This is a genomic window from Acidovorax sp. Root275, from assembly GCF_001428965.1.
Lineage (GTDB): Bacteria > Pseudomonadota > Gammaproteobacteria > Burkholderiales > Burkholderiaceae_C > Acidovorax > Acidovorax radicis.
Map to the genome: position 1 here is coordinate 1,052,809 of NZ_LMJH01000001.1, position 55,070 is coordinate 1,107,878.

Genomic DNA, 55,070 nt, shown 5'->3' on the forward strand with positions numbered 1-55,070 from the left:
TGCGGTTGATGGGCTGGGCCATCAGGCACAGGTGCACCACATCGGGATGGCTGGCCAGGTGTTCGGTGACACGCCGCTCGAGGGCGCTGGCGGACGCAAAATCCAGCTCGGCATCCATGCGCAGGGCCAGCAGCCGGGGGGCAAGGGCGGGCAGATGCCACAGGTGGCGGTCGCGCAGGCTGCCATCCGGGTGCAGGCCCACCTCGATGATGCGGGGGTGCAGCCGCTGGTACAGGAAGTGGCTCAGGTTCATCAGCAGGCCCACCAGCACGCCCCAGTACATGCGCGGGGCCGTGGCCAGCGTCAGCGCGAAGGTCACGCCGCCGATCACGGCCTCCACCCGCGAAACCCGCCACAGGCGCAGCAGCGTGCCTGGTTTGATGAGGCTGGTCACGGCGGTCACCACCACGGCGGCCAGCACCGACTGCGGCACGTGGTACAGCGCCGGGGTCAGCCACAACAGCACCACCAGCACCAGGGCAATCGCAAACAGCGTGGCCCAGCCACTCTTGGCACCCGCATACAGGTTGATGGCCGAGCGTGAGAACGAGGCACTGGTCGCAAAGCTGCCGCACAGCCCGCTGCTGATCTTGGCCAAACCCTGCCCGATCAGATCCTGGTTTTCGTTCCAGCGCTCGCCGGACCGCTGGCTTTCTACCTTGGCGCTCGATGCGGTCTCCAGAAAACTCACCAGCGTGACGACCAGCACCGGCATCACCAGTGCGGAGAAGCTGGACCACGGCAGAGCACCGGGCCAATAAGGGGCAGGCAGGCCCGAGGGCACTGTGCCCACCACGGCCCCGCCAGCGCTGGCGTAGTCTAGCGCCCAGCTCAACGCGCCTGCCGCCCCAACCACTAAGATGGCCGCAGGAAAGTTCGGCCGCCAGCGGCGCGCTAGCATCAGCAGCGCTAGGCTGCCCAGGCCAAAGGCGGCCGCAGTCAGATCAAACAGTCCAGGCGAGGGCGTGGACAGCAATGCCCCCCAGTCTGAGCGCAACCCGGTGAGTGCAGCCAGTTGTGAGCCCAGGATCAACAGCGCTGCGGCCTGGGTGAACCCGCTGAGCACCGGAGACGTCACCAGATTGAGCAGCCAGCCAAAGCGCGCCAGCCCCATCACCAGCTGCAGCAACCCCGACAGGAGGGCGATCCATGCCGCCATGGCCACCCATTGCACGCTGCCAGGCTCGGCCAGCCCGGTGAGCGAGGCCCCAATCAGCAGGCTGGTGAGCGCGGTGGGGCCCACGCCCAGGCGTGTGGAGGCGCTGAACAGCACCGCCACCAGCGCGGGGATCAGCGAGGCATAGATGCCCGTCACCAAAGGCATGCCGGCCAGCGCCGCATAGGCAACCCCCTGCGGGACGAGCATCAGCCCCACCGTCATGCCAGCCCAGAATTCGCCTTTGATCAAGGTGCGGTCGGGCCGCGGCCAGGAAAGAAACGGAAGCCAACGGGTCAACGACACAGCGGGAAAAAACATGGGTACATTGTCGCGCCTGGGCCGCTGCTGCCAGATTCTCGAAATTGTCGGCATCGTCCTACAGGCGCCTAGGTCGCATCCGACCTAGCGCCTACCGGCCAGCGTTTACAGTCTCGCCATGTTTTTACCGCAAGGAGTTTCCGCATGAACAACCTGATGATTTCCCAGCGTCCTGCACACCGTATTGCAACCATCCTGGCCGTGAGCGCCCTGGCCCTGGGGCTGTCTGCCTGCGGCAAGAAGGAAGAGCCCACTGCGGGCCAGCGCCTGGACTCTGCCGTCGCAAAAACCGAGCAGGCCGCCGCCGAAGCCCGTGCCAAGGCAGAAAGCGCCATGCAGAACGCCGAAACCAAGGTGGAGCAGGGTGCTGCGAACGCCGAATCTTCGGTGAAGGAAGCCGCCAACAAGGGCATGGTTTTTCTGAGCGACGCAGAAATCACCGCGCAGATCAGCGCCAGCCTTGCCAAGGACCCCGACCTGAGCGCGGTGAAGATCAATGTCGATACGGCCAATGGCCGTGTCACCTTGAAGGGCCCCGCACCCTCCACCGTGGCCCGTGAGCGCGCCGAAGGCATCGCCAAGGCCGTGAATGGCGTGAGTTCTGTGAACAACCAGCTGGTGGTGAGCGCCAGCTGAAACGCGGGCTGACCTCTGCCCCAGCGCTGCAGTCCACACTGCAGACGCCACGCGCCGCCCGGGTTCACGCCCTGGCGGCGCGCTACCATGGCTGGCATGAAAGAGCATGACACCGACCTCGCCACCCGCATCGTCCACCACGACTACGTTCCGCCTGCAGGGTTCGTAGCACCTCAGCCGGGGGTCTACAAGGCCTCCACGGTCATCTTCCCCAACGTCGCGGCCATGCGCTCACGCGAATGGAAGGACAAAAGCGGCTACACCTACGGGCTGCATGGCACGCCCACCACCTTCATCCTGGAAGAGCGCCTGTGTGCGCTGGAGGGCGGCCTTCAGTGCCTGCTCGTGCCCAGCGGCCTGGCGGCCATTGCCAACGTGGCCCTGGCGTTGCTCAAGCCCGGGGATGAAGTGCTGATTCCCGACAACGCCTACGGTCCGGGCAAGGACCTCGCCAACGGCGAATTGGCGCGTTTTGGTATTACCCATGTGTTCTATGACCCGCTGGACCCGACCGACCTGGCGGTCCGCATCACGCCCGCCACCCGGCTGGTGTGGCTGGAGGCACCAGGTTCCGTCAGCATGGAGTTTCCGGACCTGTGCGAGCAGGTGCGCATCTGCCGCGCGCGGGGCGTGACCACGGCGCTGGACAACACCTGGGGCGCAGGGCTGGCGTTTGCGCCGTTTGACCTAACTGGTGACGGCAGCCTTGGGGTGGATATCTCGGCCCACGCGCTCACCAAATACCCGAGCGGCGGGGGCGATGTGCTCATGGGAAGTGTCGTGACGCGGGACCCGGGCCTGCACATGAAGATCAAGCTCACCCACATGCGGCTGGGCCTGGGCGTGGGCGTGAACGATGTGGAAGCCGTGTTGCGCTCGCTGCCCAGCATCGGCCTGCGCTACCGTGCCCATGACGAGGCGGCCCGCAGCCTGGCGCTGTGGCTGCAGCACCAGCCTGCCATCGCGCAGGTGTTGCACCCCGCGCTGGAGGGAGCGCCTGGCCACGCGCACTGGAAAGCGCTGTGCGGTGCAGCGCGTGCGGGGCAGGGCGCTGCGGCGGGGCTTTTCAGCGTGATGATCGATGCGCGCTATACGCAGCAGCAGGTGGATGCTTTCTGCGACAGCCTGCGCCTGTTCAAGCTGGGCTACAGCTGGGGCGGCCCCATGAGCCTGGTGGTGCCCTACAACATCGCTGGCATGCGCAGCCGCCCGCCCACCCATCTCAAACCAGGCACGCTGGTGCGGTTTTCGATTGGACTGGAAGCGGTGGAAGACCTGCGGCGGGATCTCCAGCAAGCCATGGAGCACGCCTTTCCGGTGGTGTGAGTCCTGTCTTTGGGGGCGGGGTGGTAGTTTCCGCAGTGGCGCAGGGCCCAGGGCTGGCTTAGTGTGAGGGATAGCGGTTTTGCCGCAGCCATTTCAACGTCCAGCCTGCATGAACGCCACACCCTCCAACCCCGTCCCTGAGTCTGCCGACCCGGCCAGGCCACCTGCACCGGATGCCCAGGCGGCCCAGCCCGTCACCCTGCGGCGGCTGGGGTTGGCCGATCCGTTCCGCTGGCTGGCCAAGGGCTTGCAGGATGTGCGCGCCGCCCCCGGCATTGCCGTGTTCTATGGCGTGTGCTTCTGGGGCATGGCGCTGGTGTTGGGCTGGGTGTTCCGCACACGGCCCGAATACACCATGTCGCTGGCCAGTGGTTGCCTGCTGCTCGGTCCTTTTCTGGCCATGGGGCTTTACGACACCAGTCGCAGGCGCGAGGCGGGGCTCCAGCCCGCGCTGAGCGAGTCGCTCACGTGCTGGGACAGCCACATGGGCAGCATGGGCATGCTGGTGCTCGTGCTGGTGGTGCTGGAGCTGCTGTGGGGGCGCGCGTCGCTGGTGGTGTTTGCCGTGTTTTTCAACACCGGCATGCCCTCCACCACGGGCGTGCTGCAAGCGATTTTCAACCCGCAGAACTGGAGCTTTGTGGCGGTGTACGCCTTGGTGGGCGGTATGTTTGCCGCGCTGGTGTTTTCCACCTCCGTGGTGTCCATCCCGATGATTCTGGACCGCGATACCGACGCCCTGACCGCCGGCATTACCAGCATGCGTGTGGTGCTGGAGAACCCCTTGGTCATGTTGCTCTGGGGAGCCCTCATCACCACCATCGTGGCGCTTTCGCTCTGGTTCTGGGGTGTCGGGCTGCTTCTGGCCGGCCCGGTGCTGGGCTTTGCCAGCTGGCATGCGTACCGCGCATCAGTAACCCCACCCAATACCATCTCGGCGGGAGCTTGAAAAAGGCCCATCCTGTTACAGTGAGTCTCTACTTCAGGAAGCAATTACCTTGGCAACACCCAACTACGGATACGAAAAACGCCAGCGCGAACTCGCCAAAAAGAAAAAAAAGGAAGAGAAGCTGAGATCCAAAACACAACAAAGGTCGGACGATCCGCAGGGTAACCAGCCCGCAGACGACCAGCCAGCGGGCGAAGCGGGGGCACCCGATCAGCCTGCAAGCGCCCCTGGCGGCTGACGCGTCCGCTGCGCTTCAGCGCAGCAGTTTTTTGAGTTCCGGCCACACATTGGCCAGCATCTGCGGATGCGCCTCGGCGCGCGGATGGATGCGGTCAGGCTGGAACAGGCGGGTCGGATCGGGCCCGTCGGCCACACCTTTCAGGAAGAAAGGCACCACGGCTACCTTCTGGGCCTTGGCCACCGTGGTAAACAGGCCCGCGAACCGGTTCGCATAGTCGGTGCCATAGTTGGGCGGCACCTGCATTCCCACCAACAGCACCTTGGCCCCCGCGTTCTGGGCTGCCTGGGTCATCCAGACCAGATTCTCCTCGGTATTCTTGAGCGGCAGCCCGCGCAGGGCATCGTTGCCCCCCAGTTCAATCACCACATGGCTCGGCTTGTGCTGCGCCAGCAGCGCCGCCAGACGCGCGCGGCCACCCGAGGTGGTTTCGCCGCTCACGCTGGCGTTGACCACGGTGGCCGTCAGTTTTTCCTGGGCCAGCTGTTTTTCGAGCAAGGCCACCCAGCCCGTGCCGCGCGCAAGGCCATATTCGGCGCTCAGAGAATCCCCCAGCACCAGAACCACCGGCTGCCGTGCCTGCGCAGCTGCCGTCTTCGGGGCCGCCTGGGCGAAGGCGTGCGGCGCCGAAAGCCCCACCACCAGGCCGACCGATGCGCTCAGGATAAAGTGGCGCCGTTGCTGCAGATATCGAATCAAAGTAAAGAGCCTTTCATGTCCGAATCCTTCCCATTGCCCAAGACACCGCCCGCCACACCCATCATTGCCGTGGAGCATGTCTTCAAGTCGGTGACGGATTCCACCGGAACCCTCGACATTCTGCGGGATATCGATTTCCGCCTGGCTGCCAGGGAAACTGCCGCCATCGTGGGCGCCTCGGGCTCGGGCAAGAGCACCTTGCTGTCCATCATCGCGGGGCTCGACACCCCCAGCCGTGGCACGGTGCGGCTTGATGGCCATGACCTCTTTGCCATTGACGAGGATGCCCGCGCGGCGCTGCGCGCCCAAAAGGTGGGCTTTGTGTTCCAGAGCTTTCAGCTCATGGGCAACCTCACGGCGCTGGAGAACGTGATGCTGCCGCTGGAGCTGGCCAACCGCCGCGATGCCCGCAAGGCCGCCGCCGACATGCTGGCCCGCGTGGGGCTGGGCCAGCGCCTTTCGCACTACCCCAAGGTGCTCTCGGGTGGCGAGCAACAGCGCGTGGCGCTGGCGCGGGCCTTTGTGGTCCAGCCGGCCGTGCTGCTGGCCGACGAGCCGACCGGCAGTCTCGACTTTGCCACCGGCGAGACCATCATGAAGCTCATGTTCGACCTGAACCGGGAACAGGGCACAACGCTGGTGCTGGTCACCCATGATCGCGCCATCGCCGAGCAGTGCGAGCGGCGCATCACCATCGAGGCCGGGCGGGTGGTGTAAGCGCCATTTGCAGCGCTGAGAGGGATGGGGAAAGCCAGGTTTTTGAGTGTTTTTGGCCTCTGGCGCTTATCCATCAAGCGCTAATAGCTATCAAATTGATAGTTTCCTGAAGCCAGTGCCCTGCGCCAGCGGATAATCCGTCCATGTCCAGCCCCAAAGTTCTCTTCGGCTTTCACGCCGTGGGCGTGCGTTTGAAGACCGCGCCGAAATCCATCATCGAGATTTACTACGAGGTCACGCGGCGCGATGCCCGCATGCGCCAGTTCCTCGACCGCGCCCGCGAAGCCGGTGCCCGCCTGATCGAAGCCGACAGCGTGCGCATCGCCAAGCTGGCTGGCAGCCATGGCCACCAGGGGGTGGCCGCGCGCGTGGAGCCCGTGGCCCAGGTCACCTCCCTCGACGAATTGCTGGAAAACCTTGAAGCCGCCGGTATCGAACAGCCTTTGCTGCTGGTGCTCGACGGCGTGACCGACCCGCACAACCTGGGCGCCTGCCTGCGCGTGGCCGATGGCGCGGGCGCGCATGCCGTGATTGCCCCCAAGGACCATGCCGTGGGCATCAATGCCACGGTGGCCAAGGTGGCCAGTGGCGCCGCCGAGACCATGCCGTACTTCATGGTCACCAACCTGGCGCGCACGCTGGGCGAATTGAAGGAGCGCAACATCTGGTGCATTGGCACCAGCGACGACGCGCCCAAGACCGTCTACCAGGTGGACTTGAAAGGCCCCGTCGCCCTGGTGCTGGGCGCCGAAGGCGACGGTATGCGCCAGCTCACGCGCAAGACCTGTGATGAGCTGGTCAGCATTCCCATGAAGGGCGCTGTGGAGAGCCTGAACGTGTCGGTGGCCAGCGGCGTGTGCCTGTACGAGGCGCTGCGCCAGCGCACCTGACACATCCTCAATTGCTGGGGCACTCCCATCTTTCTGGGGTGCCCGGTCATTGTTCTTTGCGCCGGGGGCGCAGGCGCACCGCCATCAGGAAAAGCAGCGCCGCCAGCACCACGGTTGCAGGCTGCGTGAGTGTGGGGATTGATTGCAAGGGCACCACGGCCAGGCCCTGGGTGGCGGTGTTGTCAGACAGGATGGCCTCGCCCACGGCAGCGGTGCTGGCCACAATCACCATCTGCCCGATGGTCACGGGCGTACCCGCCACGCGGCAGATCACGGTGGCGCCCGCCGGCACCATGTCCCCCGCCAACCAGGCCGCATTCGTGCGGTCCAGCACACAGCCTGTCTGGCTCAAGCCAGGGGGCAACCCGGAGTCGATTGCGCAGCGCGTGCCGCCCACGGCATCCAGAAGTCCGGCATTGGTGCAAGAAAACGTCCCGGAATAGGGCTGCCCGGAGATTGCTTGCAAAGGCATGCCCGACAGGCTGATGACCATATTCACCACCGCGATGGTGGTAGTGGCCGTGGCACTGTTGTTGCCGGTGTGTGCATCCCCCGGGGTGACCACCGTGGTGGTGATGGGCACTTGCCCCAGGGCGGGTGCCTGGTAGCGGAAGCTCAGCGACAGGATCTGCCCGTCGGCCAAGGTGGGGGGCAGGCCCAAAAGGGCCACGGCACAGGTTGCAGTGTCGAAGCCGGCCATGGTCACCCCGGGCGGAGCGCTCACCAGTTGCACGGCAGCGGGGCAGTTCAGCGCAGCCCCGATGGCGATCGCGGGGGTCCAGGGGGTCGCTGCGGTACCGCTCAGGTTGGCAAACGTTGCCAGGACCGTTATCGATTCGCCAGCCAGCGCCGTCAGGGGCGCGCTGGCGGTGGTTTGCAGATCCACCGGGCTGATCACCGTGGTGCCTGTGGCCGAATTGTTGGCGGGCACGTCGTCGGGCGCGGGGCCGGCTACCGTGGCGACGGCGGTCACGGTTCCTCCCGCCGGAGCGGCGTACGAGAACACCAGGGGCGCCGCAGGGTCGGCACCGAGCACCGACGCGCCACCCGCGAGCGTGGCCGGGAAGCCCGAGAACACGTAGCGGCCTTGGCCCAGCGTGTCCACGCACGATGCGGACGCGCCGGTGGGCAGATTGGCAAAGCTCACCACGGTGTCGGTACAGCTGCGGTCCAGGGTCAGGGTGTATTGCAGCCCCGTGGCCGTGTCCGCGCCTCGGTTCGCAAACGCCAGGCGCCCCTGCACCACGCTGCCCGGCCTGGCCGCAGCAGGCACAAAGATGGATGCGGCGGTGTCCCGCAGGAGCGGGTCAATCCAGAGCACGCCATTGCCGGCCGGGGATGTGATGTAGGTCCAGAGGTCCAGCCCCTTGGCATCGCCCCACCCGCCGGTGGCTGCACAGTCGGCGTTGGCATTGGCGCCGGGCGGCCACCAGCGGTACAGCTGTGGCGAAGCGCCATAGACCAGTGTTGAATCCGCTCCGCCCAGGGCCTGCGCAGGGTCTGAGGCGGGTGGCGGGGAGCCGGGGCAGAGGGTTCCGTTCACCTGACCCACCAGGGTGCCACTCTGGGTGACATAACCCCGGTCATCAAAATAGACGGTGGTATTGCCAGCCTGCGGCCCGTTGAGCTTGGTGATGGTGGGGCCTCCGCCAAAGGTCGCCGTGGCGGTGCTGGTGCCATTGCCGTTGTTCTCGGTATCGATCATGGGCAGGTGAATCTCGCCAGCACGCGCAAATGCCCGGTAGGCGTAGGGCGTGGCGCTGGCGGGAAAGGGGGTGCCCGCGGCATCGTTGCCATCCCACGGCACATCCTGTGTGCCCGTGGCGGCGATACCCGTGATGATCGCGTTGACCGTATTGGAGGGGCTGAAATCCACACCGTCGCGGCTCACGACGATCTGGAAGGTGGAGGCACCGGTGATCGAAAGCCGGAACGTGCCGCCCGCACCCGGCAGGGTGCGTGAACCCACGCCGGGCAGGCGCCCGGTGAATGTGGCGGCCGACAGCGAAGGTGGCTGGGGCGTGAGCGGAATGCGCAGCGCTGTGAGCACCTTGTCCACCTCGGCCGAGTGGGGGGCTGCGGGGGCGATGCTGCTGAAGAAAATCGGAAACTCCGGCCGCTGGGCCGACAGGCCCGCCGCCAGGTTCGTCACAAACGAGTCGCTGCCGCGCACGCCCTTGTACAGGGGCTGCCCGTTGTCCAGAAACCCCAGCCGGTTGGCATACAGCGCAAAGCCATTGGGATCGAGCCCCTCCAGTGCCTGCGAGTAGCGGTAACCGTCGAGCGTCACGTAGTCGTGGCGCGAATAGACCGGGCGGTTGTTCACCCCCGTGAAGCCCACCCAGGCGTAGGTGAACAGGCGGCCATTGAGGTCGCTGAGGCTGCTGGCGGACGCACGTACCGTGACGTCCCATGCAGCGGCAGTGCTGCTGCTGACGCGGGGGTTGAAAACGTCGCCATTGAGGTTGGTGGGGCCACTGCTGGCGGGCATGAACTGCACGCCGTAGACCCCGGACGATGGAACGCGGTAGGCGCAGGGTGCGAACCCATTGGTGACAGTGGCGCTGCCATCGGCGCTGTGGGGCCCGGCCAGCTCCTGAGTGCGCGTGTTCAGCTGACCCAGGCTGCCACCACCAAAACTACCCGAGGGCGGGCTGCTGGACGCACACGAAAAATCCGCCACGGCTGGCAATGTCTCATCACCCGGCGTGCCGAAATCCTGCGGGTTGTACACCAGGATGTCGCCCCCGGTGGTGCGGTTGCTGGAGCCCAGCAGCACATATTCGCCCGCCTCGGCGTAGACATACAGAAAGGTGCGGCGCTGGACCTTGCCCACGTAGCGGTTGCCTGGCTGCAGGTCCAGATTGGCGCGGCATCCCCGGTTGAGCGTGTTGGCGCAGGTGCCGCCGCTGGTAGGGTAGGTGGACGGATACAGCGTACGGCTGCCCTCCGCCCAGGCCTGTGGAGCCGCGCCCAGCCCCACAAATGCGCTCAATGCCATGACGACGCCAAGGGTACTGTGGCGGCGATACGCGGGTAGTCCGTCGGACATGCGTGGGTCTCCCTGGTTCATTGTCTGGATGGTCGAAGTGCCAACCCCTGTGCGATTCGCGGGGCTGGGTGGCTGTGCCGCACAGTCCCTAAGCCGCTGCTCAAAATTTTTCCCGGCATCGTGCCGAGGTGTATGCAGTATGAGTGGGCGCTTTAGATACACCGCATGAGTCTGCGGCCAGTCAAGCAGTCTGTTCCTTCGCACGCATGATCAACGCTTGATACCTCAAAGGGGCATGCTGCCAGTCTCTGGCTTTGCATGCATATTTTGCTGATGTTGGGCGGCAAGCCACAAGTGCGGTTGATAGCGGTAGTCGCTCGGCGTTGAACCGTATTGCTTTTTGAACAAGCGCGCTGTTTTGCTTCAGGCATCGCTGTGGCACAACCAGAACCGATTCGTGAAAGGCTTCCCCAAGGTCGCGCCCATTTGTAACGCTACCGGGTAACGGGTGTAGGCCAATAGCCCGAATAACGGGCGCAGCGGGCATAAGTCTGGGAAATCGCACCGCTGGGCAGCGAAGCGCAGTACTGTGGTCCGACTAAGTAACTACTTGGTTGATCAAGGACTTTGAAGTCACCACAGAAGGTTTAACACCATGCCATCCGACAGCACTGCCACCCTCACCAATTCAGGGTACGCCACATGCGATGCTGCCCTCCTTCAGTCCAAATCCGGTCGAAAAAATCCCGCCTTGCTGTTGTGCCTGGGACTTGTTTCGCTGCTTTCAATGGCGTGCAGCAATGTCGCATGGGCTGCGACAGCGCCGCCGCTTGGAACTGCCGCAAATTTCGGAATTGTCTCCAGTACGCTCTCCGGCACTGGCGCTCCGACGGTTGTCACAGGCTCGGTGTGTTACTCGACCGCCTCTGGGACATTGCCTGCCTTCAGCGGCATTACAAAGACCCCGTGCACGACAGAGATCAGCGACCAAAACACCGCATTGGCGGATTTGGATGCGCAGCTGGGTACATGCATCTCTCTTGGCTCGTCAGTGGATCTGAGTGCGGCCGTTGTCGGCGGAGGTACGCCTGGCGTCATCCCGCCTGGTTGCTATTCCAGTACGGGCGCCATGAGCATTGGGTCAACACTGACCCTCAATGGTGGCGGTGTCTACGTCTTCAGACCCGGAGCGGGTGCGGCAACTGCGGCGCTGAACACCGCTGCTGGATCCATTGTCACCCTGAATGGCGCTTGCGCGGGCGATGTCTTTTGGGCGCCCACCGCCGCGACGACACTGGGTGCGAACTCCACTTTCTTCGGAACAATCGTTGATGTTGCGGGCATCACCATGGGCGCGGGTGCTACCTTGTCAGGCCGAGCCTTGGCTGCGGGCGGTACCGTCACCACCAATGCGAATGCAATTGCCATCCCCGGTGCATGCACTCCAACTGCTGCTTTGCCGGTGATCCGGGTCACGAAAATCTCCAACGGTGGCGCAGGTACCTTCGATTTCAGCGGCAGCAACGGGTTTGCCAACCAATCCATTACGACCGTGATGTCCGGCGTGGCCGTATCTGGAAGTGCGCAGACACTGGCTTCAGCAGGTACCAGCACCACGATCACAGAAGCAGCGCCTCCGATAGGCTATACCCTGGCCTCCATCAGTTGCACCGGCCTCGGTGCAGGTGGAACACAGGCGAACAACCTGGGGACGCGCACGGTCACGCTGGATGCAGCGGCCACCGCAGCAGGGGCGGCTATCGCGTGTACCTTCACCAACAACATGGATGGATTCGTGCCGCCCACGACTTCGATCCCGACGCTTTCCGAATGGGCGATGATCTTGCTGGCTGGGCTGATGGCCATCGTCGGCCTGGGTATGCGTCGCAAGGGCATGTAGGTCGCGCAATCGCAATGGACCAAGCACAGATGGTGGGGGCGCGTAAGCGCCCCTTTTTTTGTGGTGGGCGCAGCGACGCAAAGCTCAACCGGTGTTACGGGGTGATTTGCTGACTCACTGTGAGTCCAAGAGCGTGCAGCGTGTGTGGACTGTCCGTCGTGGTGGGGGGCCGCGCCGCGCGGTGGCCCTGGGCGCCGTTGGATGTTTGTTGCCAGGTAGCTTCCGGATTTTGTTGCACTTTTTTGGTGCATTTTCTGTCGCAGAACTGACAGCAAAATGTCCAATGTGCCGCTAGGCTCCCCCATCGTTCTTTTCTCGGGGCATCCCATACCATGAGCCGTCGTCACTTTCTCTTGCGTGCCACCCAGGCCGTTGCTGCCACCGGTCTGCCTGCCTGGGCCCACACTGCCGTGGCGGCCGAAGAGGCGTTGACCGCCCGGACCATCAACCTGGGTTGCTCCATCGCACTGACCGGGCCCCTGGGCCAGGCAGGTATCGAGCAGGTGGCGGGCATGAAGGCCGCGTTCGCCGAGGTGAATGCCGCCGGTGGCGTGCACGGCCGCGAGATCCGCATGGACCCCAAGGACGACGGCTACGTGGCCAGTCGCACTCTCAAGAACGTGACCGACATGGTGGAGGCCCAATCTGTGTTCGCGCTGATCTCGCCGTTGGGCACGGCCAACACCGCGGCCATCCTGCCTCTGATTGAATCCAAGGGCATTCCTACCGTGGGGCCGGTGACTGGCGCCACCTCGCTGCGTGCGCCCGAGAACCGGCATGTGTTCTTCCTGCGGCCGACCTACCGCGAAGAGACGCAGCGCCTGGTCAAGCAGATCGTGGACATGGGCCTCAAGCGCATTGCCGTGGTGTACCTGGACAACCCCTTTGGCAAGGAAGTGCTCAAGGACATGTCCCGCGCACTGGACGAGATCAAGGTCGAGCGCGGCGGCGAGTTTGCACTGGCCGTGGACGGTAAGAACGGCGCTGAACTGGCCGACAAGGTGGCCGCCGAGCGCCCGGGCGCCGTGCTGCTGGCCACCACGGGCACGGCCAACACTGCGTTTGTGCAGGCTTTTCGCGCCAAGGCGCAGGGCGTGCCGCTGGCGGGCCTGTCGGTCACGGTGATCTCTTCCGAGCTGCCCAAGCTGGCCGCGTCCACGCGTGGCCTGGCACTGGTGCAGGTGTTCCCGGATGCCAACTCCCAGAAATCGGTGGTGGTGCGCAGGTTCCAGAGCACCCTGAAAGCCACGGGCGCGAACGTGGCGTTCATGAACAGCGGCAGCGCGCTCGAAGGCTGGCTCAACGGCCAGATCATGATCGAGGGCCTCAAGAACGCAGGCAAGGACCTCACGCGCGACCGCCTGCGCGCAGGCCTGGCCAGCATCCGGTCGCTGTCGTTTGGCGACTTCAACGTGGGCTTTGGCAACAAGGCACCCTACATCGGCTCGGACGCGATCTACCTGGCCGTGTACGCGGAAAACGGGCGCCGGATCAGCTGAGCGGGTTGTCTGAGCGTGCTGCTGGGCAGGAGCGCAAGAGCCTGGCCAGCCTTCGGCGCTGCCAACGCCTTCCCCGTCATCCCGGTTGTCCGGAGCTAGCTGCTTGTCGCAAAGCTGGTAAGTATCGGTTTCCGACGGGCGGTATCAGCCCAGGCTCTCCACATCAACGCCGATCACCAGCTGCGCTTTGAAGAACGCCTGCGTATGGGGCAGTCTCATGTGCAGATCCAGCGCCTCCTGGCTGGAGAAAGTCTCGATCAGCACAAATGCATCGGGATTCGACAGCGCCTGAAAGAATGTGAACTCAAGACAACCGACCTCCGTACGGGTGTGGGTTTCCAGCGTCTGCAGCGCCTCGCGCAAAGCGACGGCGTGCTGCGGTTTTCCAGTGATGCGGGCGAGTTTCCTGATCACGGGAACAGTGGAAATTTCAGGGTTGTGTGTCATGGCATGGCGTCAAGATTAAGGAATGGGCAGGGTCAGGTTCGCAACGATGCGACGCACCCAGGGTGCTACGACGAGGGCAGTGGGAAAAGCCACTGGCCAGGTGGACAGGAAGTTTTTCAGCCATACCGCCGCGAATCCTGGATGAAAGCCTTCGTTCAGAAACAACAGCAGGCCCGACACGACGGACACCATGATGGTGGACAACAGGCCTCCAAAGATGACCGGAGCGTAGCGAGGGTGGAATTTCATTCAATGCACCTTGTGGATTCAAAACATGCGTCTCAAGCGCACCGTCCACAAAGTATTTGCTCATTCGTCTGTGGTTGGTAGAAGATAAAATCGACCTAGTCTCATTCGAAAATGGAATGACCATGGACGTTTTTCGCAGCATGCAGATCATGGTGCGCGCCATCGAGTTGGGAAATCTGTCAGCAGCTGCGCGTGAGTTGGGCGTTACCCAGCCCACAGTCAGCAAGATCATTGCGGCATTGGAACGCGACCTCGCGGTGCGGCTGATCGAGAGAACCACCACGAAGTTCACGCCCACCGAGGCGGGCCAGCGTTTCTACGAGCGCGCCAAACAGATCCTCGAAGAGTACGCCGATGCCCGCGCCGACGCCTGCGGGTTGAGCGCTCAGGTGGCAGGCCTGTTGCGGGTCAACGCGCCGCTTGGGCTGGGAGAAATGCACCTCCACCGGATAACGCAATGCTTCGTTCGCCTGCACCCCAAAGTCGAAGTTGAGTTGGTCCTCAATGACCGCTTCGTCGATCTGGTGGAAGAGGGGGTCGATCTGGCCATCCGCCTCGGTGGTGCACTGCCGGCCAGTGCCGTTGCGCGGGATCTGGCGACATCGGAGCGCTTCTTCGTTGCATCACCCGACTACCTGGCGCAGCACGGCGCGATTGAGCATATCGACGACCTGCAAAGGCACGAGTTCATCCGCTTTGCCTGGTTGGAGTCTGGCGCGACCGTGGAAGTAGCCGGTCCTGACGGGTCGCGCCACATCGCATTGAGAGGGCGGTATTCGATCAACAGTGCCTTGTCGATTCGCCAGTCCGTGTGCGACGGCTGGGGCATCGCGATGACCCCAGCCTGGCTGGTGCAAGACCTGCTGGATGACGGCACGCTGGTACGCATACTGCCGCGCTGGCAGGCGGCGGCCCAGACGCTGCGTCTTGTGTATCCCTCGCGGAGATACCAACCCATGCGTGCAAGAGCCTTCATGGACTACCTGGAAAGCGAAATCGAGGCCGTGCCAGGGCTCACCACCTCGCGGCCCCGCTGCTGATCATTCCACGACACGGCGGGTGGGCGCCACCGCGGGCAAAAACCATGGGCCATGTCCGAAAATGGGGGCTGCGCTCAATATGGGGCTGCGCTCAATGTCAATGCCCCCGGCCGTGCTGAGCGTTTCATACCCATCCCACCGCCCCCAGCACAGCCCCCGCCCCCAGCATCCACAGCAGGTGCAGTTTGGTGCGCCATACCAGCACCACGGTCACGGCGGTCAGCAGCCACAGGGGCCAGTCGGTCGTCCACTCGCCGTGGGCGCGGGCCAGCACCCACGAGGTGGCCAGCAGCAGGCCGATGACCACCGGCGCCATGCCCTGCTTGAAGGCGCGCACGCCGCGCCGCTCTCGGTTGCGGTGGCCCCAGCGGGTGGCGGTCCAGGTGAGCAGGCTGCTGGGCAGCATCACGCCCAGCATGCACACCGCCATGCCCAAAGCGCCCAGCAGCCAGCCGGCCAGGCCGGGGCCGCCTGCGTTGATGCCCACGTTCCAGCCCAGCAAGGCAATGAACAGCACGTTGGGGCCGGGTGCGGCCTGGGCGATGGCGATCGACGCGTTGAACTGCGGGTCGGTCAGCCAGGCCTGGCGCTCGACCAGGAAGCGGTGCATGTCGGGCGCGGTGGCGATGGCGCCGCCCACGGCCAGCAGCGACAGCGACATGTAGTACAGGAACAGGTTGAGCCAGTCGCCCGCGCTCAGGGTCAGCAACGGCGTGGTGAGGGTGGTGGCAGCGTTCATGGCGCGAGCTTTCTCCAGGTCAGCAGGCAGGCCGCACCACCGATCACCGGCAGAATCCAGAGCAGCGGCAGCCTCAGCCACGCCATGGCCACGATGGTCAGCGCCGCAAACGCCACACACAGCGGGCGGCCCAGCGGGTGGTTCCTGATCGAGACAAACAGCTTGATGCCCACCCCGGCGATCAGCCCCGCTGCCACGGCGCCCATGCCGCGCAGCGCACCGGCCACGGCCGGGTGGCTGGAGAACTCGGCATAGACCACGGCCAGGGCCAGCACCAGGACCAACGGAAAGGTCAGCATGCCCGCCAGCGCCGCGAAAGCGCCGCGCAGGCCAAAGTAGCGGTCGCCGATCATGATGCTGAGGTTGACCACGTTGGGCCCGGGCATGATCTGCGCCACGGCCCAGTCCTCGACGAACTCCTCGTTCGTCATCCAGCGCTTTTTCTCCACCAGCTCACGCTGCACCACGGCCAGCACGCCGCCAAAACCTTGCAGGGCCAGCCAGGTGAAGGACCAGAACAGGTCGGCCGGGTTGTGGGGCTGGGGCCGGTGTGGGGATTCGGGGGGCGGGGAGGGCAGATCGGTGGCAGTGGCCATGGAGAAATTTGGTAAAAATGGCCGCTAGCGCTTATCTGGCAAGCGCTAGCAGCTATTAAATCAGGAGTTTTTGAGATGCGCGGCCGGTGGTGCGGCGCATTCGCGCCATGTTACGCGGGCCACGCGGCCTGCGCAGGGTTGCGGGCCTCGCATTGCGGCAAGGCGGGGCCGGTGATTGGCGTCAGCGCCGAGGGGCGCGTGTCGTTATGCTGCGTGTCGGCGCAGCTCGGCGCTTGCGGCCGCTGCCACCTTTTATCGACCTCCCAAAGGATTTCCCGCCATGAAACTCATCCGCTATGGCCAGCCCGGCGCAGAGCGCCCCGGGCTGATCGATGCCACCGGCACGCTGCGCGACCTGTCGATGCTGCTGCCCGACCTGGGCCCGGCCCAGCTCAACCCGCGCACCCTGTCTGCGCTGGCCGCGCTGGATGCGAGCCGCCTGCCGGCCGTCTACGGCACGCCGCGACTGGGCAGCCCGGTGGGGGGCGTGGGCAAGATCGTGTGTGTGGGGCTCAACTACGCCGACCACGCCAAAGAGGCGGGTATGCAGCCGCCCGCCGAGCCCGTGTTGTTCATGAAGGCCGTGACGGCGCTCAGCGGCCCCAATGACGACGTGCGCATTCCGCCCGGCGCCACCAAGACCGACTGGGAGGTGGAGCTGGGCATCGTCATCGGCACCCGCGCGCGCCAGGTGGCCGAGGCCGATGCGCTGCAGCATGTGGCGGGCTATGTGCTGGCCAACGATGTGTCCGAACGCGCCTGGCAGATCGAGCGCGGCGGCCAGTGGGACAAGGGCAAGGGCTACGACACCTTTGCGCCCCTTGGCCCCTGGCTGGTGACTGCCGATGAGGTGCCCGACCCGCACGCCATCGACCTGTGGCTGGAAGTGAACGGCCAGCGTGTGCAGAACGGCAGCACCCGCAACTTCATCTTTGGCGTGCCCACCGTGGTGTCCTACATCAGCCAGTTCATGACGCTGGAGCCGGGCGACGTGGTCCTGACCGGCACGCCCGCAGGCGTCGGGCTGGGGCAAAAGCCCACACCCTGGTTCCTCAAGCCCGGCGACGTGATGCGCCTGGGCGCCACGGGCCTGGGTGAGCAGGTGCAAAAGTGCGTGGGGGGATGAGGCGCCACCATCCGGCAACGCCTGGCAACGGCGCCAGCAGCGCCTGAACAGGCTCTGGATGGGCCGCGCTTATTTGCCCAGCTTGCCGATCAGCAGGTGGTCCTTGGTGCGCCAGCCGGCCTGCTCCGGGGTGCTCACCTTGAAGAGCTTCAGGTCTGCCTGGCTGGAGTGCTTGACGCGGTAGACCTTGAAGCTGGCCTGGTTGGCATAGGCCACAAAGAACCAGATGGCATCACCACTGGCCTGCGTGGCGTAGGCCACCTCGTGCCAGCACAGGTCGGCCTGGCTCTCGTGCGCGACCTCGCACACGCGGGCGTCGGCCTGGTTCTCGTATTTCACTTCCAGGATCTTGGCCATGGGCGTCCTTTTTGGCGGTCGTTCGGGGAAGGGGGTTTTCGGGGCGAGGTATTCACCCCGAAACCTGCGGTCCTACCGGCCAAGGGTACCCAGACTTTGGGCGCGCCAGCCCCGGGTTGCCCTGTAGAGATGTAAGATTTTTCATAAAAACAGGGCCTGGCGCTGGATGGTAAAGCGCTGGCAGCTATTAATTTTGAAGTAAATAGGGTGGCGACGGAGCCACGCCTTGAAGAGGGTTCAGAAGTTCATGGGATGCCAAGGGACACGACAAAAACGTTGCTCCGATTGGCGACATCCGCTGACAGCCCGGGGGGCGGCACCCCGGCAGTGGTGGGCGCGGGTGGCGCGCACAGTGGCCGGATGCGAATGCCACCCTTCCCACCTTCAGTCCGTGTCCCATGACCGCTGAACTGCTTCCCGCCCTGGGCTTTGTGCTGGTCGGCCTGCTGCTGGTCGTGATGACGCTGACCAGCTCCTTCATCGCGCGCGTGCCGCTCAGCTCTGCCATCCTGTACCTGGCAGTAGGCGTGGGCATTGGCCCTTGGGGGCTGGGCCTGCTGGTGCTGGACCCGGTGGGCGATGCCCCGCTGCTGGAGCGGCTGACCGAGATCGCCGTGCTCATCTCGCTGTTTACCGTGGGCCTGAAGCTGGAGCTGCCGCTGCGGGACCGGCGCTGGCGCATTCCGCTGCAGCTGGCTACCGTCTCGATGCTGATCACCGTGGGCGCCATCACCGCCGTGGGCGTGTGGCTGCTGCATCTGCCGCTGGGCGCTGCCGTGCTGCTGGGAGCCATCCTGGCACCCACCGATCCGGTGCTCGCGTCCGATGTGCAGGTGTCAGACCCGCAAGACCGCGACCGCCTGCGTTTTGGTCTGACGGGCGAAGGCGGCCTGAACGACGGGGCGGCGTTTCCGCTGGTGATGCTGGGCCTGGGGCTGATGTCGCTGCACGACCTGGGCGAGAGTGGCTGGCGCTGGTGGGCGGTTGACGTGCTCTGGGCCGTGGTGGGCGGCCTGGGGATCGGCTACGCGCTGGGTGTGGCGGTGGGACGGGCCATTCTGTACCTGCGCATCCGCCACCGCGAGGCACTGGGCCCGGACGAGTTCATGGTGCTGGGGCTCATCGCGCTGGCCTATGGCGTGGCCTTGTTGTGCCACACCTACGGCTTCCTGGCCGTGTTTGCTGCCGGGCTCGCGCTGCGGCGCGCGGCGGCGGAGCCGCTGGTATCCGTGGCATCGCCTGCTCAAGGCGACAACACCGATGGCGCAGCCCCCCTGGCCGCACAGGCGCCGGGCCACATGATGGAGTCTGTCGAGCGCTTCAACGCCCAGTTGGAACGCCTGGCCGAAGTGACCGTGGTGCTGGTGGTGGGCGCGCTGCTCTCGGTGGTGGACTTTGGTGCCGAGGTGCTGTGGTTTGTGCCCGTGCTGCTGCTCGTCATCCGCCCACTCGCCGTGTATATGGGGCTGGTGGGCGCCAAGGTAGAGCGCTCGCAGCGCCGCCTCATCGCCTGGTTTGGCATCCGGGGCATTGGCTCCATCTACTACCTCATGTACGCCATCACGCACGACCTGCACCCGGTGATTGCGCAGCGCCTGCTGGCGATCACGCTGGCGGTGGTGGTGGCGTCGGTGCTGCTGCACGGGGTGTCGGTGACGCCGCTGATGCGGCGCTACGAGACGCGCCGAAAGGCCAAGGCACAGCGGCCACGGTGAGTCTGCCCGCTGTATTCAAACAAAAATGGCCACCAGCGCTTAACCTGCATGGCTTTGTTGCTATGAGTTTTGTGGTTGTTGGGGGCGGTGCACCCCCTCTCGCCGCAGCTCAGAGGCTGAGAGTTTTTTTGCCGAGCCGGAGCGTTTTCGCGTGCAAGGCGGGCATGGATAAAAGACTCTCAGCCTCTCAGACCCAGATGTCGTGACAGGGCACGTGGGCTGGTGACAGGTTGATGTACTGCACCAACCGGGGCCGTGTGCCCCGGTTGGGGCTGGGTCCATGGGGCAGGGCCTGGTGCCAGATCACCAGGTCACCCGCGCCTGCGCCGACGGGTGTGGCGCCCAGCGCATGCAGGTCTTGCTGGCGTGGGTCGGCAGCAGAGGGCAGGTGGGCCAGCCAGTCGCCCGCCCGGCGGTGAAAGCCCGGCACCAGGGTGAGGGCGCCTTGTTCGGGCGGCGTGTCCGTCAGGTACAGGATGCCCTGGGTGGCAAAGGGGATGGGCGGGTGCAGGCTCACATCCCAGTGCATACCCTGGCCCCCGTAGGGGTGGCCGGGGCGCTCCGGCGGGTTGAAGCCGCAGCGGTCGGTGCTGCGCCACAGGTCTGCCGTGCCCCACAGCTGCGCAAATGCCTTGTGGATGCGCAGGGAGCGCCGGTTGGCCTCGAACGCCGGGTGCTGGAACAGCTGCACCATGGTGTTGCGCGGGGCGTGGGCGTACCAGGACGCCGCATCTGCAGGGGCAGCGCGCACGGCCTGCCACACCGCCTGCGCGGCGGCGGCGCTGTGTTCTGGCGTGACGGCCTGGCGCACCACCACATAGCCATGCTCGTCCCAATGCGCCAGGTCGTCCGCATCCAGCACGGGTTCCATCGCGTCGATCCGGGCCTGCAGCTGCAGCGCCGCTTCAGGGGGCGGCCCGCCATCCACAAGCGCTTGAATCCTCGCCACGGTGGCGGCATTGGGTGCGCCCGCTGTGCGCACGATCCAGTCCTCGAAGGCGGCGAACTCCGGGGCCTCGCGCAGCACGTGGTGCATGGTCTGCTCCAGTCCCACGCCCAGCGCAGCCAGCACGATCTGCGTTCGGTGGGCTTCTCCCTGGGCGCCCTCGAACACCACGCCCTGGCGCGCGGCCATCCAGCGTGACCAGCAGCGTTTGAGGTGTGGCACCTGCAGGGCGCCCCTCTCCGCATCGGGCGGCAAGGAGCCAGAAGCAGGTGGCGTGGTGGCTGGCGGGATGTGGGGGAGCATGGGTGCAACGAATCCAAAAACTGGTCGGGGTCAAAAGGTGCGGCCCGGGCCGAACCCTGCCCGCAGGCCTGCCGATTTTGCAGGGTGGCCCGCCATCACCGGGCCAAGGCAACACCGCCTGCAAGCCGCTGCGCCACCACGTTGCGCACAGACTCCGGGGCGTTCTCCAGCAGGCTCGGCCAGTCTTCTTTGGCACGCGCCACCGTATCGCGCAACAAGGCCAGGTGCCGGGGCACGCGCAGCAGTCCGGCGGATTTCATCAGGCCCTCCATGTCATCCCAGGTCAGCGCCCGCAGCGTTTTGTCGATGGCGCGGTTCACCGCGTACTGGTGGTCGGGCACACCATCAAAAAACGCGGCCACACACACCGGGTCGTACACCGGCGCCAGCTGGGGCACGCGCCCGTCGGGGTACACCAGGGCCCAGTTCTTCAGGTGGGCGTCGGTGTTGCCCATCAGGATGAAGGCCACCATGCGCGCCAGGAACTCGCGCGTGTCCAGCACCGGCTGGCGGCTCAGGCGGTTGAGCACGCGCAGCATGGTGGCCCAGTCTTGCAGAGCGCCCTTGCCGTATTTCTGCCGGGGGGTGTAGCCCAGCACCTGGTTGAACTCTTCCATGTGCACGCGGGCGCCGCCGGGCAGGTGGTCAAAACGCTGCACGGCCAAAATTTCGTTGAAGGGCAGGGTGTCGGGCAGGTCCGCCTCGGCGCGGGTGATGACGCGCACGTCAGCACAGTGCAGGCCGAGCGCCTGGCACAGCTGGTAGCCCGTGTACTCGTTGGCCACCAGGTCGGGGTGGGCGGTGGTGGGCAGCTTCAAAATCACGCTGCCCGCTGCGCCCTGGCGGTGCACCGTGTAGCGGCGGCCGTCCTGCACCGCGCTGAACTTGGTGACCACGCCGGGCAGGGACGCCGCGTCTTCGACGGGGAATTCGACAAACCCCGGCTCCAGCACGTCCAGCCCCTGGGTGGTGTGCCAGTGCCGCACCACGTCCGGGATGCCGTCTTGCGCAGGCACGGGCTCCACTTCCAGCGCGCCCATCAGGTCGTGGCCCGCGGCGGCCAGCAGCTCGAACTCGTCGTCGGGGCTGCAGCCGCGCTCGCGCGCCAGGCGGTCGCGGTTGTGGCCTTCGGGCAGCAGGTTCTGGAAGTACACGGGCCAGCGCCCATCGGTGCGCACCAGCCGCGCATCGCGTGCTGATGCCAGGATCTGCTGCGTGGCTGCCTCGTCCGCGCCCTGGTAGCTGAGCGACAGGGTGGGGCGCTGCGGGTTGCGGATATAGCTCTCGTCAAACGACACGCGCAGGATGTCGCCGTATTGCGAGAGGTAGCCAATGGCCTCACGGCGGCTTGCTGTCGTACTTGAATCGCCCGGCGCGCCGTCTGCCTGCGCAGGCCGGTGCAGGTACAGGCGCAGGTAGCGGATGGAGGTGCTCATGGGGTGCGGGCCGGAGGGATGTGCGGGTTGCCGCTGCGGTCAGCGCCGCAGGCCGTCCACCACCGAGGGCGGTGCATCCACACCCTCCGGCTGGCCCAGAAACTTGCCCCCCGACTGGATGAATGCCTCCAGGCTGGGCCGCAGGCTGCTGGGCACTGCAATGATGTCCATGCCCAGCACGCGGGCCATCTCGGCCAGGGTGGAGTAGCGCGGGTCCAGGTCGCCGCCTTCGGTGCGCTGCACCGTCATGCGGCTGAGGCCAGCGCTCTCGGCGAGCTGGGCCTGGGTCATCTGGTGGGCCTTGCGGGCGGCGGCGAGGGTGGGGATAAGATCAGTAGACATGATGCTATTTATACTCTTTTTATTAAATAAGAGTATTTTAATAATCAAAATCCCATACTGAATGCGCTCTTGGCTTTTGAGAAACCACCGTGAGCGAAGGGGAAGGCTGTGGTCCTTTTGCCTTGGGAATCGACAGAGCGGGGAGGCACCCCTCGTTGCGTCCCGGTCAGTGCTCGACGGCCCAGTGCCATGTGCGCCGACCCATCCTGCAGGGAGCGTTGAACCGTGCAGTGGGCTGCCAGTGTCTGCTGCTTTGGCAAAGCCTGCGAGCGTGCTGCATCAGCCAGGCGGTGACGACGGAGTTACGCAGCCACGTAGTGGGGATACCGTGCCCGGATGTCGGCCACATGGCCCAGGGTGCCCGAGAGGTGCGCACGCAGCGCTGCCTGCGCGGCGTCGGGGTCGTGTGCGGCCAGGGCCTCCACGATCGCGCGGTGGTCGCGCACCACCCGCGCCGCTTTGCCCGGTGACGGTAGATCGAGCCGGCGCAGCCGGTCCAGGTGGCCACTGCGCTGGCGCACCAGTTCGTACAGATCCGGCACCCCGGCGGCGTCGTACATCAGGCGGTGGAACGCTTGGTCCGACGCGATGAAGTCTTCGGTATCGGCCGTTGCCAAGGCCGCCTGCAGATCCACCTGGGCGGAGAGTTTGGCGCGCAGCACGGCGTCGTTGGCCAAGGCTAGCGTGCGAACCACTTCCAGTTCGATGGCGCAGCGTAGGAAGTGCGCCTGAGTGGCCGATGCGATGTCGATGCGGCTGACCAAGGTAGCGTGCTGGGGATAGATGTCCACCAGGCCTTCCTCGCTCAGTTTGATCAGGGCGTCACGCACGGGGGTCTGGCTCAGCGCAAAACGTTCGGCCAATTCGGCCCGCGACAGCGGCGTTCCCGGTGCCAGTTCCAGAGAGAGGATGACCTCGCGCAGCCATTCAAAGACCTGAGGGGCTGCTTGGCGGGTCCGGTCGAACTTGTGGAATGTTTTCATGGGGATAAGAGCCGATGCGAGATTTTAGAGGGAGGCAAAATTGACGCACTAATACATTAGTGCTTTAATGCGCCGATAAAACCACATCCCTATGGAGACAAACCATGCACCGTGCCACCCGTCGCCTGACCCTGCTTGCTGCCTGCAGCGCCCTTAGCCTGGCCGCCATCGGCGCGCAGGCTGCCGACTGGCCTACCGCCAAGCCCATCACCTGGGTGGTTCCTTTCGCTGCGGGGGGCTCCACCGATGTGGTGGCCCGTGTGGTGGGGCAAGAGCTGTCGCTGGCCTTGAAGCAGTCGGTGGTGGTCGACAATCGCCCCGGCGCGGGCGGCGTGATCGGCGTTCAGTCCGTCGCCAAGTCGCCCGCAGACGGCTACACCCTCATTGGCGGAACGATCAGCACCCATGCCATCAATGCCGGGCTGTACAAGAAGCTGCCGTATGACCCGGTGAAGGACTTTGAGCCGATCACCTTGATTGCCTATGTGCCCAATGTGCTGATGGTCAACAGCGACCTGGGCGTGAACTCGGTGCAAGAGCTGGTGGCCTGGATCAAGAAGAACCCTGACAAGGCCTCCTATGCGTCGTCCGGTGCGGGCACCTCCACCCACTTGACCGGTGCGCAGATGGCCGAGCTGATCAAGGTGCCCATGCAGCACATCGCCTACAAGGGCAGTCCGCAGGCGTTGCAGGACGTGGCCGCTGGCAACGTGCCATTTCTGTTTGACCAACTCACCGCCGGCATGCCGTTGGTAAAAGCCGGAAAGCTGAAGTTTTTGGCCGTCACCACCAAGGCGCGCTCGCCGCTGGCACCGGACGTGTCCACCACCGCAGAGGCGGGTTTCCCCGGCCTGGACCTGGTGTCCTGGCAGGCCGTGTACGCGCCCAAGGGCACCCCCAAGGACGTGATCACCCGGCTGAACACCGCGATCAACAAGGCGCTGAACGCCCCCGAACTCAAGAACAAGCTGGAGACCCAGTTCGGGATGCAGGTGGTGGGCAGCACTCCCGCCGAGCTGGCCGCCGTCACCCAAAAAGATGTCACCCGCCTGGGCGACCTCGTCCAGAAAGTCGGCGCCACCGTCGATTGATGGCTCGCCCCAGGCTGCGCGGACTGCGCCGGTTGCCCAGTAACCCGGCCGCACAGCACAGCACAACCGATTGTGCGGGCGCTTCAAAGCTGCCGCTCCACGGCTTTTTTGATCGAACCACCCAGCCCTGTTGAAAGAACACGTTTTCATGGCACGCGACACCACTATCACCAGCGTTTTGGTCACGCCCATCGCTTTTCGCGACGGTCCGTTGCTCAACGCAGCCGGTATCCACGAACCCTGGGCGTTGCGCGCCATCGTCGAGATCGAAACCAGCGACGGCCGGGTTGGCATCTCCGAGACCTATGGCGATGAACCGATGCTCCAGATCCTGGCGCAGGCCACGCCGCTGCTGATCGGCCTGTCGCCCTTCGCCCTCAACACCATGGAAGAGCGCGTGCGCGCCACCGTCAAGGCGGTGCCCGGCGCCATCGAGTTTGAGCTGGCGCCGGGCTCCCACGCCATCAAGAACGTACCCAAAGTGATCAGCACCTTCGAGGTCGGCATGCTCGATCTGCAGGGGCAGATTGTTGGCGCGCCGGTGGTGGACCTGCTGGGCGGCAAGGTGCGCGATGCCGTTCCGTACAGCGCCTACCTGTTCTTCAAGTACGCCGAACACATCGACACGCCGTATGCCCCCGACGCCTGGGGCGAAGGCATCAGCCCCGCGCAGATCGTGGCGCAGGCGCAGCGCATGATCGACTTGTATGGCTTTCAGAGCATCAAACTCAAGGGCGGCGTGTTCGAGCCCGCGCACGAGGTGGCCTGCATGCAGGCCCTGGCCAAGGCCTTCCCCGGCGTGCCGCTGCGGCTGGACCCGAACGCCAACTGGTCGCTGGCGACCAGCATCGCTGCCGCCCCGGCACTGGACGACATCCTGGAGTATTACGAAGACCCCACGCCGGGCCTTGCAGGCATGGCCGAACTGGCGAAACACACCAAGCTGCCGCTGGCGACCAACATGGTCATCACCACCATGGAGGACTTTCGCAAGGGCTGCGAAATGGGTTCGGTGAAAGTGCTGCTGTCCGACCACCACTACTGGGGCGGCCTGCGCGCCACCCAGACGCTGGCGCGCATGTGCCGGCTGTGGGGGCTGGGCATGTCGATGCACTCCAATTCCCACCTGGGCATCAGCCTGATGGCCATGACCCATGTGGCAGCGAGCGTCCCCAACCTGACCTACGCCTGCGACACCCACTACCCCTGGCAAGAGGAAGAAGTCGTCAAGGGCGGGCGCATCCGTTTCAACAAAGGCTCGGTGGTGGTGCCGACGACCCCCGGCCTGGGCGTGGAACTGGACCGTGGCGCCATGGCCATATTGCACGAGCAGTACAAGACCTGTGGCGTGCGTAACCGTGACGATTTGACGCAAATGCGCAAGTACGACCCGTCCTTCAGCGGAAAGACCCCGAGGTTCTGAGCCACGTCAGCGCTTCCATAAAATTATTCAAAAATGATAGCTTCTAGCGCTTATCCATCAAGCGCTAGAGGCCAAAAACGTCCTAAATTGACGAACCAGCGGCGCCCTGGGCGTGCATATGTCACTCCTTTGGCGCGGGCAGCACCTGCGCCCGTTCCCCACAAAACCGCAGCGCCTCATCCCCTAACCATTCCCGCACCAGTTCCATCGCCGGGCTGGGATGTGCGGTAGTCACAAACGAATACGCCGCCCGCGACAACACGCTGTGCCCCAGCAGCGGCACCAAGCGCCCCGCTTTCACGTCCTGCAGCACCAGCGCCGCGCGGCCCATGGCAATGCCTTGGCCGGCCAGGGCGGCGCCCAGGGCCAGTTGCGACAGGTTGAACTGCTGCCCGCCTGCCCAGGGCGGCGGTGTGGCGCCCACCTGGGCAAACCAGTGTTGCCATTCTTCATACGTTTCGGCGCCGTCCCAGGCGCTGCCATCGTGCAGCAGCCAGTCGCCGTGCAGGTCTTGCGGCTGGGTGATGGGCGGGTGGCGGGCCAGGAATTCGGGGCTGGCCACGGGGATGAGCCATTCGTCCAGGAACACGGTGGCGTTCAGGTCGCGGTAGCCGCCCAGGTCAAAGCGCACGGCGGCCTCGATGCCATCGCGCACCATGCGGGTGCGGTCCAGCGTGTGGAATTCGCCAAACACGCGCAGGCCGGTGTGCGGGTGCTGGCGAAAGAAGTCGCCCAGGCGGGGCGTGAGCCAGCTCATGGCGAAGGAGGGTGAGCAGCTCAAGGTGGCGGTGGCGGCCTCGGGCGGCTGGCGCATCTGGGCCAGGGTGCCTTCGATGGCGTCAAAACTTTCGCGCAGCACCACGGCCAGCCATTTGCCCTCGGGCGTGGGCACCAGGGCGCGCGGGGTGCGCAAGAACAGCGGGCGGCGCAGCCAGTCTTCGAGCTGCTTGACCTGCTGGCTGACGGCGCCCTGGGTGATGCACAGCTCGGCTGCCGCCTTGGTAAAGCTGCCGTGGCGGGCCGCTGCATCAAAACTGCGCAGCCAGGCCAGCAGGGAAGGGGAGAGGCGAATGTCCATTATTAATACTAATGCTGCGCTCACTATAAATGGCTTGTGACAGTGGCATGACCGGCGAAGAATGCAGGCAAGACTTCAACGAACTGAATGAATCTGTATGACGCCTGCTGAACGAACGCCTGCTATGGATGCGATGCTGGCCAACCATCTGCGCAATGCCCAGCCCGCGCTGTGGACCAACCCGGCCCGGCAGGCGTACCTCCCGGCCGCTTTGCAGGCACTGGGGCGCAGCATTAGTCTGGATGATACGCAGGCCGCCGCCGCCCGGCTGGCCCGATTTGCCGGGTTGCTGGCGGACGTGTTTCCCGAGCTGGCGGCCACCGGGGGCGTGGTGGAGTCGCCCCTGTTGCCCGCCGCCGCACTGCAACCCGCGCTGGGTGTGGCCGAGGGGCAGGGACGCTTGTTCATCAAGGCCGACCACAGCCTGCCCGTGGCGGGCTCCATCAAGGCCCGGGGTGGCATGCACGAGGTGCTGGAGTTTGCCGAGCGGCTGGCGCTGGAGCACGGGCTGGTGTTGCCCGGTGGCGACTACCGCGCGCTGGCCACCCCGGCGGCGCGCGAGGTGCTGGGCCGTTACCAAGTGGCGGTGGGCTCCACGGGCAACCTGGGGATGAGCATCGGCGTCGTGGCATCGGCCCTGGGCTTTCAGGCCACGGTGCACATGTCGGCCGACGCCAAGGAGTGGAAGAAAGACCGCCTGCGCCAGCGCGGTGTGCAGGTGGTGGAGCACACCGGCGACTACGAACGCGCCGTAGCCGCAGGCCGCGCCGAGGCGGCAAGCAACCCGCTGTGCCACTTTGTGGATGACGAGCAATCGTTCTCGCTGCTGCTGGGCTACAGCGCGGCAGCGCTGCGCCTGCAAAAACAGTTGGCAGAACAGGGCGTGGCGGTGGATGCCGAGCACCCGCTCATCGTGTACCTGCCTTGCGGGGTGGGTGGCGCGCCAGCAGGCATCACGTTTGGCCTGCGGCAGTTGCTGGGGCCGCATGTGTTTTGTTTTTTTGCCGAGCCGGTGCAGTCGCCATGCTTCATGGTGCAAATGCTGGCCGACACCACACCAGGGATGGGCGACCACCCCTCGGTGTACGACTGGGGCCTGACCAACCGCACCGAGGCAGATGGCCTGGCCGTGCCGCGTGCGTCGCTGCTGGCCGCCGAGCTGATGCAGCCGCTGCTGTCGGGCGTGTTTACTGTGGCCGATGACACCTTGTTTGCGCAGCTGGTGCTGGTGCTCGATGCCCTGGGCGAGCGCATCGAGCCCTCGGCTGCGGCAGGCTTCAGCGGCCCGGCCATGCTGACGGGCACTACCGCCGGGCAGGCCTGGCTGCGCAGCACGGGCATCGACGCGGTGCTGCACAACGCCACACACCTGGTGTGGACCACGGGCGGCCTGCTGGTGCCCGATGCGCAGTACCAGGGCTTTGTGCAGCGTGGGCGGGCCGTGCTCGCGGCGCAAGGCTGATTGTTGTCATTCCCTGATTCGTCTATCCCCCAACCTTTGTCACCTTTGGAGAGCTCCCCATGAACCGCAAGCAACTGCTTTTGTCGTCCGCCATCCTCTGTGCTTTGTGGGGCGCTGCATGGGGCCCTGCCATGGCGCAAGAGGCTACGTTCCCTTCCAAGCCCATCACGCTGGTGATTCCGTTCCCGCCCGGTGGAGCCACCGACGTGCTGGGCCGCCTCATCGGCAAGAAGCTGGGCGACAAGCTGGGCCAGAGCGTGGTCATCGACAACCGCGCGGGGGCAGGCACCACCATTGGCGCGGCGTATGTGGCCAAGGCCGCGCCCGATGGCTACACGCTGCTGATGAGTTCGGGCACCACCTTCACCGTGAACCCCGCCGTGCGCGCCAAGCTGCCGTACGACCCGGTCAAGAGTTTTGAGCCCATCGGCATTGCAGGGCGCACCAGCCTGATCCTGCTGGCCAACAAGGATGTGCCGGTCAGCGACGTGAAGCAGTTTGTGGCCATGGTGAAGGCCGCGCCCGACAAGTATTCGTACGGCTCGTATGGCGCGGGCACCACGTCGCAGTTTGCGGGCGAGATGTTCTTCCACGCGGCGGGCCTCAAGATCCAGCATGTGCCCTACAAGGGCAGCTCGCCCGCCATGGTGGACCTGATGGGCGGGCAGATCCCGTTCACGGTCGATACGGTGTCGGCCGCGCTGCCACAGCTCAAGGACGGCAAGATCAAGGCCATTGCCGTGACAGCGGGCAAGCGTTCGGCCCTGCTGCCCAAGGTGCCCACCCTGGCCGAAAGTGGCTACCCCGGCGTGGAGATGGACACCTGGCTGGCCATGATGGCGCCACGCGGATTGCCGCCAGCGGTGAAGGCGCGGCTGGAGCTGACGCTGGCGCAGGTGGTGGCAGACCCCGAAACCCGCGACAAACTGATCGCCGTGGGGTTTGAACCGACCTATGCTTCTGCCAAGGCCGTGAGCGAGCTGATCGACAAGGAACTGCCGTTGATGCGCGCCGTCGCGCAGCGTGCGGCCATCACGGCAGACTGATCGATCCCCACAAGGCCAGCAAGAAAAAGGAGACAAATCCGACATGACGACTGCACCTAGCACCCTGGTCGAGCTGACTACCAACGAACTGCGCCACCGCATCGCTACGCGCGAAATTTCTCCGGTGGAACTGCTGGATGCCTGCATTGAACGCATTGAGGCCGTCAATCCATATGTGAATGCCATCACCGCCACCTGCTACGACCGCGCCCGCACCGAGGCCAAGGCGGCCGAGCAGGCGGTGCTGCGCGGCGAGCCCCTGGGCTTGCTGCATGGCCTGCCGCTGGGCGTGAAGGACCTCGAAGCCACGGCCGGGCTGCTGACCACCTATGGCTCGGAGATCTACCGCAGCAACATACCAGCGGAGGACAACGTGCTGGTGGCACGCCTGCGCGCGGCGGGTGCCATCGTGGCGGGCAAGACCAACATCCCCGAGATGGGGGCGGGCGCCAATTCGCGCAACACGGTGTGGGGCGCCACGGGCAACCCGTTCAACCCCAATCTGAATGCCGGAGGCTCGTCGGGCGGCTCGGCCGCTGCGCTGGCGTGCGACATGCTGCCGGTGTGCACGGGGTCGGACACGGGCGGATCGTTGCGCATCCCGGCATCCATTTGCGGGGTGGTGGGCTTCCGGCCATCGCCCGGCGTGGTGCCCAGCTCACGCAAGCTGCTGGGCTGGACCCCGATTTCGGTGGTGGGCCCCATGGGCCGCACGGTGGAAGAAGCCTGCCTGCAACTGGCCGCCACTGCGGGCATGTCGGCGGGCGACCCGCTGAGCTACCCGCTGGACCCGATGAGCTTCTTGTTGCCCGACACGGTAGACCTGAGCCACCTGCGCGTGGCTTATACCGAAGACTTTGGCGCCTGCGCGGTGGACAACAGCATCCGCGCCGTGTTCCGCCAGAAGGTGCAGGCCATGAAGCACCTGTTTGCCCGCTGCGATGCTATCGACATCGACCTGGGCGACGTGCACCGCTGCTTTGACGTGCTGCGCGCCGAAGCCTTTGTGGCCAGCACGCGCGAGGCCTATGAGCGCGACCCCACCAGCCTGGGCCCCAACACCCGCGCCAACTACGAAATGGGCGCTGCCATGACGCTGCTCGACAGCGCCTGGGCGCAGGCCGAGCAGACGCGCATCCTGGCGCGGTTCCAGAGGCTGTACGAAGACTACGACGTGATCCTGGCGCCCACCACGCCCGTATCGCCCTTTGCCTGGACGCAGCTGTTCGCCAGCCACATCAACGGCGAGCCGCAGGCCAACTACTACCGCTGGCTGGCGCTGACCTATGTGACCACGCTCACCACCCACCCCGCGCTGAGCCTGCCGTGCGGGCTGGACGACGAGGGTTTGCCGTTTGGCCTGCAGATCGTGGGGCGCTTTCGCGCCGACCGCCACACGCTGGGCGTGGGCCATGCGATGGAGCAAGCTTTCAAAGGCATTGCCGGGCTGGCCCGCCCACGGCCTGACCTGGCCAAATTGATGCAAACACACGCCGAGCCCGCGCTGACCTCCATCGTCACCGGTGCGCCGGATCCGCGCGATGCCCGCAGCCTGCCGCGCGACGACCGGGCGGTGTCGGCGGTGCAAGTGTCAGCTGTGTAAATCGAGCCAGGAGACAAACCATGCAATCAGTGGACACCATCGTCATTGGCGCGGGCATTGCGGGGGCCTCGGTGGCTTGGCAGCTGGTGCAGGACTTAGTTGGGGGTGAGGGCGCCAGCGTGCTGCTGCTGGAGCGCGAATCGCAACCCGGCTACCACACCACCGGCCGTTCGGCAGCGTTGTACATGGCCACCTACGGCACGCCGAACATCCAGGCGCTGACGCGGGCGAGCCGTGCGTTCTACGACGCACCGCCGCCCGAATTTGGCGCCGACCCCATCCTCTCGCCCCGTGGCGTGGTCTATGTGGCCGGGCCTGACCAGCTCGACCTGCTGAAACAGGCCTATGCAGAAGCCCATGCCATCTCCCCCAACGTGGAATGGGTGGAGCAGGGCGCATTGCTGGCCCAGCTACCGTGCCTGAAACCCGAGGCCGTGGCCGCAGGCATGAGCGAGCCCGAAGCCTCTGACATCGACGTGCACGCGCTGCACCAAGGCTACCTGCGTGGCCTGCGCCAGCGCGGCGGCCAGGTGCTGACGAATGCCGAGGTCACGGCCCTGCAGCGTGAGGGCGACGGCTGGTTGGTGACGCTGGCCGATGGCCGGGTGCTGCAAGCCACAACCATCGTGAACGCCGCAGGCGCCTGGGCCGACGTGGTGGCGGGCTTGGCAGGCGTGCCGCCCATTGGCCTGGAGCCGCGCCGCCGCACCGCCTTCACCTTTGCCGTGCCCGAGGGCATGGACGCCACCCACTGGCCTGCCGTAATCGGCATTGACGAGAGTTTTTACTTCAAGCCCGATGCGGGCCAGCTGCTGGGCTCGCCCGCCAACGCCGACCCGACGCACCCGCACGACGTGGTGCCCGAAGAGCTGGACGTGGCCACGGGCATTTATCACATTGAGGAAAAAACGATCTTCCAGATCCGCCGCCCCTCCCATACCTGGGCAGGCCTGCGTTCGTTTGTGCCCGACGGGGACATGGTGATCGGCTGGGACAATCACGTGCACGGTTTCTTCTGGCTGGCCGGGCAGGGCGGGTATGGGATTCAAAGCGCGGCGGGTGCCTCGCTGCTGGCCCGCCAGCTATTGCGCCGCGAGCCGTTGGCCGAGGAGCTGGTGCGCGAGGGTGTGGTGCTGGAAGGGCTCTCGCCTGCGCGTTTGCGTTGATCTACCTGCGCAAACGGAGGATGCTTGGGGCCTTGAAGAAAAGGCGCTCAGGCGAAAGTGTTGACGTTGGTGCCCAGGGTCCCACTGGTGGCCAAGCCGGGCTGGGGCATGGATTGCTGCATGGCGTCGATCATGGTGGCGGCAGATACGGCCTGCATGTCGAGCGCCTTTTTGAGCACCACCATGTTCAGGGCATCCGACGTCTTGGCACTGGCCAGCGCGGTGGCGGTGTTGACGATGCTGTTGGCAAGGGCGACGTCCATGGTGATTCCTTGGGGTGGTGGTTTGGTATCGGCAGTTTGGGTAGCGGGCTTAAGGGGTGTTACATCTTGGGGCCGTCGCAGTAGCACTTACTCCAGTGCCGCCACACCAATGGCTGTACACGCAGCCAAATCAGACTCGCGCCCCTCGGGCAATTGCCGCGCTGTATCCCGCAGCGCGGTGCGCAAGCCTTCTTCCAGCGTGGGGTGGTAGAACGGCATCCCCAGGAGGTCGTGCACGGTAAGTTTTTGCTGGATGGCCAGCGCGAGCAGGTGGGCCATGTGTTCACCTTGCGGGGCGCACATTTCGGCGCCGAGCAGGCGGCCGGTGGCCTGGTCTGCGTGGATGCAGATGCGCCCGTGGTTCTGCTGCGATGTGCGGGCGCGGCCCTGGTTGTCAAAGCTGGTGGTGCCAGTGACTGTGTGGGCGGGATCCATGTCGGCAAAGCGCTGGCCCACGGTGGCGATGTTGGGGTCGCAGAACACAATGCCCAGCGGGGTGCGGCGCCGAAAGCGAGTGGGGGAGGCGGCCAGGGCGTTCATGCCTGCAATGTGGCCCTCGTCGGCAGCCTCGTGCAGCAGGGGCGCGCGGGTGGTGGCGTCTCCCGCCAGAAACACGGGCAGGTTGCCGATCTGCTGGGTTTGTGGGTCTACGGAGGGCATGCCGCGTTTGTCCAGTGGCACGCCCAGAGTGTCCAGGCCCAGGTGCTCGATATTGGGCACCCGGCCCATGGCGGCGATGACCTGGTCCACCACAACGCGGTGGGGGCCGCTGCTCACTTCGATGCCGCCGGGCACTTCGCGCAGTTGTGCTTTGGCGCCCATGTGCAGCACCATTTCTTGCTTGAGCAACGCCGTCAATTCGGTGTTGAGGGCGGGGTTGCCCAGGCCCGCCAGGGTGTGGCTGGTGGTGAAGGCGGCCACCTGCAATCCTAGCCGGGCCAGCGCCTGGGAGATCTCTACGCCGATGGGGCCCATGCCGATCACGGCAATGCGGGGGCCGAGGGTGGGTTGCTCGAACAGGGTGTCGGTGGTGAGCATGCGGTCGCCGAATGCCAGCCATTCTTCTGGCACGCTGGGGCGTGACCCGGTGGCGATGATGATGCTGCGGGTGGGGTAGGCGGTGCCGTCGATGTCCACGGAATTGGCCCCCAGGAGGCTTGCGCGGCCTGCAATGCGGGCGCTCCCCAGGTCGTCGGTGGCCTTGATGGCGCCGGCCACAAAGTTATCGCGCAGGGCACGCACACGCTGCAGCACTGCGGGCAGGTCGGCCGTCAAGGCGTTGGCGCCCCGCAGTCCGAATTCTTCAAAGGCGTGGCGCAGGTGAAAGGCGTTGGCCGCCTCGATCAGCGCCTTGGAGGGCATGCAGCCCACGCGCGCGCAGGTGGTGCCCCAGGGGCCTTCGTTGACGATGAGGTAGCGGTCCGTGCGTTTGCGCACTTCGCGCAGGGCGGCCAAGCCTGCAGTGCCTGCGCCAATGATGATGGTGTCGAGCGGTTGGCTCATGGGGGTTCTCCTTGGAAGCCCGGTAAAACTCTGAGTGTGGCGGCCTGCCGGCGGAGTGCTTGTAGGCGCAAAGGCATTTGTTCTGGACGCTGCCCCGGGTCTGCCCGGGCTTTGCTGGCGGGTTCAGGCCTCGGGCTCGGTCCAGCCCACACGGCCCTGGCCCTGGTTGTTGATGCGCAGCACAAAGGCAGTGGCCCGGGCCTCGGGCAGCCGTAGCTGCAGCGTGACAAGCGTGCCGTGCTGTACGCCTACCAGCTCGGCAGCAGCCGTTTCGATCTCTCGGCGCAGCAGGCCCTCCAGCGCATAGGGCACATGGCATTGCAGCGTTTTCATGCGCTGCAGCGTGACCTTGGGGGCGGTGAGCAGTGCCTGGGCAATAGTGTCGGTGTAGGCGCGCACCAGTCCACCCGCGCCCAGCTTGACGCCGCCAAAGTAGCGCACCACAGTCGCTTGCACGCCTTCCAGGTCCTGGTGGCGCAGCACGTCGAGCATGGGGCGACCGGCTGTGCCGCCGGGTTCGCCGTCGTCCACCGCGGCGGACTGGCCGCCCGCCAGCAAGGCCCAGCAGATGTGTGCGGCGCCAGGGTGTTGCTTCCACAGTGCATCCACGGCAGCCTGAGCACTGGCGCGGTCGGCCATGGGCTGCACGCAGCCGATGAAGCGGCTCTTCTTGATGATGAGTTCACTGTGCGCAGGCACAGCCAGGGTGTAGGGCATGGGGCGCCGAGTTTAAGGCGCGGCCCGCGGGGCCAAAACGTGACGGAATTCACGCCCGCTGCGTCTTGTAACAATGTTGATCCAGCGCAGGCTGTTGTTTGTGCGTTCTGTCACACATGGCATTGGCTTGTGTTCCTACACTGGCGGCTTGTTGATGTGGCCTACGCTCGTGCTACCAATTTGAAAGCACCCAGGCCATTAAAAGAGGAACACCATGTTTGCCACGCCTTTCTCCGCCCCGTTGCCCGCCACCCTTGTCAGCCATGTATTTGGCCGCTTCATGCCGCAGCGCGTGCAGCCAGGTGTGACGGATGTGGTGGTTGCGCCCGTGCTGGCAACGGCGGCCACGGATGACGATGCCATCCCGGACCTGGCCCAGCGGGTGCGCGAAGTGGGGGAGTGGTAGCCGCCCCGTCTGCCAGCCGGCGGTGGCCGCACCACCGTTTCACAAAAAATGGTCCAGAGGGACCATTTTTTATGGGGTACCGTCAGAGTCCGATCAGCGCTTTGGCAATATGCCCTGCGATGCGGGGGTTCTCGTTCAGCCTTCGTGTGCTGTACCCGTACCAGTCCTTGCCAAAGGGTACATAGATGCGCACATTGAAGCCCATGCCCCGCAGCTTGTCGCGCAAGGGTTCACACACGCCCAGCAGCATCTGAAATTCAAACTGGCTCCGGTCGATGCCATCGCGGCGCACCCGCTCGACGATGCGCGCGATCAATGCAGCGTCGTGTGTGGCGATGCCGACGAAGCTGCCTGCTTCGAAACAGCGCACGACATGCTTCAGGAAGTGCTCATTGATGGCGCTGCGGTCGTTCCATGCATCGTGCACGAGGTGCGAGCGATCCTCCACATAGATGCCCTTGCAGATGCGCAAGGTGTGGGCCCTTTGCATCAGCGGTTCAAGGTCCTGGTAGGTGCGCAGTAAATATGCCTGCAATGCCAGCCCGACGTTGCCAAACCGTGCCCTCAAGCGCCCGAACAATTCGATTTCCTTTTGGGTGCAACTGGCGTCCTCCATGTCCAGGCAGACGGAGTTCTGATGGCGCTCCGCGATCTCAAGAATGCGCAGAATCAGTTGTTCGCACTGCTGCGCACCGAGCAGCAGCCCAAGTGCAGAAGGCTTGATCGAAATGTTGGCCTGTAGTCCCTGGGCCTGGACGGCATGGAGCACCTCGATGTAGGCATCGGCCGTGGCCTGTGCCTCCGGCAGGGTTGAGATGGTTTCGCCCAGTACGTCGAGCGTCACGGCGAAACCTTGCGCGTTGAGCTGTTGCACGCGCACCAGGGCTTCGGCGAGGGTGTCGCCTGCGATGTAGCGGCGAGAGATTTTGTGGATCAGGGCGCGAGGCACCCAAGGGATGGCGCGCGCCACCAGTGTGTCGAGAAGTTGCATGTCGGTATCCAGAATGAAAAACGTGCTGCTTCCCGCCCTCCGCGCCCCGGCATTGAACCTGGGCATTGCGAATCAACGGGAAAAGCAAAGCACTGGCCCGGGCAGGGGGCCAGCAAGGGCAACGTTGCGACCGCGTGCGCCCAAAGCGCAGCGGCAGCTCACGCTGCGGGCGTTCAGTTCATCAATGGAGGCCAGGCTGCGCGGTGCATGCGTTCTTCTGTGTGTAGTTGCCGACGTAAGGTGCCAACTGGCGATCGTACAGCCTCAGCTCACATCTCCCTTACCAGCCGCGGCCCACGTGAACGGGTGGGCCATGTATTCAGCGCCAGGTGGCCATGCCACCCCCCCTGTTCAGACGCCACGGCTTTAAGGTGCACGCGGGTCATGCAAGCGAGGAAAGTCCACACGTTGGCACAAGGGCTTCCTGTGCATCTTGTGATGGGCTCATCGCTACAATAAACAATCCATCCAGATGGTTTGTAAATGACTGAAGCACATCGTAGACAGAAGCAACCTGAACTCATTCGCAGCCAATTGCTGGGCGTGGTCCGTGAGCTGTTGGTAAGGGAAGGCCTCCACGCCGTCACCCTCGATGCTGTCGCCCAGCGGGCGGGCGTGACCAAAGGCGGGCTGCAGCATCACTACCGCAGCAAACAGGCATTGCTCGACGCCCTGTCGGACCAACTTTTCGAGGAGTTCGAGCAGAGTTTCGAAAAAGCGCTGAAGCAGGAAGACGACACGCCGGGGCGCCACGCGCGGGCCTACATCAGAACCTGTTTTGACAGTGGCTCGGACAGCCACCAGGTGGAAACCCAGCGGGCCATCGGTTTGCTGGCTCTCACATCAGCGCCGTGCCGGGAGCGTTGGCATGCGGCCATGGCGGTGGCGTTGAAGGCTGATGGGGAAGATCCGCACGCAGCCAATGTGTTGATGGCCTGCCGCTTGGCGGGGGATGGGTTCTGGTTTGCACAGATGCTCGATGTCTATGCGCTGGATGGGCCGCGCAAGGCGGCCATCCTGGACATTCTTCTGAAGCTTTGCGGTGGGGGGCGGCCATGAGCGGGGGCGCATCCGCCAGCGCCTATCTGCTGCTGGGCACTGCGATCGTGCTGGAGGTACTGGGCACCACGGCGCTGAAAGCTTCCGATGGATTCACGCGGCTGGTGCCTGGCGTGATCACCGTGGTGGCATATGCCGTGTCCTTCTACCTGCTCTCGCTCACGCTCAAGACCCTGCCGGTGGGCATTGCCTACGCGATCTGGTCGGGGGTGGGCATCGTGCTGGTATCCACCGTGGGCTGGCTGCACTACGGACAGCGGCTGGATCTGCCCGCCCTCTTGGGGCTGGGGTTGATCGTGGCGGGCGTACTGGTCGTGAACCTGTGTTCCAAAAGCGTCAGCCATTGACGGTGCACGCGCCAAAACGGCGTCGCTTTCCCTGCTTCCGAGTTCCGATCCATCCCGCCGACCGCCCAATTCGTTGCCAGCAACTGCCATGAACCTCAGACTTACTTCATCAACTGAGCCCCAATGCATCACTGGCCAGACTTTGTCCAGGACAGAGTTGCAGGCGCTTTGCGCCGCCGGGCATCCTGTTTTGCACTTTGAACACTGTGTCTTCGATGGCGCGGATTTATCAGGGTTAGCGCTCCAGGGTGCGCAGTTCATCGGCTGTTCGCTGCGGGAGGTGTCGCTGGAGAGGGCGGGCCTCGCAGGCACGCGCTGGCTCGACTGCCGTGCGGGGCAGACCCAGTTCCACCTGGCGGACCTGACCGATGCGCGCTTTCATCGCTGCGATCTCAACAACACGTCGTGGGTCCGTTCCAGCCTCGCTTCGGCTCGTTTTGCTGAGGTCAAGCTCACGGGCGCGCATTTTCGGGAGGCCGAAACACTGGGGCTGAGTTTTCATGATTCGTTGCTGGTGGGGGCCGACCTGCGCGGCATTTCGTTTCGCAAGCAGGCGGTGGAGCAGCTGGACTTGTCGGACGCCGATCTGGCGGGGTGCGATTTTCGCGATGCCGTTTTCGAGGGCGGAAGCCTGCGAGATGCACATCTCAAGAATGCGCGCTTTGACGGGGCCGACCTGCGCTCGGTGGATCTCGGCGGGCTGCGGATTGCCCAATTGGCACAGTCGTTCAAAGGGGCCATTCTCTCGGCCGAGCAGGCCGCAATGCTGATCAGTGAGCTGGGCATCCGGGTGGCGTGATGCAGCCCGCTGGGAGTGATTTACAGCTTGAGCTCCCATGTCTCCCCCACCAGCTGCTGGCCAAATCCCTCATACGGTTCAGACTTGGCCAGCTTGAACCCTCGCTTGGCATAGATGCCACGTGCGGCAGTCAGGCAACTGTTGGTCCACAGCACCATCTTCTTGTAGCCCTTGGCCCGGGCGAACGCGATGCACTCATCGGTCAGGCGTGCGCCCAGGCCCAGTCCACGTGCTTTGGGCGACAGGATCAGCATGCGCAGCTGGGCCGTGGTGGCTGATTTGCGCACCACGAACACGGCGCCCACGCGTTCGCCGTCCAGCTCCGCCACCCAGCAACGCTCCCACGCTGGCTGGAACTTGCGCACAAACTGCGCGGCGATGTCGGCCACCAGGGCTTCAAATCGGCTGTCCCAGCCGTACTCGCGCCAGTAGATTTCGCCGTGCTGCTGCACCACCCAGCCGATATCGCCGGGAACCGGGTCGCGCAGCACGGCCACGCGAGGTCCCGATAGGTTGGCCAAGGTCGGGTCGAGCAAGGTTTCGATGCGTCCCATGGCATCCACCAGCTCCTGCTGGCGTGCAGGGGGCAGGGGGGCCAGCAGAGCAGCGGCCTCGTCGCGTGAGCGCTGCTGCAGCGGCTCGAACACGTCGCGCCCAAGCGACGTGAGGGCGAGTACGCTCTGGCGCGCATCCTTGGCGCTGGCACTGCGGGTGATCCAGCCGGCTGTTTCAAACCGGCGCAGGATGCGGCTCAGGTAGCCGCCGTCCAGGCCCAGGTCGCGCGCCAGTTCGCTGGCCACGGGCGCCTCACGGTGGGCCAGCTCGTACAGCACGCGCACATCGGTGAGCGACAGGTTGCTGCCCAGGTACGGGTCCAGCACACCCACGCGGCGGGTCAAGAAGCGGTTGAAGCGCCGCACCGCCTTCACGGCGCTGGCAGGGGGCAGCGCGGTTGCGGGGGTGGGCTGGGGGGTATTGAGGATCGTGGTCATGAATGCCTCTGTCATGCAATTAATTGACTTTAGCAAGTATATGCCTGATGCCTATCAAGACCTCCACCGTGCAAGGGCAACACGCAAGCAGCGACAAAAAGGGCATGCCGCCGTAAAATCGTGGGTTAACCACCACAGCCGCGCCCCACGAGGCCCCATCGCATCGGGCCGGCCGCGACCCTCCTTTGCATGAACGCCCCCGTTGACGTCTCCTTTTTTGCGCGCGCCGCAAAGCCATTGACCAGCTACCGACCGTACTGGGCCAAGCGCTTTGGCACGGCCCCGTTTTTGCCGATGAGCCGCGCCGAGATGGAGAAACTGGGCTGGGACAGCTGCGACATCATCCTGGTGACGGGTGATGCGTATGTGGACCACCCGAGCTTCGGCATGGCCGTGATCGGTCGCACGCTCGAAGCCCAGGGCTTCCGCGTGGGCATCATCGCCCAGCCCGACTGGCAGAGCGCCGAGCCCTTCAAGGTGCTGGGCAAGCCCAACCTGTTCTGGGGCGTGACGGCGGGCAACATGGATTCGATGATCAACCGGTACACCGCCGACCGGAAGATCCGCAGCGACGACGCCTACACGCCCGGCGACGTAGGCGGCAAGCGGCCCGACCGCGCCGCTATCGTCTACAGCCAGCGCTGCCGCGAGGCGTTCAAGGACGTGCCCATCATCTTGGGCGGCATCGAAGGCAGCCTGCGCCGCATCGCCCACTACGACTACTGGAGCGACAAGGTGCGCCGCTCCATCGTGGTGGATGCCAAGTGCGACCTGCTGCTGTATGGCAATGCCGAACGCGCGCTGGTCGAGGTGGCGCATCGCATTGCAGCGCGTGAGCCGGTCGAGCAGATCACCGATGTGCGCGGAACGGCCTTTGTGCGCCGGCCTGATGACGAAAGCGGCAAGGGCTGGTTCGAGATTGACTCGACCAGCGTGGACGAGCCGGGCCGCGTGGAATCGCACATCAACCCCTACATGACCACCAGCGAACAGGCCGCCGCCCAGGGCAGCACCTGCAGCAAGGATGATGCTCCTGATTCAGTAGCTGGTAGCGCAGGTGGATCAAGCGCTGGGGACCAAAAAGACCCAAAAACGGCCGAGCCCAACCCCGCCATCCAGCCCATGTTGTTTGTCGCCAACCCGGCGCTCAAGGCCAAGCTCAAGGTGCCCCCACGCGACAAGAGCGTGATCCGCCTGCCCAGCTACGAGCAGGTCAAGAGCGACCCGGTGCTCTATGCCCACGCCAACCGCGTGCTGCACCTGGAGACCAACCCCGGCAACGCCCGCGCGCTGGTGCAGGCGCACGGCGAGGGCGTAACGGCGCGCGACGTGTGGATCAACCCGCCCCCCATCCCGCTCACCACGGCCGAGATGGACTACGTGTTCGACCTGACCTACGCACGCGGCCCGCACCCCAGCTACGCCGACGAAAACGGCAGCCACGACGGTGCGACCAAGATCCCCGCGTGGGAGATGATCCGGTTTTCGATCAACATCATGCGTGGCTGCTTTGGCGGCTGCACCTTCTGCTCCATCACCGAGCACGAAGGCCGCATCATCCAGAGCCGGTCCGAGGATTCGATCATCCAGGAGATCGAGGACATCCGCGACAAGGTCAAGGGCTTCACCGGCACCATCAGCGACCTGGGCGGCCCCACGGCCAACATGTACCGCCTGGGTTGCCGCAGCCCCGAGATCGAGGCGGCCTGCCGCAAGCCGAGCTGCGTGTACCCCGGCATCTGCCAGAACCTCACCACCGACCACGGCCCGCTGATCAAGATCTACCGCCGTGGCCGTGCGCTCAAGGGCATCAAGAAGATCCTGATCGGCTCCGGCCTGCGCTACGACCTGGCGGTGAAGTCGCCCGAATACGTGAAAGAGCTGGTGCAGCACCACGTGGGCGGCTACCTGAAGATCGCGCCCGAGCACACCGAGCAGGGGCCGCTGACCAAGATGATGAAGCCGGGCATCGGCAGCTATGACAAGTTCAAGCAGATGTTCGAGAAGTTCAGCGAAGAGGCGGGCAAGAAGCAGTTCCTGATCCCGTACTTCATCGCAGCCCACCCGGGCACGAGCGACGAGGACATGATGAACCTCGCCGTCTGGTTGAAAAAGAACGGCTTTCGCGCCGACCAGGTGCAGACCTTCTATCCGAGCCCCATGGCCACCGCCACGGCCATGTACCACAGCAACAAGAACCCGCTGCGCAAGATCACGCGCGAGAGCGAGACGGTGGACATCGTGCGTGGCGAAAAGCGCCGCCGCCTGCACAAGGCCTTCCTGCGCTACCACGACCCGAACAACTGGCCGCTGCTGCGCGAGGCTCTCAAGACCATGGGCCGTGCCGATCTCATCGGCAATGGCAAGCACCACCTGATTCCAACCTTCCAGCCGCTGACCGACGGCGGCTACCAGAGCGCGCGGCGCAAGAACTCGACCCCGACCGGGGCCAAGCCCGCCGTGGCGCCTGCGTCGCGCACGGTGCAGCAGCCCACCAAGGGCCGCATCCTGACACAACACACGGGCCTGCCACCGCGCGTGACCGGGGGCGCGGCCAAGCCGGCGGCTGGCGGCAAACCGTTCAAGAAAGCGCGATAGTCCGCTGCCTGCGTGGCGGCGGGCAGGGCGTCCATTTGCCCATTGCATCTGCAGGCTGAAACGGCGGGCTGGGATGCCGCGCCAACGGCATCGGCGGGGTGGCCGGACTCAGGCGCGCCAGGCCCGGGCGGTGGTCAGGGGGTCGTGTAGCCCCCGGCCAGGCATTCCGAGAGTGGCACGGGCTTTGCCACCGCATAGCCTTGGGCGTAATTCACACCGATGATCCGCAACGCGTCCACGATGGCTTCGGACTCGGCAAACTCGGCAATTGTCTGCTTGCCCATCACGTGCCCAATGCGGTGGATCATTTCCACCATGGCATGGTTGGTGGGGTCTAGCAAGATGTCCTTGACGAAGGCGCCATCGATCTTGAGGTAGTTCACTGGCAGGTGCTTGAGGTAGGTGAAGGACGACATGCCCGCGCCGAAGTCGTCGAGCGCGAAGCGGCAGCCCAGTTGCTGGAGCTCTTTCATCAGGCGCACCGCATTGGGCAGGTGCGAGATGGCGCTGGTTTCGGTGATCTCGAAGCACAGCAGTGCGGGGTCCAGCCCGGATTCCGTGAGCGCGGTGCGGATGAACTTGAGCAGGCTGTCATCCCCCAGGCTGGTGCCCGACAGGTTGATGGCGCAGGTGTGCAGCGGCAGGGCTCCGGGGGTGCGCTGGTGCTGCGCCAGCGCCAGCAGCGTGTGCCGGATCACCCAGCGGTCGATGGACGGCATCATCCCGTAGTGCTCGGCGGCCGGAATGAAGGTGCCGGGCGCCACCAGCTGGCCCCCTTCCTCCTCACGCAGCCGCAGCAGCACCTCCATGTGCAGACCCTCTTCGCCGGTGCCTTGCAGCGCACGGATGGCTTGCGCATGCAGCTGGAAGCGGTTGTGCTCGAGCGCCAGCCGCAGCCGCCGAACCCAGTCCATGTCGCCTTCGCGCCGGGTCATCTCGATGTCTTCGGGCTGGTAGATGAACACCCGGTTGCGCCCGCCTTCCTTGGCGCGGTAGCAGGCCATGTCGGCCACGCGCATGGCTTCCTGGATGGAGGTGAGCGCAGGGATGAGCTGCACCATGCCGATGCTGAGGCCTGTGGTGAGCTGCTGGCCTTCCCAGGCAAGGCGCAGGTCCTGGCCAGCCTGGCGCAATTGTTCTGCAATGCGCGCAGAGGGGCCCGCGGGGCAGTCCTTGAGCAGAATGCCGAATTCGTCCCCGCCCAGCCGCGCCAGCGTGTCACCTTCGCGCAGATGGCTTTGCAGCATGCGACAGACCTCGCGCAGCATTTCGTCACCGGCCTGGTGGCCACAGGTGTCGTTGATGAGCTTGAACTGGTCCATGTCCACGTAGAGCAGAGAGCCTTCGCGGCCCGGCTGGCGCGGGTGGCCGAGCAGGGCTTCGAGCCGGTGCTCGAATTCGCGCCGGTTCACCAGCCCCGTCAGCGCATCATGGCTGGCCTGCCACGAGAGCTGCTCCACATAGTGCTGCTCGCGCGTGACGTCGTGCAGCGCCAGCACCGCCCCGGTCAGCACGCCCCGGTGCCGGATGGGAGAGCCCACCAGCCTCACCGGAACGATGCTCTGGTCCGGGCGCACCAGCGTGCGGTGGATGTTGCCCTTGGCGGCACCATCGCTGCGCAGCAGCGTCTGCACCAGGGTGTCGGCAGACAGGGGCGGCGCGTCATCCTCAAAGACCAGCAACTGCGCCAGTGGTTGCCCGGTCGCCTGGGCGGCCGGGCGGGCCAGCAAGGTTTCTGCGGCAGGGTTCATGTAGGTGACCTCGCCGTGGATGTTGGTCGTCACCACGGCATCGCCAATGGCGGCCAGTGTGGTGCGCGCCTGTTCCCGTTCGGCCTCCAGGGCGCGCTCTGCATTCTGGCGCTGGGCCAGCAACGTGCGCGTGTGCCACAGGGTCAGCAGGATCAGCACCAGGGCCATGCCCATGTTGGTCCACATCAGCAGGAGCACGATGTGGCGCGAGCTTTCGCCCAGGGCCTCGCTGAAGTTCCGGGCCGCCGGGGTCACGCCTGCGTTGATTTCGCGGATGGTGTTCTGCCACCGTTCGCGCGTCGGGGCATCCGCCGTGCCGGCGGTGTTGCGCTGGTGGATCTCGTGCGACAGCTCGCGCAGTGCACGGATGTACTCGTCGCCCACCAGCCATTGGTCTACCGGCTTCTTCACCAGATCAAAGTCGTCGAAGTAGCGCAACAGCCAGATCAGGCCGTCAATGTCATCGGGGTGGTTGCCACCGCGCAGAAAACCGTCGCGCGCCACATCGATCTGCACCTGGCCTGACTCCAGGGCCAGCCGGGCTGCCCGGTCGCCCAGCGGGATCTCCATGGCGCGGGTGAACCCTTCAAAGGCCTGGGGGGAGCCGTTGATGGCGTACTGGTTCAGGAAATAGATGGCGTCTTTCTGGCCTTTGGTCCACAGGCTTTCGCCGGCGACGAAGGCACGCACCGTGGACAAGACATGCAGGCTGGCCGTGGCGCACACCGCCAGCAGCAACACCATCGTGATGAAAGGCCAGGTCACCCGCAACGTCAACGGCACAGGCCTTCGCTCGACCGGCTGCAATACATCCATGGATGGGTCCCTCGCCTCGTGCCAAGCTGCGTGCGCCAGTGATGCCTGGTGGCCCCATCCGGCGCGCCCTCATCGGTGTGTCCGCACACTGTGTCAATGCCTGCGGTCCAGTGTTGTCCTGGAATCAGTGGCTGATTCTGCGGTGCGGCGCTTCCGGCCCACTATATAGCGATCAATTTGCCAGCGCATGCAAAGTTTGGCAACCCCTTGTGTCTGCGGGGAATGGGCGCCATGCCGATGCGCACCCGCGCACGGCGGGCCACCGCTGGCGCTGCCTTTGTGTTGCCGGGCCTGGCTGACGCCGATGTTTACGGCGCCGCAGCGTGGGTGCCCACCAGCACGGACTGCGGGCCGTCGTCTTGGGGCTGCGAGATCAGGTCTTCGATGATGAAGGTGCGGTAGTAAAACGCGGTGACCGCGCCCTCGGGAGCGATGGCGGCGACCAAGGTCTCAGCGTCGTCCTTGTCGTCCATGGCGATCAGCAGCCCGTGGTGGCCCTTGCCGGCCAGGTCGGCAATGCGGCGCACCATGTCACCTTCGGCACCGACCGACGGAAGCGGCGCATCTGCCGTGCCCAGCGTGTGCACGATCTCCTGCAGGATGACTTCAGGGCTGGCGTAGGCGGTTTCGCCTTGGTGGCCAGCGGCTTGCAGCGCCGTGGCCGCCTGGCGCACGCAGTCTTCGTCGGGGAAGAGCGCAAACACGTGGCCTGTGGGGTAGAAAACGCCGCCCATGTTGGTCATGGTGGAATCAAGAACGAGGGGTTTCATGGGCTTCTCCCGAGGTGTTTCAGACCTTTTCGATTGAAACCCGTGGCCCCGGCGCGTGGTGTAGGCCAGCGGGCAATCTGCGCGTCAGCGCCCCTTGCAGCGCAGGGGGACGTGCTAGAAAAATGATTAAAACAGCCTCTGGCGCTTATCCATCAAGCGCAAGCAGCTATCAAAATTGATATGCGATTTTCCAGTTGCGGCGCATCTATCGAAGCCACCCGCCCACCCAGGCCCCAAGCGCCGCACAGTGCAGCACCACGGTGGCCCAGTAGACCGTGCGGAACTCCACCTTGCGGGACTTGTGCCGCAGCCATTGCTGGGCAAACCATGCGCCAGGCCATCCGCCTGCCAGGCTCAGCAGGTGCAGGTGGCTTTCCTTGGTGCGCCACTGGCCGTTTTGCGCGGCGCTTTTGTCGATGGCGTAGACCAGAAAGGTGAGGAGGTTGACGGCCAGGGTCGCTCCCAGCACCCACCATGGCAGCTGACCGGCCCACAAGCCCCAGGCCAGCAGCGCCACCCAGCCCAGCATCAGCACCAGCGCCGGGCCTGCGGGAGTTGGCGGGCCGCTGGCGTCTGCGGGGCGCCGATGGCGTTGGGTTCGCGGCTTGGTAGCCCGCTGCGCCGGTTCGTGTCGAGCCCGCTGTGGGGGTGATTTGGCCGATGGGCGGGGCTGGGGTGCGGCCCCTTGCTGGGCCATGGGCTGCACCGCCATGGCCCGAGGCCCTTTGCCGCCCACATGGATTTCTTCGTACACCACGGCCAGCCCTTCGCGGGGCGCAGCGCTGCCACGGTAGTCCCGCACGTGAAAGAACACATCGGCCGAGGTGTCCGGGCTGCGGATAAAGCCGAAGGCGCGGGTGGCGTCCCAGCGGATGACGGTGCCCTGTTTCTGCATCGGCGAAAGGGGTTCTCAGGCCAGGGTGTGCAAGGGAATGTCCTGGCCCACCGCCAGCGCATCCAGCTGTGCGCGTGTCTGTGTGCGCAGGAACGCCGCCACAGCCGTGTGGGTGGCAGGGGCGCGCAGCACCTGCGGGTCGCCCGTGGCGGGCAGGCCTGCGGCGGCGCACAGGCTGGCGGCAAAGTGGGGTTCCAGCGCGGCCACCGCCACACGGCCGTCGGCGCACGGGTAGATGCGGTAGCCCGCGTGGTTGCCGCCCACGTCGCCCTCGGGGGTGGTCAGGCCCCAGTCGCGCGGCTGGGCCAGCCAGGCAGCGGCATCGGCCAGCGCCACTTCAATGCACGCGCCGCTGCCGGTGTGCGCGCGTTCCAGCAGGGCCTGCAGCACGGCCTCGCTGGCCATCAGGGCGCCGCCCATGTCGGCGTAAAGGGTAGGGGGCATCTCGGTGCCGGTCACCAGGCCCGCATCGGCCAGGTAAGTGAGGTCGTGGCCAGGCTCTTCCGCGCGCTCGGCCGCTGCGCCCACGATGCGTACCAGCGACAGGCGTGGGTACTTCGCCTGCAGCGCCTCCCAGGAGAGGCCCAGCTTGGTGAGCGCCGAGGGGCGGAACGAGGTGATCAGCACATCGGTGCGGGCCAGCTCCTCGTGCAGCGTGGCCTGGCCTTCTGTGGTCTTGAGGTGGGCATGCACCACACGCACGCCGCTGTGCAGCGTGGCATAGGCCGCCGGGCTGTAGATGCCCATGGGGTCGGCGCTGGGATGGCCGGGGGCGGGCGGGGGTTCGAGCTTGGTGCATTCAGCACCCATGCGCGCGCAGCGCATCAGGGCGGCGGGGCCGGGCAGGTTCAGCGCAAGGCTCAGGACACGGGTGTTGCGCAGGGGCTGGGGCAGGGCGTTGGTCATGGGCTCAGGGTTGTCTCGGTGTTGTGGTTTTGAATGGAAGGCGCGGCGCTGGAACTTCGCCGGGCGCGCGGGCTCACTCCCAGCGTTATACATAATTTGTTACGCTCCCTGACCCATGCAACGCAGAACCTCTTTGGCCGCCCTCACAGGCTTGGCCGCCTTTCCGGGAGCTTTCATGACCACGTCCCTGAGCAGCGCCGCCACGGCACCCGCGTTGCAGGCGCTCAAGCCTTCGCCCCGTATGCCGGTGCTGTTTGTGGGCCACGGCAGCCCCATGAACGCCATCGAGGACAACGCCTGGCGCCGCAGCTGGCAGGCCTTGGGGACGGAGTTGACGGCCCGCGCCGTTCAGCCGCAGCTCATCCTGTGTGTGTCGGCCCACTGGCTCACGCGCGGCGGCTGGCAGCTGACCGGCATGGCCAACCCCAAGACGATCCACGACTTTGGTGGTTTTCCTCAGGCGCTGTTCGACCAGCAATACCCCGCGCCTGGTGCGCCGCAGGTGGCGCGCAGCCTGGCGGGGGAGCTCAAATCGCCTGCCACCGGAGGCGCTCTGGGCGTGGATGAGGGCGAATGGGGCCTGGACCACGGCACCTGGTCGGTGCTCAAGCCCATGTTTCCGAAGGCACAGATCCCGGTGATGCAGCTGAGCATGGACTACAGCCGCGCCCCGGCCGAGCATTACGCGCTGGGCCAGCAATTGAAGGCGCTGCGTGAGCGGGGCGTGTTGATCGTGGGCAGCGGCAATGTGGTGCACAACCTGCGTCTCACGCGCCGTGGCACGGCCGCCAACGAGGCGTACGACTGGGCCACCGAGTTCGACACCGTGGTACAGGAGCAGATCAAGCAAGGCCAGCTCGGCGCCCTGCAGGACTTCCAGAAACTGGGTGCCGTGGCCAAACAGGCGCACCCCACGCACGAGCACTATCTGCCGTTGTTGTACGCGGCGGGGGCCGTGTTGCCCAGCGAGATGCCGCGCTTCTTCAACACGGGCTACCAGTCGGCATCGATCTCGATGCGGTCGGTGCTTTGGGGGTGATAGGGTACGGCGCCAGGTTGTTTGAATTGCTTCTTTTTTGATAGCTGGTAGCGTATATAGATAAAGCGCTAGAGGTCAAAAAAGCTTGAAAACTAGCGGCGTTACAGATCAGGCAGGCATGTCACCCGCCCGGATCGTCAGCCATGGCCAGCGTTCGCGGTAGCTTTCCGCCTTGGCCTGGAACAGCGGCAGATGTGGACAGGCAGGGTTGGGGCGCAGCAGTCCTGCATACAGCTCTTCAAGCCCGTAGGGCGCGTAGAGCATGGGCTCCTCAACACCCGGGTCAGCGGCAGGCTGCAGGCCCACGCAGGTGCAGGGCACCAGAAAACGCTCGATGCCGTTGCGGGCCGACTGCAGCGGCGCATAGGGGTAACCAAACCAGCGTTCGTACCAGAGGTGTACCCGGGCCTGGTTCTTGGCTTCCACGGTGATCGGCAGGTCGGAAAAGAGGGCGGTGACGCGGGCTTGCACTGCATGTTCGGCGGCTTCGGACAGGTCCGACGCATCGAAATAGAACAGGTCGTAGTCCTTGATGTGCGCCGTGGGATTCAGTCCGGAACGCAGGTTCCACACCGTCTGGAATAGACAACCTGCCACCAGCCAGACATCCGGCAGGCCCAGAAACGGCAAACGCCCCAGAAGGTCCGCGTTGTGCGGGTTCTGGAGCGCTTCGCTCACAAAGCGGCGCGCGAGCGCCGCTCTTTCATCGTGCTCAGACAACCTTGGCGATCGCCTGGCAGACGTAGTCGATGTTCTTGCTGTTCAGGGCCGCCACGCACATGCGGCCGGTGTCGGTGCCGTACACGCCGAATTCATTGCGCAGGCGCACCATCTGGTCCTTGGACAGGCCGGAGTAGCTGAACATGCCGATCTGCGTGGTGATGAAGCTCATGTCCTGCTTGACGCCAGCGGCTTTCAGGCCGTCCACCAGCTTCTGGCGCATGGCCTTGATGCGCACGCGCATTTCGGCCAGTTCTTGTTCCCACATCGCGCGCAGCTCGGGGTTGTTCAGCACGGCGGCCACCACTGCGCCACCGTGGATGGGTGGGTTGGAGTAGTTGGTGCGGATGACGATCTTGAGCTGGCTCAGCACGCGGCCGGCTTCTTCCTTGTCGGCGCACAGCACCGACAGGCCACCCACGCGCTCGCCGTACAGGCTGAAGCTCTTGCTGAAAGATGTGGAGACAAAGAAGTTCAGGCCTGCAGCCACAAACTTGCCGATCACGGCGCCGTCTTCGGCGATGCCGTGGCCGAAGCCCTGGTAGGCCATATCGAGGAAAGGCGTCAGGCCCTTGGCCTTGACGGCGGCAATCACCTGGTCCCACTGGGCGGGCGTGATGTCGTAGCCGGTGGGGTTGTGGCAGCAGGCGTGCAGCACGACGATGGTGCCGGCAGCGGCGGCATTCAGGCTGGCCAGAAAGCCTTCAAAGTTCACGCCGCGCTTTTCGGCGTCGTAGTAGGCATAGGTATCGACTTCGAAGCCGGCATTGGTGAACAGCGCGCGGTGGTTTTCCCAGCTGGGATCGGAGATCAGTACCTTGGCGTTGGGGCTGAGTTTCTTGAGAAAGTCAGCGCCGATCTTGAGGCCGCCCGTACCACCCACGGCTTGCACGGTGGCCACGCGGCCAGAAGTGACGGGTTCGCTGTCCGCACCGAATACCAAAGCCTTGACGGCGTTGTCATAGGCCACGATGCCGTCGATGGGCAGGTAGCCACGGGCCGTGGGGGTGGACATCATGGTCTTTTCTGCGGCCTGCACACATTGCAGCAGGGGCAGCTTGCCGTTGTCGTCGAAATAAACGCCGACGCCCAGGTTGACCTTGTTGGGGTTGGTGTCTGCGTTGAATTGCTCGTTGAGGCCCAGGATGGGGTCGCGGGGGGCCATTTCGACGGCGGTGAAAAGAGACATGAAAATCCTTGAAAGGTTGTCAGTAGCGAAGAATCCGGGCGTGGTGTACTGTGCCGGGTTCCGCCGATTTTAACGGCCGCTACCCCCCAATCGTTGACTGCACCCATGCCGGATATCACAGAAGTCATAACGGAAAAGCAAGACGGCGAATTCGTCCATTTCCCCAATTCCCCCTTTGAATTGTTCCAGCCGTATCCACCGGCGGGCGACCAGCCTGAGGCCATCAACAAGCTGGTGGAGGGCTTGAACGACGGAGAAACCTTCCAGACGCTGCTGGGTGTGACGGGCTCTGGCAAGACCTTCACCATGGCCAACGTGATCGCCCGCATGGGGCGTCCGGCCATCATCTTCGCACCCAACAAGACCCTGGCTGCGCAGCTGTACAGCGAGTTCCGCGAGTTCTTCCCCAAGAATGCCGTGGAGTATTTCGTGAGCTACTACGACTACTACCAGCCCGAGGCGTATGTGCCCCAGCGCGACCTGTTCATCGAGAAGGACAGCGCGATCAACGAGCACATCGAGCAGATGCGGCTGTCGTGCACCAAGAGCCTGATGGAGCGCACGGATGTGGTCATCGTGGCCACGGTGTCGGCCATCTACGGCATTGGCGAACCCGAGAGCTACCACCGCATGGTGATGACCTTGCGCTCGGGCGATAAGCTGGGCCAGCGCGACGTGATCGCCCAGCTGATCCGCATGCAGTACCAGCGCAACGAGGCCGACTTCTCACGCGGCAAGTTCCGTGTGCGGGGTGACACCATCGATGTGTTCCCGGCCGAGCACTCGGAGCTGGCCATCCGCATCGAGCTGTTCGACGACGAGATCGAGAGCCTGCAGCTGTTCGACCCGCTCACGGGCCGCGTCAAGCAGAAGATCCCGCGTTTCACCGTGTATCCCAGCAGCCACTACGTGACGCCGCGCGACAAAGTGCTGGCCGCCGTGGAGACCATCAAGATCGAACTGGCCGACCGCCTCAAGCAGTTGCTGGCCGACGGCAAGCTGGTGGAAGCGCAGCGGCTGGAGCAGCGCACGCGGTTTGACCTGGAGATGCTCAGCGAAGTAGGGCACTGCAAGGGCATCGAGAACTACACGCGCCACCTGTCGGGTGCCGCGCCGGGCGACCCGCCAAGCACGCTGACCGACTACATGCCCAAGAACGCGCTGATGTTCCTGGATGAAAGCCACCAGATGATCGGCCAGCTCAATGCCATGTACAGCGGCGACCGTTCGCGCAAGACCACGCTGGTGGAGTATGGCTTTCGCCTGCCATCGGCGCTGGACAACCGGCCGCTCAAGTTCGAGGAGTTCGAACAGCGCATGCGGCAGGTGATCTTTGTCACCGCCACGCCCGCGGACTACGAGCGCACTCACTCCGGGCAGATCGTGGACCAGGTGGTGCGCCCCACCGGACTGGTGGACCCTGAGGTGGAAGTGCGGCCCGCAACGCACCAAGTAGATGATGTGCTTCAAGAAATACGCATTCGTGTCGAAAAGCATGAGCGCGTACTCATTACTACCCTCACGAAGCGCATGGCGGAGCAGCTGACCGACTACCTGACGGATAACGGCGTGAAGGTGCGCTACCTGCACAGCGATGTGGACACGGTGGAGCGTGTGGAGATCATTCGCGACCTGCGCCTGGGTGCTTTTGATGTGCTGGTGGGTATCAACCTGCTGCGGGAGGGGCTGGATATCCCTGAGGTGTCCCTGGTGGCGATCCTGGATGCCGACAAGGAAGGCTTTCTGCGGGCCGAGCGTAGCCTGATCCAGACCATTGGCCGCGCGGCGCGCAATCTCAATGGCCGGGCCATCCTTTATGCAGACCGCATCACGGAGTCCATGAAAAAAGCCATGGGCGAGACGGAACGTCGGCGCATCAAGCAGATCGCACACAACGAGGCACACGGAATCACGCCGCGCAGCATTGTCAAGCGGGTAAGAGACCTGATTGACGGGGTTTATAGCGAGAAGGCCGGAAAGGATGCGCAGCGGCTGGAGCAGGAAGCCCTGCAGCGCGCCAAGGTGGAGGACATGTCAGAAAAAGACGTGGCGCGCGAGATCAAGCGGCTCGAAAAACTCATGCTGGAACACGCGCGCAACTTGGAATTCGAGCAGGCGGCAAGGGTACGGGACCAACTCACGCGGCTCAAGGACCAGGCATTTGGTGCACACGGCAATGATTCGGTGGCCTTGTAATGGGCGAGAAAACAATTGGAAATAACTATCAAGTCGATTTAAAACCAGTTGGTTTTTTAACCCGACAGAATCGATAGGGATTTGTGTTATACTCCTACAAAATACTCAAGAAAACAGCCCAGCGATGAAGGGCTCCGTGCAGGCGACTGTTCGGAGTAAGGGGCGGAGACGGTGCCTTGCTGGCCATCAGCCAGCGAAGGCGGTTTCTACAACGAACAAGCCTTAGCACAAGGAGCTTGCGATGCGTCTCACAACCAAAGGCCGTTTTGCGGTCACCGCCATGATTGACCTGGCCCTGCGCCAGAACAATGGGCCCGTTACCCTTGCGGCCATCAGCCAGCGTCAGCAGATTTCGCTGTCGTACCTGGAGCAGCTTTTCGGCAAGCTTCGCCGCCATGAGCTGGTGGAATCTACCCGTGGTCCTGGTGGTGGTTACACACTTGCTCGCAAGGCCGGTGACATCACGGTGGCTGACATCATTGTCTCGGTGGACGAGCCCATTGACGCCACGCAGTGCGGCGGCAAGGAAAACTGCCTGGGCGAAGCCGGCCGTTGCATGACGCACGAGCTGTGGGCATCGCTCAACCAGCGCATGGTGGAGTTCCTGGATTCCGTCACCCTGCAAAAGCTTGTGGACGAGCAGATCGCCAAAGGCGTGCAGATCGAAGACAAGCCCGTGGTGCGCCGCGCCATCTCGACGACGCCGGTGGTCAAGCCCATCCGCGTGAATGCTCCGAACTCCGTGTTCGCATTGGGCAACGTTTTCGCCAAATCCTGACAGCCCAAGGGCTTGTGTCGGCCCTGGGGTCGGCACCGCCCTGAACAGTTTTCAAGCCTCGTTTTTGTTTCTTACTGAGTTTGCCAGCCAGCAACCATCACTGAGCCAGCCATGGACATGACCCCGCACTTCCCCATCTATCTCGACTATGGTGCTACCACCCCCGTGGATCCCCGTGTGGTGGATGCCATGATTCCCTGGTTGCGCGAACATTTCGGCAACCCGGCATCGCGCAGCCACGCCTGGGGCTGGGAGGCTGAAGAAGCGGTCGAGAAAGCGCGCGTGCAGGTGGCCGACCTGATCGGAGCCGACCCCCGCGAGATTGTTTGGACTAGCGGTGCGACCGAGTCCATCAATCTGGCGCTCAAGGGGGCTGCGCAGTTCTACAAGGGCAAGGGCAAGCATCTCATCACGCTCAAGACCGAGCACAAGGCGGTGCTGGACACCATGCGCGAGCTGGAGCGCCAGGGTTTTGAGGCCACTTACCTGGATGTGCAGGAAGACGGGCTGGTCAACATGGATGCGCTCAAGGCCGCCATTCGCCCGGACACCGTGCTGATCAGCATCCTGTTCGTGAACAACGAAATCGGCGTCATCCAGGACATTCCTGCCATCGGCGCGCTGTGCCGTGAAAAGGGCATCCTGCTGCATGTGGATGCCGCACAGGCCACGGGCCGGGTTGCCATCGATATGGCCACCTTGCCCGTCGATCTGATGAGCATGACGGCCCACAAGACCTATGGCCCCAAGGGCATCGGTGCCCTGTATGTGCGCCGCAAGCCGCGCGTTCGGCTGGAAGCACAGATGCACGGTGGTGGCCACGAGCGTGGCATGCGTTCGGGCACCTTGCCCACGCACCAGATCGTGGGCATGGGCGAAGCCTTTCGCATCGCCAAGGAAGAAATGGCCGAGAGCAATGCCAAAGCCCAGGCCCTGCAGCAACGCCTGCTGGACGGCCTGAAAGACATCGAGCAGGTCTACATCAACGGCAGCATGGAGCGCCGCGTGCCGCAGAACCTGAACATGAGCTTCAATTTCGTCGAAGGCGAATCGCTCATCATGGGGATCAAGGGTTTGGCGGTGTCGTCGGGTTCAGCCTGCACCTCGGCCAGCCTGGAGCCCAGCTATGTGCTGCGCGCCCTGGGTCGCAGTGACGAGTTGGCCCACAGCAGCCTGCGCATGACCATCGGCCGTTTCACGACCGAAGAAGAGATCGACTACGCCATCTCCACCATCCGTGAGAACGTGGCCCGCCTGCGTGAACTCAGCCCGCTGTGGGAGATGTACCAGGACGGCATCGACATCAGCACCATCCAGTGGTCAGCGCACTGAATCCCTGAAGATTTTGAAAGAATTGAAGAGGTACACATCATGGCTTACTCAGAAAAAGTGGTTGACCATTACGAAAACCCCCGCAACGTGGGTTCGTTCGACAAGGGTGACGATTCGGTGGGCACCGGCATGGTCGGCGCGCCTGCCTGCGGCGATGTGATGAAACTGCAGATCAAGGTGAACCCTGAAACCGGCGTGATCGAAGATGCGCGTTTCAAGACCTATGGCTGCGGCTCGGCCATCGCCTCGTCGTCGCTCGTGACCGAGTGGGTCAAGGGCAAGACGCTGGATCAGGCGGCGGCCCTCAAGAACAGCGAGATCGCCGAAGAGCTGGCTCTGCCGCCCGTCAAGATCCACTGCTCCATCCTGGCCGAAGACGCCATCAAGGCTGCCGTGCTCGACTACAAGACCAAGCACGCAGCCACGGCAACAGCCGCTGCCTGAGCAACCGAGAGAGATATGGCCATCACGCTGACAGAAGCCGCTGCCCGGCACGTCAATCGCTACTTGTCCCGCCGAGGCAAGGGCCTGG

At 64.8% G+C, this 55,070-nt stretch carries 52 protein-coding genes (2 of these 52 only partly in view); 28 read left to right on the plus strand and 24 right to left on the minus strand.

Annotated elements, in window-relative coordinates:
- Nucleotides 1-1,477: the 5' portion of a SulP family inorganic anion transporter gene (locus tag ASE52_RS04790; protein ID WP_057224189.1), read on the minus strand. The gene continues 215 nt to the left of window position 1, outside the view; only the first 1,477 of its 1,692 coding nucleotides appear in the window; the start codon lies at nt 1,475-1,477; its stop codon lies off the left edge, out of view.
- 144 nt (nt 1,478-1,621) lie between these two features.
- Between ASE52_RS04790 and ASE52_RS04795 the strand changes: the two genes are divergently transcribed.
- The 4 genes from ASE52_RS04795 to ASE52_RS24920 all read left to right on the plus strand — a co-directional run bounded on the left by ASE52_RS04795 (nt 1,622) and on the right by ASE52_RS24920 (nt 4,626).
- On the plus strand, nt 1,622-2,113 hold the full coding sequence (locus ASE52_RS04795) for a BON domain-containing protein (RefSeq protein WP_010458530.1): 492 nt from the start codon (nt 1,622-1,624) through the stop codon (nt 2,111-2,113).
- Between the two features lie 87 nt (nt 2,114-2,200).
- Nucleotides 2,201-3,439: a PLP-dependent transferase gene (locus ASE52_RS04800; protein WP_140426132.1), complete on the plus strand. Its 1,239-nt coding sequence runs from the start codon at nt 2,201-2,203 to the stop codon at nt 3,437-3,439.
- A gap of 109 nt (nt 3,440-3,548) precedes the next feature.
- On the plus strand, nt 3,549-4,388 hold the full coding sequence (locus ASE52_RS04805; protein ID WP_241776920.1) for a DUF2189 domain-containing protein: 840 nt from the start codon (nt 3,549-3,551) through the stop codon (nt 4,386-4,388).
- A gap of 49 nt (nt 4,389-4,437) precedes the next feature.
- On the plus strand, nt 4,438-4,626 hold the full coding sequence (locus ASE52_RS24920; protein WP_081474547.1) for a hypothetical protein: 189 nt from the start codon (nt 4,438-4,440) through the stop codon (nt 4,624-4,626).
- A gap of 15 nt (nt 4,627-4,641) precedes the next feature.
- On the opposite strand, the gene ASE52_RS04810 is transcribed toward ASE52_RS24920, so the two are convergent.
- The gene (locus ASE52_RS04810) at nt 4,642-5,325 is read right to left on the minus strand and encodes an arylesterase (protein ID WP_057224191.1); all 684 of its coding nucleotides are present in this window, start codon (nt 5,323-5,325) and stop codon (nt 4,642-4,644) included.
- A gap of 15 nt (nt 5,326-5,340) precedes the next feature.
- Here ASE52_RS04810 and ASE52_RS04815 point away from each other — a divergent pair, with 15 nt between their 5' ends.
- Nucleotides 5,341-6,042 (plus strand): ABC transporter ATP-binding protein, encoded by a 702-nt coding sequence (locus ASE52_RS04815; protein WP_057224193.1) that lies wholly within the window; start codon nt 5,341-5,343, stop codon nt 6,040-6,042.
- 143 nt (nt 6,043-6,185) lie between these two features.
- The gene (gene rlmB, locus ASE52_RS04820; protein ID WP_010458522.1) at nt 6,186-6,932 is read left to right on the plus strand and encodes a 23S rRNA (guanosine(2251)-2'-O)-methyltransferase RlmB; all 747 of its coding nucleotides are present in this window, start codon (nt 6,186-6,188) and stop codon (nt 6,930-6,932) included.
- Between the two features lie 46 nt (nt 6,933-6,978).
- On the opposite strand, the gene ASE52_RS04825 is transcribed toward rlmB, so the two are convergent.
- On the minus strand, nt 6,979-9,984 hold the full coding sequence (locus ASE52_RS04825; RefSeq protein ID WP_140426133.1) for a hypothetical protein: 3,006 nt from the start codon (nt 9,982-9,984) through the stop codon (nt 6,979-6,981).
- A 595-nt stretch (nt 9,985-10,579) separates the two neighbouring features.
- Between ASE52_RS04825 and ASE52_RS24925 the strand changes: the two genes are divergently transcribed.
- Nucleotides 10,580-11,824: an IPTL-CTERM sorting domain-containing protein gene (locus ASE52_RS24925; RefSeq protein ID WP_082606756.1), complete on the plus strand. Its 1,245-nt coding sequence runs from the start codon at nt 10,580-10,582 to the stop codon at nt 11,822-11,824.
- Between the two features lie 332 nt (nt 11,825-12,156).
- Nucleotides 12,157-13,323 (plus strand): ABC transporter substrate-binding protein, encoded by a 1,167-nt coding sequence (locus ASE52_RS04835; protein ID WP_057224199.1) that lies wholly within the window; start codon nt 12,157-12,159, stop codon nt 13,321-13,323.
- A gap of 144 nt (nt 13,324-13,467) precedes the next feature.
- Here the strand turns inward: ASE52_RS04835 and ASE52_RS04840 are convergent, their stop codons facing one another.
- A complete protein-coding gene (locus ASE52_RS04840; protein WP_241776921.1) occupies nt 13,468-13,770 on the minus strand; it encodes a putative quinol monooxygenase in 303 nt (100 codons plus the stop codon).
- A gap of 15 nt (nt 13,771-13,785) precedes the next feature.
- The gene (locus ASE52_RS04845) at nt 13,786-14,019 is read right to left on the minus strand and encodes a DUF2798 domain-containing protein (RefSeq protein ID WP_010458512.1); all 234 of its coding nucleotides are present in this window, start codon (nt 14,017-14,019) and stop codon (nt 13,786-13,788) included.
- Between the two features lie 122 nt (nt 14,020-14,141).
- Here ASE52_RS04845 and ASE52_RS04850 point away from each other — a divergent pair, with 122 nt between their 5' ends.
- A complete protein-coding gene (locus ASE52_RS04850; RefSeq protein WP_057225216.1) occupies nt 14,142-15,059 on the plus strand; it encodes a LysR family transcriptional regulator in 918 nt (305 codons plus the stop codon).
- Nucleotides 15,060-15,183: 124 nt separating this feature from the next.
- Here ASE52_RS04850 and ASE52_RS04855 read toward each other — a convergent pair whose 3' ends face one another.
- Complete coding sequence (locus tag ASE52_RS04855) at nt 15,184-15,798, minus strand: chromate transporter (RefSeq protein ID WP_057224201.1); 615 nt, start codon at nt 15,796-15,798, stop codon at nt 15,184-15,186.
- Nucleotides 15,795-16,394 carry a chromate transporter gene (locus tag ASE52_RS04860; protein WP_057224203.1) on the minus strand — a complete coding sequence of 200 codons (600 nt, stop codon included), beginning with the start codon at nt 16,392-16,394 and terminating at the stop codon, nt 15,795-15,797. The genes ASE52_RS04855 and ASE52_RS04860 overlap by 4 nt, the downstream gene beginning before the upstream one ends.
- Nucleotides 16,395-16,674: 280 nt before the next feature.
- On the opposite strand from ASE52_RS04860, the gene ASE52_RS04865 reads away from it, so the two are divergent.
- A complete protein-coding gene (locus ASE52_RS04865; protein ID WP_057224205.1) occupies nt 16,675-17,520 on the plus strand; it encodes a fumarylacetoacetate hydrolase family protein in 846 nt (281 codons plus the stop codon).
- Between the two features lie 69 nt (nt 17,521-17,589).
- Here ASE52_RS04865 and ASE52_RS04870 read toward each other — a convergent pair whose 3' ends face one another.
- Entirely contained in the window at nt 17,590-17,877 is a 288-nt protein-coding gene (locus ASE52_RS04870; RefSeq protein ID WP_010458504.1) for a DUF6150 family protein, read from the minus strand.
- 398 nt (nt 17,878-18,275) lie between these two features.
- On the opposite strand from ASE52_RS04870, the gene ASE52_RS04875 reads away from it, so the two are divergent.
- Entirely contained in the window at nt 18,276-19,592 is a 1,317-nt protein-coding gene (locus tag ASE52_RS04875; RefSeq protein ID WP_057224208.1) for a sodium:proton antiporter, read from the plus strand.
- A 187-nt stretch (nt 19,593-19,779) separates the two neighbouring features.
- Here ASE52_RS04875 and ASE52_RS04880 read toward each other — a convergent pair whose 3' ends face one another.
- The 4 genes from ASE52_RS04880 to ASE52_RS04895 all read right to left on the minus strand — a co-directional run bounded on the left by ASE52_RS04880 (nt 19,780) and on the right by ASE52_RS04895 (nt 23,602).
- Entirely contained in the window at nt 19,780-20,841 is a 1,062-nt protein-coding gene (locus ASE52_RS04880) for a phytanoyl-CoA dioxygenase family protein (protein WP_241776922.1), read from the minus strand.
- Between the two features lie 95 nt (nt 20,842-20,936).
- The gene (locus tag ASE52_RS04885; RefSeq protein WP_057224210.1) at nt 20,937-22,277 is read right to left on the minus strand and encodes a HipA domain-containing protein; all 1,341 of its coding nucleotides are present in this window, start codon (nt 22,275-22,277) and stop codon (nt 20,937-20,939) included.
- A 39-nt stretch (nt 22,278-22,316) separates the two neighbouring features.
- Nucleotides 22,317-22,619, minus strand: coding sequence for a helix-turn-helix transcriptional regulator (locus tag ASE52_RS04890; protein WP_010458494.1), 303 nt, complete (start codon nt 22,617-22,619; stop codon nt 22,317-22,319).
- A 302-nt stretch (nt 22,620-22,921) separates the two neighbouring features.
- Nucleotides 22,922-23,602: a GntR family transcriptional regulator gene (locus ASE52_RS04895; protein WP_057224212.1), complete on the minus strand. Its 681-nt coding sequence runs from the start codon at nt 23,600-23,602 to the stop codon at nt 22,922-22,924.
- A gap of 104 nt (nt 23,603-23,706) precedes the next feature.
- On the opposite strand from ASE52_RS04895, the gene ASE52_RS04900 reads away from it, so the two are divergent.
- Both ASE52_RS04900 and ASE52_RS04905 read left to right on the plus strand, forming a co-directional pair.
- Entirely contained in the window at nt 23,707-24,693 is a 987-nt protein-coding gene (locus ASE52_RS04900; RefSeq protein ID WP_057224214.1) for a tripartite tricarboxylate transporter substrate binding protein, read from the plus strand.
- 148 nt (nt 24,694-24,841) lie between these two features.
- Entirely contained in the window at nt 24,842-26,116 is a 1,275-nt protein-coding gene (locus ASE52_RS04905) for a glucarate dehydratase family protein (protein WP_057225220.1), read from the plus strand.
- Between the two features lie 121 nt (nt 26,117-26,237).
- On the opposite strand, the gene ASE52_RS04910 is transcribed toward ASE52_RS04905, so the two are convergent.
- Nucleotides 26,238-27,194: a LysR substrate-binding domain-containing protein gene (locus ASE52_RS04910; protein WP_057224217.1), complete on the minus strand. Its 957-nt coding sequence runs from the start codon at nt 27,192-27,194 to the stop codon at nt 26,238-26,240.
- 97 nt (nt 27,195-27,291) lie between these two features.
- Here ASE52_RS04910 and ASE52_RS04915 point away from each other — a divergent pair, with 97 nt between their 5' ends.
- The 4 genes from ASE52_RS04915 to ASE52_RS04930 are packed head-to-tail and all read left to right on the plus strand — an operon-like array spanning nt 27,292 to nt 32,471.
- Nucleotides 27,292-28,656 carry a D-serine ammonia-lyase gene (locus tag ASE52_RS04915; protein ID WP_057224219.1) on the plus strand — a complete coding sequence of 455 codons (1,365 nt, stop codon included), beginning with the start codon at nt 27,292-27,294 and terminating at the stop codon, nt 28,654-28,656.
- 59 nt (nt 28,657-28,715) lie between these two features.
- Nucleotides 28,716-29,702 (plus strand): tripartite tricarboxylate transporter substrate binding protein, encoded by a 987-nt coding sequence (locus ASE52_RS04920; protein WP_057224221.1) that lies wholly within the window; start codon nt 28,716-28,718, stop codon nt 29,700-29,702.
- Nucleotides 29,703-29,745: 43 nt separating this feature from the next.
- Complete coding sequence (locus tag ASE52_RS04925; protein WP_057224223.1) at nt 29,746-31,305, plus strand: amidase family protein; 1,560 nt, start codon at nt 29,746-29,748, stop codon at nt 31,303-31,305.
- Nucleotides 31,306-31,325: 20 nt separating this feature from the next.
- A complete protein-coding gene (locus ASE52_RS04930; protein WP_057224226.1) occupies nt 31,326-32,471 on the plus strand; it encodes an FAD-dependent oxidoreductase in 1,146 nt (381 codons plus the stop codon).
- A gap of 47 nt (nt 32,472-32,518) precedes the next feature.
- On the opposite strand, the gene ASE52_RS04935 is transcribed toward ASE52_RS04930, so the two are convergent.
- The 3 genes from ASE52_RS04935 to ASE52_RS04945 form a co-directional block, all read right to left on the minus strand.
- Nucleotides 32,519-32,734 carry a YjfB family protein gene (locus ASE52_RS04935; RefSeq protein ID WP_010458461.1) on the minus strand — a complete coding sequence of 72 codons (216 nt, stop codon included), beginning with the start codon at nt 32,732-32,734 and terminating at the stop codon, nt 32,519-32,521.
- Between the two features lie 87 nt (nt 32,735-32,821).
- Nucleotides 32,822-34,237: a dihydrolipoyl dehydrogenase gene (locus ASE52_RS04940; protein ID WP_057224228.1), complete on the minus strand. Its 1,416-nt coding sequence runs from the start codon at nt 34,235-34,237 to the stop codon at nt 32,822-32,824.
- A gap of 123 nt (nt 34,238-34,360) precedes the next feature.
- Nucleotides 34,361-34,954, minus strand: coding sequence for a YigZ family protein (locus tag ASE52_RS04945; protein ID WP_010458459.1), 594 nt, complete (start codon nt 34,952-34,954; stop codon nt 34,361-34,363).
- Nucleotides 34,955-35,168: 214 nt separating this feature from the next.
- On the opposite strand from ASE52_RS04945, the gene ASE52_RS04950 reads away from it, so the two are divergent.
- Entirely contained in the window at nt 35,169-35,360 is a 192-nt protein-coding gene (locus ASE52_RS04950; RefSeq protein ID WP_010458458.1) for a hypothetical protein, read from the plus strand.
- Nucleotides 35,361-35,442: 82 nt separating this feature from the next.
- Here ASE52_RS04950 and ASE52_RS04955 read toward each other — a convergent pair whose 3' ends face one another.
- Nucleotides 35,443-36,351: a proline dehydrogenase family protein gene (locus tag ASE52_RS04955; RefSeq protein WP_010458457.1), complete on the minus strand. Its 909-nt coding sequence runs from the start codon at nt 36,349-36,351 to the stop codon at nt 35,443-35,445.
- A 483-nt stretch (nt 36,352-36,834) separates the two neighbouring features.
- On the opposite strand from ASE52_RS04955, the gene ASE52_RS04960 reads away from it, so the two are divergent.
- The 3 genes from ASE52_RS04960 to ASE52_RS04970 all read left to right on the plus strand — a co-directional run bounded on the left by ASE52_RS04960 (nt 36,835) and on the right by ASE52_RS04970 (nt 38,556).
- On the plus strand, nt 36,835-37,410 hold the full coding sequence (locus ASE52_RS04960) for a TetR/AcrR family transcriptional regulator (protein WP_029412950.1): 576 nt from the start codon (nt 36,835-36,837) through the stop codon (nt 37,408-37,410).
- Nucleotides 37,407-37,757 carry an SMR family transporter gene (locus tag ASE52_RS04965; RefSeq protein WP_010458450.1) on the plus strand — a complete coding sequence of 117 codons (351 nt, stop codon included), beginning with the start codon at nt 37,407-37,409 and terminating at the stop codon, nt 37,755-37,757. Before ASE52_RS04960 ends, ASE52_RS04965 begins: the two co-directional genes overlap by 4 nt.
- Nucleotides 37,758-37,845: 88 nt before the next feature.
- Complete coding sequence (locus ASE52_RS04970; RefSeq protein WP_057224231.1) at nt 37,846-38,556, plus strand: pentapeptide repeat-containing protein; 711 nt, start codon at nt 37,846-37,848, stop codon at nt 38,554-38,556.
- Nucleotides 38,557-38,576: 20 nt separating this feature from the next.
- On the opposite strand, the gene ASE52_RS04975 is transcribed toward ASE52_RS04970, so the two are convergent.
- Nucleotides 38,577-39,548: a bifunctional helix-turn-helix transcriptional regulator/GNAT family N-acetyltransferase gene (locus tag ASE52_RS04975; protein WP_057225222.1), complete on the minus strand. Its 972-nt coding sequence runs from the start codon at nt 39,546-39,548 to the stop codon at nt 38,577-38,579.
- Between the two features lie 189 nt (nt 39,549-39,737).
- On the opposite strand from ASE52_RS04975, the gene ASE52_RS04980 reads away from it, so the two are divergent.
- Nucleotides 39,738-42,146 (plus strand): YgiQ family radical SAM protein, encoded by a 2,409-nt coding sequence (locus tag ASE52_RS04980; protein WP_057224233.1) that lies wholly within the window; start codon nt 39,738-39,740, stop codon nt 42,144-42,146.
- 134 nt (nt 42,147-42,280) lie between these two features.
- Here the strand turns inward: ASE52_RS04980 and ASE52_RS04985 are convergent, their stop codons facing one another.
- The 4 genes from ASE52_RS04985 to ASE52_RS05000 form a co-directional block, all read right to left on the minus strand.
- A complete protein-coding gene (locus ASE52_RS04985) occupies nt 42,281-44,713 on the minus strand; it encodes an EAL domain-containing protein (RefSeq protein WP_241776923.1) in 2,433 nt (810 codons plus the stop codon).
- A 308-nt stretch (nt 44,714-45,021) separates the two neighbouring features.
- Nucleotides 45,022-45,483, minus strand: a complete 462-nt coding sequence (locus tag ASE52_RS04990; RefSeq protein ID WP_057224236.1) for a hypothetical protein — start codon at nt 45,481-45,483, stop codon at nt 45,022-45,024.
- Between the two features lie 205 nt (nt 45,484-45,688).
- Nucleotides 45,689-46,378 (minus strand): cold shock and DUF1294 domain-containing protein, encoded by a 690-nt coding sequence (locus ASE52_RS04995; RefSeq protein WP_057224239.1) that lies wholly within the window; start codon nt 46,376-46,378, stop codon nt 45,689-45,691.
- 15 nt (nt 46,379-46,393) lie between these two features.
- Nucleotides 46,394-47,284, minus strand: coding sequence for a CoA transferase (locus ASE52_RS05000; protein WP_057224240.1), 891 nt, complete (start codon nt 47,282-47,284; stop codon nt 46,394-46,396).
- Between the two features lie 175 nt (nt 47,285-47,459).
- Here ASE52_RS05000 and ygiD point away from each other — a divergent pair, with 175 nt between their 5' ends.
- A complete protein-coding gene (gene ygiD / locus ASE52_RS05005) occupies nt 47,460-48,323 on the plus strand; it encodes a 4,5-DOPA dioxygenase extradiol (RefSeq protein WP_241776924.1) in 864 nt (287 codons plus the stop codon).
- A gap of 108 nt (nt 48,324-48,431) precedes the next feature.
- On the opposite strand, the gene ASE52_RS05010 is transcribed toward ygiD, so the two are convergent.
- Nucleotides 48,432-49,043 carry a nucleotidyltransferase family protein gene (locus tag ASE52_RS05010; RefSeq protein WP_057224244.1) on the minus strand — a complete coding sequence of 204 codons (612 nt, stop codon included), beginning with the start codon at nt 49,041-49,043 and terminating at the stop codon, nt 48,432-48,434.
- Nucleotides 49,036-50,232, minus strand: a complete 1,197-nt coding sequence (locus ASE52_RS05015) for an amino acid aminotransferase (RefSeq protein ID WP_057224247.1) — start codon at nt 50,230-50,232, stop codon at nt 49,036-49,038. The genes ASE52_RS05010 and ASE52_RS05015 overlap by 8 nt, the downstream gene beginning before the upstream one ends.
- 105 nt (nt 50,233-50,337) lie before the next feature.
- Here ASE52_RS05015 and uvrB point away from each other — a divergent pair, with 105 nt between their 5' ends.
- From uvrB to iscA, 5 genes are all read left to right on the plus strand, one after another.
- Nucleotides 50,338-52,428 (plus strand): excinuclease ABC subunit UvrB, encoded by a 2,091-nt coding sequence (gene uvrB, locus ASE52_RS05020; RefSeq protein ID WP_010458434.1) that lies wholly within the window; start codon nt 50,338-50,340, stop codon nt 52,426-52,428.
- Nucleotides 52,429-52,669: 241 nt separating this feature from the next.
- Nucleotides 52,670-53,206, plus strand: a complete 537-nt coding sequence (gene iscR / locus ASE52_RS05025; RefSeq protein WP_008904778.1) for a Fe-S cluster assembly transcriptional regulator IscR — start codon at nt 52,670-52,672, stop codon at nt 53,204-53,206.
- A 111-nt stretch (nt 53,207-53,317) separates the two neighbouring features.
- The gene (locus ASE52_RS05030) at nt 53,318-54,538 is read left to right on the plus strand and encodes an IscS subfamily cysteine desulfurase (protein ID WP_029412938.1); all 1,221 of its coding nucleotides are present in this window, start codon (nt 53,318-53,320) and stop codon (nt 54,536-54,538) included.
- A gap of 39 nt (nt 54,539-54,577) precedes the next feature.
- Nucleotides 54,578-54,982, plus strand: coding sequence for a Fe-S cluster assembly scaffold IscU (gene iscU / locus ASE52_RS05035; RefSeq protein WP_010458426.1), 405 nt, complete (start codon nt 54,578-54,580; stop codon nt 54,980-54,982).
- 15 nt (nt 54,983-54,997) lie between these two features.
- On the plus strand, nt 54,998-55,070 hold the 5' portion of the coding sequence (gene iscA / locus ASE52_RS05040) for an iron-sulfur cluster assembly protein IscA (RefSeq protein ID WP_008904781.1). 251 nt of this gene lie beyond the right edge of the window; the window shows 73 of its 324 coding nt (coding positions 1-73); it begins with the start codon at nt 54,998-55,000; the stop codon falls past the right edge of the window.

Excerpts from the sequence above, each read along its gene's own strand:
- ASE52_RS04955 (WP_010458457.1), bottom strand. The coding sequence starts at position 36,351 with ATGCAACTTCTCGACACACTGGTGGCGCGCGCCATCCCTTGGGTGCCT.
- iscR (WP_008904778.1), top strand. The coding sequence starts at position 52,670 with ATGCGTCTCACAACCAAAGGCCGTTTTGCGGTCACCGCCATGATTGAC.
- ASE52_RS04975 (WP_057225222.1), bottom strand. The coding sequence starts at position 39,548 with ATGACCACGATCCTCAATACCCCCCAGCCCACCCCCGCAACCGCGCTG.
- ASE52_RS04860 (WP_057224203.1), bottom strand. The coding sequence starts at position 16,394 with ATGGCCACTGCCACCGATCTGCCCTCCCCGCCCCCCGAATCCCCACAC.
- ASE52_RS04970 (WP_057224231.1), top strand. The coding sequence starts at position 37,846 with ATGAACCTCAGACTTACTTCATCAACTGAGCCCCAATGCATCACTGGC.
- ASE52_RS05030 (WP_029412938.1), top strand. The coding sequence starts at position 53,318 with ATGGACATGACCCCGCACTTCCCCATCTATCTCGACTATGGTGCTACC.
- ASE52_RS04825 (WP_140426133.1), bottom strand. The coding sequence starts at position 9,984 with ATGTCCGACGGACTACCCGCGTATCGCCGCCACAGTACCCTTGGCGTC.
- ASE52_RS04800 (WP_140426132.1), top strand. The coding sequence starts at position 2,201 with ATGGCTGGCATGAAAGAGCATGACACCGACCTCGCCACCCGCATCGTC.
- ASE52_RS04795 (WP_010458530.1), top strand. The coding sequence starts at position 1,622 with ATGAACAACCTGATGATTTCCCAGCGTCCTGCACACCGTATTGCAACC.
- ASE52_RS04805 (WP_241776920.1), top strand. The coding sequence starts at position 3,549 with ATGAACGCCACACCCTCCAACCCCGTCCCTGAGTCTGCCGACCCGGCC.
- ASE52_RS04995 (WP_057224239.1), bottom strand. The coding sequence starts at position 46,378 with ATGCAGAAACAGGGCACCGTCATCCGCTGGGACGCCACCCGCGCCTTC.
- ASE52_RS04965 (WP_010458450.1), top strand. The coding sequence starts at position 37,407 with ATGAGCGGGGGCGCATCCGCCAGCGCCTATCTGCTGCTGGGCACTGCG.
- ASE52_RS04890 (WP_010458494.1), bottom strand. The coding sequence starts at position 22,619 with ATGTCTACTGATCTTATCCCCACCCTCGCCGCCGCCCGCAAGGCCCAC.
- ASE52_RS04985 (WP_241776923.1), bottom strand. The coding sequence starts at position 44,713 with ATGGATGTATTGCAGCCGGTCGAGCGAAGGCCTGTGCCGTTGACGTTG.
- ASE52_RS04845 (WP_010458512.1), bottom strand. The coding sequence starts at position 14,019 with ATGAAATTCCACCCTCGCTACGCTCCGGTCATCTTTGGAGGCCTGTTG.
- ASE52_RS04905 (WP_057225220.1), top strand. The coding sequence starts at position 24,842 with ATGGCACGCGACACCACTATCACCAGCGTTTTGGTCACGCCCATCGCT.
- ASE52_RS04910 (WP_057224217.1), bottom strand. The coding sequence starts at position 27,194 with ATGGACATTCGCCTCTCCCCTTCCCTGCTGGCCTGGCTGCGCAGTTTT.
- ASE52_RS04815 (WP_057224193.1), top strand. The coding sequence starts at position 5,341 with ATGTCCGAATCCTTCCCATTGCCCAAGACACCGCCCGCCACACCCATC.
- ASE52_RS05000 (WP_057224240.1), bottom strand. The coding sequence starts at position 47,284 with ATGACCAACGCCCTGCCCCAGCCCCTGCGCAACACCCGTGTCCTGAGC.
- ASE52_RS04850 (WP_057225216.1), top strand. The coding sequence starts at position 14,142 with ATGGACGTTTTTCGCAGCATGCAGATCATGGTGCGCGCCATCGAGTTG.
- ASE52_RS04870 (WP_010458504.1), bottom strand. The coding sequence starts at position 17,877 with ATGGCCAAGATCCTGGAAGTGAAATACGAGAACCAGGCCGACGCCCGC.
- ASE52_RS04980 (WP_057224233.1), top strand. The coding sequence starts at position 39,738 with ATGAACGCCCCCGTTGACGTCTCCTTTTTTGCGCGCGCCGCAAAGCCA.
- ASE52_RS04920 (WP_057224221.1), top strand. The coding sequence starts at position 28,716 with ATGAACCGCAAGCAACTGCTTTTGTCGTCCGCCATCCTCTGTGCTTTG.
- ASE52_RS04915 (WP_057224219.1), top strand. The coding sequence starts at position 27,292 with ATGACGCCTGCTGAACGAACGCCTGCTATGGATGCGATGCTGGCCAAC.
- ASE52_RS04895 (WP_057224212.1), bottom strand. The coding sequence starts at position 23,602 with ATGAAAACATTCCACAAGTTCGACCGGACCCGCCAAGCAGCCCCTCAG.
- ygiD (WP_241776924.1), top strand. The coding sequence starts at position 47,460 with ATGACCACGTCCCTGAGCAGCGCCGCCACGGCACCCGCGTTGCAGGCG.
- ASE52_RS24925 (WP_082606756.1), top strand. The coding sequence starts at position 10,580 with ATGCCATCCGACAGCACTGCCACCCTCACCAATTCAGGGTACGCCACA.
- ASE52_RS04835 (WP_057224199.1), top strand. The coding sequence starts at position 12,157 with ATGAGCCGTCGTCACTTTCTCTTGCGTGCCACCCAGGCCGTTGCTGCC.
- uvrB (WP_010458434.1), top strand. The coding sequence starts at position 50,338 with ATGCCGGATATCACAGAAGTCATAACGGAAAAGCAAGACGGCGAATTC.
- ASE52_RS04950 (WP_010458458.1), top strand. The coding sequence starts at position 35,169 with ATGTTTGCCACGCCTTTCTCCGCCCCGTTGCCCGCCACCCTTGTCAGC.
- ASE52_RS04900 (WP_057224214.1), top strand. The coding sequence starts at position 23,707 with ATGCACCGTGCCACCCGTCGCCTGACCCTGCTTGCTGCCTGCAGCGCC.
- ASE52_RS04865 (WP_057224205.1), top strand. The coding sequence starts at position 16,675 with ATGAAACTCATCCGCTATGGCCAGCCCGGCGCAGAGCGCCCCGGGCTG.
- ASE52_RS04880 (WP_241776922.1), bottom strand. The coding sequence starts at position 20,841 with ATGCTCCCCCACATCCCGCCAGCCACCACGCCACCTGCTTCTGGCTCC.
- ASE52_RS04840 (WP_241776921.1), bottom strand. The coding sequence starts at position 13,770 with ATGACACACAACCCTGAAATTTCCACTGTTCCCGTGATCAGGAAACTC.
- ASE52_RS04990 (WP_057224236.1), bottom strand. The coding sequence starts at position 45,483 with ATGAAACCCCTCGTTCTTGATTCCACCATGACCAACATGGGCGGCGTT.
- ASE52_RS04935 (WP_010458461.1), bottom strand. The coding sequence starts at position 32,734 with ATGGACGTCGCCCTTGCCAACAGCATCGTCAACACCGCCACCGCGCTG.
- ASE52_RS04930 (WP_057224226.1), top strand. The coding sequence starts at position 31,326 with ATGCAATCAGTGGACACCATCGTCATTGGCGCGGGCATTGCGGGGGCC.
- ASE52_RS04855 (WP_057224201.1), bottom strand. The coding sequence starts at position 15,798 with ATGAACGCTGCCACCACCCTCACCACGCCGTTGCTGACCCTGAGCGCG.
- rlmB (WP_010458522.1), top strand. The coding sequence starts at position 6,186 with ATGTCCAGCCCCAAAGTTCTCTTCGGCTTTCACGCCGTGGGCGTGCGT.
- iscU (WP_010458426.1), top strand. The coding sequence starts at position 54,578 with ATGGCTTACTCAGAAAAAGTGGTTGACCATTACGAAAACCCCCGCAAC.
- ASE52_RS05015 (WP_057224247.1), bottom strand. The coding sequence starts at position 50,232 with ATGTCTCTTTTCACCGCCGTCGAAATGGCCCCCCGCGACCCCATCCTG.
- ASE52_RS04885 (WP_057224210.1), bottom strand. The coding sequence starts at position 22,277 with ATGAGCACCTCCATCCGCTACCTGCGCCTGTACCTGCACCGGCCTGCG.
- ASE52_RS04925 (WP_057224223.1), top strand. The coding sequence starts at position 29,746 with ATGACGACTGCACCTAGCACCCTGGTCGAGCTGACTACCAACGAACTG.
- ASE52_RS04875 (WP_057224208.1), top strand. The coding sequence starts at position 18,276 with ATGACCGCTGAACTGCTTCCCGCCCTGGGCTTTGTGCTGGTCGGCCTG.
- ASE52_RS04960 (WP_029412950.1), top strand. The coding sequence starts at position 36,835 with ATGACTGAAGCACATCGTAGACAGAAGCAACCTGAACTCATTCGCAGC.
- ASE52_RS04940 (WP_057224228.1), bottom strand. The coding sequence starts at position 34,237 with ATGAGCCAACCGCTCGACACCATCATCATTGGCGCAGGCACTGCAGGC.
- ASE52_RS04945 (WP_010458459.1), bottom strand. The coding sequence starts at position 34,954 with ATGCCCTACACCCTGGCTGTGCCTGCGCACAGTGAACTCATCATCAAG.